This window comes from Salipiger aestuarii (assembly GCF_003259905.1).
Lineage (GTDB): Bacteria > Pseudomonadota > Alphaproteobacteria > Rhodobacterales > Rhodobacteraceae > Salipiger > Salipiger aestuarii.
Genome location: NZ_QLMG01000035.1, coordinates 1 through 46,362 on the forward strand (window position 1 = coordinate 1; position 46,362 = coordinate 46,362).

43 protein-coding genes, 1 tRNA gene and 2 pseudogenes are annotated in these 46,362 nt (G+C 63.5%); 21 read left to right on the top strand and 25 right to left on the bottom strand.

Annotation, left to right across the window (positions count from 1 at the left end):
- A pseudogene (locus ATI53_RS16080) lies at window positions 1-247 on the top strand (IS5/IS1182 family transposase); the annotation flags it as partial.
- A 28-nt stretch (window positions 248-275) separates the two neighbouring features.
- On the opposite strand, the gene ATI53_RS16085 reads toward ATI53_RS16080, so the two are convergent.
- The 5 genes from ATI53_RS16085 to ATI53_RS16105 all read right to left on the bottom strand — a co-directional run bounded on the left by ATI53_RS16085 (window position 276) and on the right by ATI53_RS16105 (window position 4,938).
- Window positions 276-953 carry a hypothetical protein gene (locus ATI53_RS16085; RefSeq protein ID WP_111550850.1) on the bottom strand — a complete coding sequence of 226 codons (678 nt, stop codon included), beginning with the start codon at window positions 951-953 and terminating at the stop codon, window positions 276-278.
- Between the two features lie 49 nt (window positions 954-1,002).
- Window positions 1,003-1,887, bottom strand: a complete 885-nt coding sequence (socB, locus tag ATI53_RS16090) for a type VI toxin-antitoxin system SocB family DNA replication inhibitor toxin (protein WP_240778612.1) — start codon at window positions 1,885-1,887, stop codon at window positions 1,003-1,005.
- Window positions 1,865-2,377, bottom strand: a complete 513-nt coding sequence (socA, locus tag ATI53_RS16095; RefSeq protein WP_223865992.1) for a type VI toxin-antitoxin system SocA family antitoxin — start codon at window positions 2,375-2,377, stop codon at window positions 1,865-1,867. The genes socB and socA overlap by 23 nt, the downstream gene beginning before the upstream one ends.
- Before the next feature lie 118 nt (window positions 2,378-2,495).
- Window positions 2,496-2,571, bottom strand: a tRNA-Thr gene (locus tag ATI53_RS16100).
- Between the two features lie 318 nt (window positions 2,572-2,889).
- Window positions 2,890-4,938, bottom strand: coding sequence for a phosphatase PAP2 family protein (locus ATI53_RS16105; protein ID WP_111550851.1), 2,049 nt, complete (start codon window positions 4,936-4,938; stop codon window positions 2,890-2,892).
- A 274-nt stretch (window positions 4,939-5,212) separates the two neighbouring features.
- On the opposite strand from ATI53_RS16105, the gene ATI53_RS16110 reads away from it, so the two are divergent.
- The 3 genes and pseudogenes from ATI53_RS16110 to ATI53_RS24000 form a co-directional block, all read left to right on the top strand.
- A complete protein-coding gene (locus ATI53_RS16110; protein WP_111550852.1) occupies window positions 5,213-6,829 on the top strand; it encodes an AfsR/SARP family transcriptional regulator in 1,617 nt (538 codons plus the stop codon).
- 16 nt (window positions 6,830-6,845) lie between these two features.
- A complete protein-coding gene (locus ATI53_RS16115) occupies window positions 6,846-7,805 on the top strand; it encodes a phosphatase PAP2 family protein (protein ID WP_111550853.1) in 960 nt (319 codons plus the stop codon).
- A gap of 10 nt (window positions 7,806-7,815) precedes the next feature.
- Window positions 7,816-9,195, top strand: a pseudogene (locus ATI53_RS24000) (S8 family serine peptidase); the annotation flags it as partial.
- A 96-nt stretch (window positions 9,196-9,291) separates the two neighbouring features.
- Here ATI53_RS24000 and ATI53_RS16125 read toward each other — a convergent pair.
- Window positions 9,292-10,308, bottom strand: a complete 1,017-nt coding sequence (locus tag ATI53_RS16125; protein ID WP_111550855.1) for an adenosine kinase — start codon at window positions 10,306-10,308, stop codon at window positions 9,292-9,294.
- Window positions 10,305-10,949 (bottom strand): endonuclease III, encoded by a 645-nt coding sequence (nth, locus tag ATI53_RS16130; protein ID WP_111550856.1) that lies wholly within the window; start codon window positions 10,947-10,949, stop codon window positions 10,305-10,307. The genes ATI53_RS16125 and nth overlap by 4 nt, the downstream gene beginning before the upstream one ends.
- A gap of 325 nt (window positions 10,950-11,274) precedes the next feature.
- On the opposite strand from nth, the gene ATI53_RS16135 reads away from it, so the two are divergent.
- The gene (locus tag ATI53_RS16135) at window positions 11,275-12,111 is read left to right on the top strand and encodes a methylated-DNA--[protein]-cysteine S-methyltransferase (RefSeq protein WP_009505870.1); all 837 of its coding nucleotides are present in this window, start codon (window positions 11,275-11,277) and stop codon (window positions 12,109-12,111) included.
- A 137-nt stretch (window positions 12,112-12,248) separates the two neighbouring features.
- A complete protein-coding gene (locus ATI53_RS16140) occupies window positions 12,249-12,917 on the top strand; it encodes a YiaD family glycine zipper/OmpA-like lipoprotein (RefSeq protein ID WP_009505869.1) in 669 nt (222 codons plus the stop codon).
- Between the two features lie 456 nt (window positions 12,918-13,373).
- Here ATI53_RS16140 and ATI53_RS16150 read toward each other — a convergent pair whose 3' ends face one another.
- Window positions 13,374-14,063: a sugar transferase gene (locus tag ATI53_RS16150; RefSeq protein WP_111550857.1), complete on the bottom strand. Its 690-nt coding sequence runs from the start codon at window positions 14,061-14,063 to the stop codon at window positions 13,374-13,376.
- Window positions 14,064-14,952: 889 nt separating this feature from the next.
- On the opposite strand from ATI53_RS16150, the gene ATI53_RS16155 reads away from it, so the two are divergent.
- The 6 genes from ATI53_RS16155 (at window position 14,953) to ATI53_RS16180 (ending at window position 18,801) form a co-directional block, all read left to right on the top strand.
- A complete protein-coding gene (locus ATI53_RS16155; protein ID WP_111550858.1) occupies window positions 14,953-15,567 on the top strand; it encodes a ribonuclease D in 615 nt (204 codons plus the stop codon).
- A gap of 3 nt (window positions 15,568-15,570) precedes the next feature.
- Window positions 15,571-16,176, top strand: coding sequence for an LPS export ABC transporter periplasmic protein LptC (lptC, locus tag ATI53_RS16160; RefSeq protein WP_009505865.1), 606 nt, complete (start codon window positions 15,571-15,573; stop codon window positions 16,174-16,176).
- An 11-nt stretch (window positions 16,177-16,187) separates the two neighbouring features.
- Window positions 16,188-16,682, top strand: coding sequence for an LptA/OstA family protein (locus ATI53_RS16165; protein WP_009505864.1), 495 nt, complete (start codon window positions 16,188-16,190; stop codon window positions 16,680-16,682).
- A gap of 4 nt (window positions 16,683-16,686) precedes the next feature.
- A complete protein-coding gene (gene lptB / locus ATI53_RS16170) occupies window positions 16,687-17,445 on the top strand; it encodes an LPS export ABC transporter ATP-binding protein (RefSeq protein WP_009505863.1) in 759 nt (252 codons plus the stop codon).
- A 271-nt stretch (window positions 17,446-17,716) separates the two neighbouring features.
- Window positions 17,717-18,280 carry a ribosome hibernation-promoting factor, HPF/YfiA family gene (hpf, locus tag ATI53_RS16175; RefSeq protein ID WP_009505862.1) on the top strand — a complete coding sequence of 188 codons (564 nt, stop codon included), beginning with the start codon at window positions 17,717-17,719 and terminating at the stop codon, window positions 18,278-18,280.
- A gap of 56 nt (window positions 18,281-18,336) precedes the next feature.
- Window positions 18,337-18,801, top strand: coding sequence for a PTS sugar transporter subunit IIA (locus ATI53_RS16180; RefSeq protein WP_009505861.1), 465 nt, complete (start codon window positions 18,337-18,339; stop codon window positions 18,799-18,801).
- An 80-nt stretch (window positions 18,802-18,881) separates the two neighbouring features.
- Here the strand turns inward: ATI53_RS16180 and ATI53_RS16185 are convergent, their stop codons facing one another.
- The 8 genes from ATI53_RS16185 to cysQ form a co-directional block, all read right to left on the bottom strand.
- Window positions 18,882-20,315: a nodulation protein NodH gene (locus ATI53_RS16185; RefSeq protein ID WP_009505860.1), complete on the bottom strand. Its 1,434-nt coding sequence runs from the start codon at window positions 20,313-20,315 to the stop codon at window positions 18,882-18,884.
- 6 nt (window positions 20,316-20,321) lie between these two features.
- On the bottom strand, window positions 20,322-22,022 hold the full coding sequence (locus ATI53_RS16190; RefSeq protein WP_009505859.1) for a DUF5927 domain-containing protein: 1,701 nt from the start codon (window positions 22,020-22,022) through the stop codon (window positions 20,322-20,324).
- Complete coding sequence (locus ATI53_RS16195; RefSeq protein ID WP_240778613.1) at window positions 22,019-22,969, bottom strand: glycosyltransferase family 2 protein; 951 nt, start codon at window positions 22,967-22,969, stop codon at window positions 22,019-22,021. The genes ATI53_RS16190 and ATI53_RS16195 overlap by 4 nt, the downstream gene beginning before the upstream one ends.
- Before the next feature lie 120 nt (window positions 22,970-23,089).
- Window positions 23,090-24,253 carry a glycosyltransferase gene (locus ATI53_RS16200; RefSeq protein WP_111550860.1) on the bottom strand — a complete coding sequence of 388 codons (1,164 nt, stop codon included), beginning with the start codon at window positions 24,251-24,253 and terminating at the stop codon, window positions 23,090-23,092.
- Entirely contained in the window at window positions 24,234-25,217 is a 984-nt protein-coding gene (gene galE, locus ATI53_RS16205) for a UDP-glucose 4-epimerase GalE (protein WP_111550861.1), read from the bottom strand. Before galE ends, ATI53_RS16200 begins: the two co-directional genes overlap by 20 nt.
- A gap of 6 nt (window positions 25,218-25,223) precedes the next feature.
- Window positions 25,224-26,120 carry a UTP--glucose-1-phosphate uridylyltransferase GalU gene (gene galU / locus ATI53_RS16210; protein WP_009505855.1) on the bottom strand — a complete coding sequence of 299 codons (897 nt, stop codon included), beginning with the start codon at window positions 26,118-26,120 and terminating at the stop codon, window positions 25,224-25,226.
- A 135-nt stretch (window positions 26,121-26,255) separates the two neighbouring features.
- Window positions 26,256-27,518: a glycosyltransferase family 2 protein gene (locus tag ATI53_RS16215; protein ID WP_111550862.1), complete on the bottom strand. Its 1,263-nt coding sequence runs from the start codon at window positions 27,516-27,518 to the stop codon at window positions 26,256-26,258.
- A gap of 4 nt (window positions 27,519-27,522) precedes the next feature.
- Window positions 27,523-28,293, bottom strand: coding sequence for a 3'(2'),5'-bisphosphate nucleotidase CysQ (cysQ, locus tag ATI53_RS16220; protein ID WP_170134599.1), 771 nt, complete (start codon window positions 28,291-28,293; stop codon window positions 27,523-27,525).
- A gap of 173 nt (window positions 28,294-28,466) precedes the next feature.
- On the opposite strand from cysQ, the gene ATI53_RS16225 reads away from it, so the two are divergent.
- On the top strand, window positions 28,467-29,297 hold the full coding sequence (locus ATI53_RS16225) for an ABC transporter permease (protein WP_009505852.1): 831 nt from the start codon (window positions 28,467-28,469) through the stop codon (window positions 29,295-29,297).
- On the opposite strand, the gene ATI53_RS16230 is transcribed toward ATI53_RS16225, so the two are convergent.
- The 3 genes from ATI53_RS16230 to ATI53_RS16240 form a co-directional block, all read right to left on the bottom strand.
- The gene (locus ATI53_RS16230; RefSeq protein ID WP_009505851.1) at window positions 29,294-30,205 is read right to left on the bottom strand and encodes an inositol monophosphatase family protein; all 912 of its coding nucleotides are present in this window, start codon (window positions 30,203-30,205) and stop codon (window positions 29,294-29,296) included. The genes ATI53_RS16225 and ATI53_RS16230 overlap by 4 nt on opposite strands.
- 70 nt (window positions 30,206-30,275) lie before the next feature.
- The gene (locus ATI53_RS16235; protein ID WP_111550863.1) at window positions 30,276-32,801 is read right to left on the bottom strand and encodes an ABC transporter permease; all 2,526 of its coding nucleotides are present in this window, start codon (window positions 32,799-32,801) and stop codon (window positions 30,276-30,278) included.
- Complete coding sequence (locus tag ATI53_RS16240) at window positions 32,798-33,496, bottom strand: ABC transporter ATP-binding protein (RefSeq protein ID WP_009505849.1); 699 nt, start codon at window positions 33,494-33,496, stop codon at window positions 32,798-32,800. The genes ATI53_RS16235 and ATI53_RS16240 overlap by 4 nt, the downstream gene beginning before the upstream one ends.
- Window positions 33,497-33,524: 28 nt before the next feature.
- On the opposite strand from ATI53_RS16240, the gene ATI53_RS16245 reads away from it, so the two are divergent.
- The gene (locus ATI53_RS16245) at window positions 33,525-34,202 is read left to right on the top strand and encodes an arylesterase (protein ID WP_240778614.1); all 678 of its coding nucleotides are present in this window, start codon (window positions 33,525-33,527) and stop codon (window positions 34,200-34,202) included.
- Window positions 34,203-34,211: 9 nt separating this feature from the next.
- On the opposite strand, the gene ATI53_RS16250 is transcribed toward ATI53_RS16245, so the two are convergent.
- The 5 genes from ATI53_RS16250 to ATI53_RS16270 form a co-directional block, all read right to left on the bottom strand.
- Window positions 34,212-34,427 carry a hypothetical protein gene (locus ATI53_RS16250; protein ID WP_009505847.1) on the bottom strand — a complete coding sequence of 72 codons (216 nt, stop codon included), beginning with the start codon at window positions 34,425-34,427 and terminating at the stop codon, window positions 34,212-34,214.
- Window positions 34,428-34,610: 183 nt separating this feature from the next.
- A complete protein-coding gene (locus tag ATI53_RS16255; protein ID WP_009505846.1) occupies window positions 34,611-35,171 on the bottom strand; it encodes a L,D-transpeptidase in 561 nt (186 codons plus the stop codon).
- Window positions 35,172-35,708: 537 nt separating this feature from the next.
- The gene (locus tag ATI53_RS16260; protein WP_311136006.1) at window positions 35,709-36,464 is read right to left on the bottom strand and encodes a MotE family protein; all 756 of its coding nucleotides are present in this window, start codon (window positions 36,462-36,464) and stop codon (window positions 35,709-35,711) included.
- Window positions 36,461-36,820 (bottom strand): hypothetical protein, encoded by a 360-nt coding sequence (locus ATI53_RS16265; RefSeq protein ID WP_111550865.1) that lies wholly within the window; start codon window positions 36,818-36,820, stop codon window positions 36,461-36,463. Before ATI53_RS16265 ends, ATI53_RS16260 begins: the two co-directional genes overlap by 4 nt.
- Before the next feature lie 10 nt (window positions 36,821-36,830).
- On the bottom strand, window positions 36,831-37,430 hold the full coding sequence (locus tag ATI53_RS16270) for a flagellar basal body-associated FliL family protein (protein ID WP_009505843.1): 600 nt from the start codon (window positions 37,428-37,430) through the stop codon (window positions 36,831-36,833).
- Window positions 37,431-37,546: 116 nt separating this feature from the next.
- Here ATI53_RS16270 and fliF point away from each other — a divergent pair, with 116 nt between their 5' ends.
- Genes fliF through fliP form a run of 4 tightly spaced genes read left to right on the top strand, consistent with a single transcriptional unit; the run spans window position 37,547 to window position 40,795 of the window.
- Window positions 37,547-39,181: a flagellar basal-body MS-ring/collar protein FliF gene (gene fliF / locus ATI53_RS16275; RefSeq protein WP_111550866.1), complete on the top strand. Its 1,635-nt coding sequence runs from the start codon at window positions 37,547-37,549 to the stop codon at window positions 39,179-39,181.
- Entirely contained in the window at window positions 39,178-39,783 is a 606-nt protein-coding gene (locus tag ATI53_RS16280) for a FliH/SctL family protein (protein ID WP_009505841.1), read from the top strand. The genes fliF and ATI53_RS16280 overlap by 4 nt, the downstream gene beginning before the upstream one ends.
- A complete protein-coding gene (locus tag ATI53_RS16285) occupies window positions 39,776-40,063 on the top strand; it encodes a FliM/FliN family flagellar motor switch protein (RefSeq protein ID WP_009505840.1) in 288 nt (95 codons plus the stop codon). Before ATI53_RS16280 ends, ATI53_RS16285 begins: the two co-directional genes overlap by 8 nt.
- 3 nt (window positions 40,064-40,066) lie before the next feature.
- Window positions 40,067-40,795: a flagellar type III secretion system pore protein FliP gene (gene fliP / locus ATI53_RS16290; protein ID WP_009505839.1), complete on the top strand. Its 729-nt coding sequence runs from the start codon at window positions 40,067-40,069 to the stop codon at window positions 40,793-40,795.
- A 22-nt stretch (window positions 40,796-40,817) separates the two neighbouring features.
- Here the strand turns inward: fliP and trhO are convergent, their stop codons facing one another.
- Entirely contained in the window at window positions 40,818-41,762 is a 945-nt protein-coding gene (gene trhO, locus ATI53_RS16295; RefSeq protein WP_009505838.1) for an oxygen-dependent tRNA uridine(34) hydroxylase TrhO, read from the bottom strand.
- Window positions 41,763-41,834: 72 nt separating this feature from the next.
- On the opposite strand from trhO, the gene pncA reads away from it, so the two are divergent.
- The 3 genes from pncA (at window position 41,835) to pncB (ending at window position 46,089) form a co-directional block, all read left to right on the top strand.
- The gene (gene pncA, locus ATI53_RS16300) at window positions 41,835-42,428 is read left to right on the top strand and encodes a bifunctional nicotinamidase/pyrazinamidase (RefSeq protein ID WP_111550867.1); all 594 of its coding nucleotides are present in this window, start codon (window positions 41,835-41,837) and stop codon (window positions 42,426-42,428) included.
- Window positions 42,429-42,496: 68 nt separating this feature from the next.
- A complete protein-coding gene (locus ATI53_RS16305; RefSeq protein WP_111550868.1) occupies window positions 42,497-44,863 on the top strand; it encodes a PAS domain-containing sensor histidine kinase in 2,367 nt (788 codons plus the stop codon).
- Window positions 44,800-46,089 carry a nicotinate phosphoribosyltransferase gene (gene pncB / locus ATI53_RS16310; RefSeq protein ID WP_009505835.1) on the top strand — a complete coding sequence of 430 codons (1,290 nt, stop codon included), beginning with the start codon at window positions 44,800-44,802 and terminating at the stop codon, window positions 46,087-46,089. Before ATI53_RS16305 ends, pncB begins: the two co-directional genes overlap by 64 nt.
- Window positions 46,090-46,362 lie beyond the last annotated feature (273 nt).

A 46,362-nucleotide genomic window follows, 5' to 3' on the forward strand; every position in this document is an offset into this window, starting at 1 on the left:
CCCAGCCGCTCGGGACCGCAATGAAACCTTGCGCGCCACACGTCACTACGGCCGGGCGTTCTGGAAGCGGTGGACGGGATACCACGCCCGCAGCCGCGCTGAGGCCAAGATGCGCTGCCTCAAGGCCTTCGGCGAGCGGATCGCCGCGAGAGACCCAGACCGCCAAACCGCCGAAATCCACATCCGCGTCGCACTCATCAACCGCTTCAATGCCCTCGGCACCGCCGAGATCGTCCGCGTGACCTGAGCCAGAAGGGGAAAGGAGAAGTCACGCCTCAAGCCGCCTTTCTGCAACAATGCCGCGCAGTTGCGTGTTTCGCGAGACGAAGGAAGTTGTCGCGGGCGAGTGCTACCGTCCCATCGAAGGTGCCGAAGTCGCCCGACTGATAGCTGACGCCTCGATGATGGTGGATTGTGATCCCCTCAGGGCTGAACTCGATGCGGCTTTCGGTGTTGGAAAAGCGGCGGATCACCTTATTCAGGTGAGGCAAATGCCAGTTGATTGGATGGGATGGCTCATCCATCGTACTTTCGGTGATCTCGACTCGCTTCTCGGCATTCTGCCAATACTCCGGGTTTCTCTCGCCTACGAGCGCGTCGGTATTCCAACTGCCATCGCGGACGAGGAACGAGCGAGCGGGAAACGAACCGGCGAACCCCGTCAGCCCTTGCTTACAGATGACGTTTAGCCACGTCCGATCCTGCGCGACGAAATGCGTCGGCACTATGCCGTCAATGCTATGCTCGAAAAAGTAAGTAGAGGACGGGTTAAGGCCGACGACATAGCGCGGCGTCAGGTGGACGACCGCGAACGTCCGCGTGTGGCGAGGGGTCTGGTCGATGAAGTCGAACGCCCGGACAAGCGCCGCGCCGAGAGCGGGCGACACGTCAATCCATTCTGGTTCGACGGGCGGCTGTGGCATCTTGGCCGTGGTGAAGGCGATCTCGTGCATCGGCCATGATATGCGGCCTCGCCGCCGCGATGGGCCAGCGAAAGTTTCCCTAAAATTTGGGGGCGCCAGCTAAGTCGTTGCCGTAACGCAATTCTTTCCGAGAACGGGGCTTTTCGGAGCGCGCAACACCGATCAGGATGACGTGGGGTCTTGCGCACGACATACCAAATGTAGCGTGGGCGTTTAAACGAGCCGGCACATTTGGTAGCCGAAGAATCAGATCAGCGGACCCCGTTCCGGTTCCCCGGCGGCGGGCCTCGGCCTCGCGTTCTTCAAGCACTTCGCGCCACATCTCGTAAGTCGATGCGACCATCTGTTCGAGTTCGTCGAGCGTGTAGAGATCGACGCCTTCATCCGTGAACAAGCGCGCCGCACGACGGTCGCCATCAGGATCAGCGAACCGCACGATGCCGAGGCGCACATCAGCAAAGTCCTCGTCAGCCGCTCGAATGCGCTCGTGCATCATGGAGAAGGCGAACCGACGTCCATCAGCAGTCAAGCCACGGGCGCGGCGAGGTTCAATGAAGATTGCATGTGCCTGTTCGTCGATAGCGAGGATCATGGGCAGCCAGAATGTCACCTTGCGACCGACGCCCATCGAAAGAGGAAAGAACTCCTGCTTCCGACCCATGACACGGCCAGACGCCGCAAAGTCGTGAAGGCCGCGCGCGACCCGCTTGTTGTGAACGCGCTCGACTTCGGACCGGCACCGCTTGTCCAATTTCGCCTCGATCACCGACCACGAAGTCGGCGGGGCGGAACCGAAAGCAAGCCCCGGCTGAATGTTGAAGATGTCGTCAAAACAGGACCGCAACGGGTTGTAGGAAAACGGCGGACGCCCGCCCTTCATCTGCTCCAAGCTCTTGCGCTTCATGTCGTCGGGCTGAGGCGCAATCCGAGCAAGGTCGATGTCAGGCAATAGGCGTATCGTCACTGGGCGGTTCTCCTGCGCGAGGACTAGCGTTGAGGGACACCTTGTGGTGTTGGAATCGGTCTAGGATCACATTATCCGGTATCCGCATTCCAAAAGCGACGTCCGTTCTCGCTTTGTCCACCACGAAGGACCACGGCGAGTCCTTTGCATGGGAAAGGTCAACAAGCCGTCCAGCAGACATTGGCCCGAAATGGCGCACCACGTCAGAAACGAGATCGACGACAGCCATGTCATCAGGTTTCGGCAGATCGCGGGTCTTGCCTGTCAACGGGTCTTGCTTCACCGCGCGAACAACAATCGGTTCGGAACCATTCTGCTTGAAAGCGCGATAGACGGCAGGATGCACAGGGCCGTATTGCCACGCCTCGAAGTAGCCCGAGACAAGTGGCCCTTTGCCCTTCTTTAGGTGAATGCCGTGGGCGAAGTAGAGCAACTTCTGGAGCGCGAGGTTGCTGATCTTAATGCCGCGCCGATCCGCCTCGTCAAGCATGAGGTTCGCTATCGCTCTTGGATCGTATGGGCTCATCGCCTCATTCTCGCAGCCTCATGTTCTCATTTTGTTCGCGCGTATAATGCACGAAGTTAGGGTGATTTGGCAAGGAGGAGAGTGGTGCCCCATGACGGACTCGAACCGCCGACCTTGTCCTTACGAAGGACCTGCTCTACCAGCTGAGCTAATGGGGCATCCTGATGGTCCGAGATACCTGCGGCCTGTGATCTTTGCAAGACAGTACATCAGTCTTGCAAGACCCTTTTAAACTCGTTCCTTGTTTCCGCCTAACGTCTTGGTCTTCCGCCGATATTTACCGCATCAGCCGCGCATTACGAAGCAGTTGTTCTGCCAGCTGAGCTATTTGGGCCGCGCGGGGGGTCGTTTAACCGCCAAAGCTGGTGCGCGCAAGCCGGAATCATCGCAAGATGTCGCCCCGGTCGGCCTTGCAAAATGACCCGGCGGATCCGGGAGGTGATCCGCCGGGCCGGGGTCGCGTCGGTCCAGGACTGTCAGGCCGGCACGGGCGCTTGCGCCGCACGCGACAACCAGGCGGCGTAATCGACGGGGCGTCCATTCTTGCCGAAAATCGTGACGCTGACCGCGTGGCCGGTGCCTTCGATCAGCACGCGATCACCGTCGTAGCTGACGAAGCGCATGCTGACCGGCTCGGGGTAGGTCAGCATCTGTTCTTGCAGGATGGTCACCGCCATCCGTTCCCCCAGACGCAGGCTTTCATAATAGTCGGTGTAAAAATGCACCCCCGCCATGTCGCGCCCGATCGCGATGTTCGCCGCCAGCTTGTCCAGTTCGCCCTGGATCGTCAGGCGGGTCTGATCTGTCGCATCGACGAGCTTTGTGCCGCTGCGGTCGAAATCGACCTTGGCGCCGTCTGCCACGACGTTGGGTTCGACCGAGCAGCCAAGCCCGACGCTGTCCATCAGCCGTTCCGTCCAGCCGTCCGGCGTGGTGAACATCTCGAAGAACGCCTTGAGCACGGTGACGCAGGCTCCGGCGACGGTGGCATGCCCGGCACCATAGGACGGATGCATCGGAGACCCTTCGATAAAGGCCATGGGCAGGAGGTGGCTCAGCGCGGCCTCATGGCCGAGACCGGTGAGTGGATAGCTGCCATCCCGCGCCGCATGGGTCGCAAGCTGTGCGGCGTTGTGGGCCGCGACGGGCGCCATAAGCCCGGCCTTGTCCAGGTTCAGGTACATCGTGCGAAGCTGGGCCCGCATCGCGGTCGTAAGCTTGCCGGGCGCTCCGCTTGCGACCTTGTCCACCATCGCCGCCAGCCGCTCGGGGCGTCCGCGGCGGTGGATGTTGAATTTCTGCCGCCGCACCGCCTTGAGGGCGCGCGACGACACTTCGGAGATCAGCGCAAGCATGTGCGGGCCGCCGAATGTCGCAAAGGCAGCGCGGCTTTTGCCCGTGCCCTCGGGAAAGCCGCTGTCAAACCCCGCGCCCTGAACCAACAGCACAAGCGCCGCGTTCAGATAGGCCTGATACAGCTGGTCGACCCGGACATAAGATGCCAGCTGACGCGGTGTGGTGATGAATCGGCGCCCCGCATCGGCGGTTTGCAAGTCCTTGATGTCGGCCCCCATCTGCACGTCGAACCAGCTGTTGAAATCGACCATATGATCGACGCCGGGGGCAAGGGAGGCGACGCGCTGGTCGATGGTATTCGCCCCATAGGAAATCAGCCCCTCACGGGTCTCCTGCGGGCAGGTGCCGGTCCCGACCAGCAGAAACTGCGACAGGTAGGGGCCGGTTTGGGCGCCCGGGGTCGACCCTCTGAACATGGTCTGCGGCGTGAATGCGCCGGTCTGGTCAAAACGCGCGGCACGGCGGTCGGCCTGGCGCGGGGTCAGGCCATCAAGCACGGTCCGGGCATTCAGAAAGGCCAGGCGGCCAAGGCCCGTGAACGCGGCGTGGGCGGACAGCCCGGCCGGGGCGAACGCCGTGCCGCCGGCGGAAATCTCGGAGAACGGCACGTCGCGCAGCAGTGCAAGCGCATAGACCTCGGCCATCTCGGCGGTCAGCTCCTCCGACCCAAGCGCGGGCGCGGCATCCATCGCGATGTCGGACGCATCGGCACCTTGCAGGTCATAGACATGCCCCGCGCGGGGGCTTTCCCAGGCCCGCACCGTCAGCGGCGCACCGTCGCGCCGGGTACAGCGCCAGCCAAGCGCGTATTCGGGGCGGGGTTTGTAGCTGTAGGGGGTGTTGCCGCCCGGCGCGAGGCCTGCCTGCGGCCCCAGCGGCACATCGAACGCATGGGGCAGGCCGGGCCTGTCGGGTTCGGTGATCGCGGTGACGAAGGCATGAAATGCCTTGGGGTCGACGAACCCGTCGCTGTCATGGGGCAGCCCTTTGGTGAAGCTCAGCGGCCAGACTTCGGCGTGACGGGTCTCTTCGCCATTTGTCGGGGTCGCTTGGGGCGCGCGGCTTGCGGCGATCAGCGCGGCGGTTTCGCGGATTTCGCAGGATTTGAGATGCCGGTCGCCGGTCGCGGCGGGGCGCGCAAGGTATTCGTAATCTCTGAAGTCGTCCATGGTCCTCATCCTCGCTGTCGGCCCGATCTGGCAGCGTTTCGGGCGTTGATTCGCATCCGTGAACCCATTGGCGGTGAAGGGCGCACGCCAACCGGACGCAAGCCCGGCTTGAAGCCAGCATCGGATGCCGCAGGGGAAACGCGGGGGAACGACACGGGCGCCAAGGGGGAAAAAAGCGGGAAAACCGCCTTTTGTCCGGATTTGCCGGTTTGACATCGCCTTCCCAAGGGTAAACCTTTTGGTAACGATTTGGTCAGGTGTGTAGGGGACGGGAATGAAGCGTGGGACCGGCAGGTACAGGTTGCGCCTTTTTGGCCCGTTCGAACTTGGCACGCCGGGGGGCGAGATCCTGTCGCTGGGCCGCAAGGCGCAGGCGCTGATCGCCATACTTGCCATCCACCGCGGCCGCGCGGTGCCACGGGGGCGGCTTCAGGATCTGCTCTGGTCGCTGAGCGGGCCGGCACACGGGCGCGACAGCCTCAAGAAATGCCTGCGCCAGCTGCGCGAGGCGCTCGGCGAAGACCTGCTGGTGATGCGCGCCGACGGCGTGGCCCTGCGCACCGACGCGCTGGCCTGCGACCTGGACGCAGCCGAAGACGGCGCGATGTTCCTGGAAGGGCTGGAGGTCTGCGATCCCGAATTCGACGACTGGCTGCGCGACATGCGTGTCCGGCTGACCGCATGCCCCCGACCGGCCCGGAAGGAAAGCGCCCCGGATCGCGCCCGGCTCCGGATCGCGGTCGGCCCGCCGCGCACCCTGCCACAGGATCTGGCGGCCGAGATGGCGGCCGGCTTTCTGCTGGGGCGGCTGGTCACGCTGCTGTCGCAGAACGATCTTGTCGAAGTCAGCGATCTGCGCGCCGCCGATCTTCAAAGCCTCGGTGGGGCGGATGTGCGCCTGGCCAGCCGCGCGATGACGTCCGACGGGCAGACCTGCCTGCAACTGGCGCTGATCGGTGTGGCGGGGGGCGAGGTGATCTGGTCCGGCGAACTGGTGCTGGCCGCCGATGCGGTGGGCCGCCGCGATGTGCTGGCGGGCACCGTCGCCCGGCTGGCGGGCGAGATCGAACGCGCCGCCTGTCGCCATGACCACGGCGCCAATGCCGAAACCCGTGTCGCGTCGCGCCTGATGCTGGACGGGATCGAACGCCTGTTCCGGCTGGGACCGCAGAACACCGCCATCGCGGTGGACCGGTTCCGCAGCGCCATCGCCGTCGAACCGCGAGGCAGTTTTCAGGCCTGGCTGGCCTTTACCGCCGCGTTCCGGCTTGAGCAGAGCAAGGGGCGCGACGCGCCTGCGCTGCGCGAAGAGGTGGTCGAGCTGACCGCGCAGGCGCTGGAAGCCGCGCCGGACAATCCGCTTGTGCGCTCGCTTCTGGCGCATGCGAACGGCTTTGTGCTGCGCGATTTCGACCGCGCCAACCGGCTGCTCGCTCCGCTTTCGGGCAGCGATCCGGCCACGCCGATCTATCATTTCGCACTGTCGATGCTGCGCTTTTACGAAGGCCGCCTTGACGAGGCGTACGCCGCTGCCGCCACGGCCCGAAGGCGGGGCGACAACCATCCCTATGCCTATGCCTTTTCGACCGGGCTGTGCATGATCGACCTGTGCCGGGGCGATGCCGGCCGCGCGGTTGTCCATGGGCGCGAGGCGCGCGGACTGATGCCGGTCCTCGGGCGCCCCTACGAGCCGACGCTGCGCTATCTCACGGCGGCCTATGCCCAGTCGGGTCAGTTGCCCGAGGCCCGCCAAAGCTGGGACGAGCTGTGCGGCATCGACCTCGGGAACTGCGCCGAAAACCTGCGCGACCAGGACTTTCCCGTGCCCGCCGAACATGCGCGCGCAGCACTCGGGCGCAGCTTTCGCGCGCTGGGCGCGGCCGTGACCTGAACCGAAAGGAAGTTATGTGCCGATACCGATTCCGCCCCATCCGCTTGCCGGGTTCGGCCCTGCGTCCGGGCTGCGTCTTGGCAAGCAGGGCGACATTTTCGAACCGATCCCCGCCGCGGAACCCGCCGCGCCGATGAGCTTTGCCTTTGCGCGCATCGCCACCGTTGCGACGGTGAAAAGCGCCACGAGTCTGGGCGGCGCACGGGCGCAAGCCCAGGCACAAGCCCAGGCACAGGCGCAAGCCCAGGCACAGGCGCAAGCGCCGGGGGCGGGCGGGGGCTTTCCCGATCAGGTGCTGTCGACCTGGATCGATCTGCGCGAACTGGCGCTGCTGGGCGACCGCATCGCGCCGGGCGTGGCCCCGCCCGAAATCCTGCCCGCCGGGCGCGCCTTTCCGTTCGAAGCGATCCACCTTCCGCCCCCTCCCGGCGCCGACGAGTCCGCCGCCGAAATCGAGACCCTGCGCGGCTACCAGCGCGACCTGCGCAAGGACCGCGACCGGAGGGATGAAATCGCCCGGCAGGTCACCGCCAACCACCCCGTTGACGTGCTGCGCCCGCTCGGCATCGACGGGCTGGGCGGGTACGACAACACGGTTCGGCTGGTCCGCACCATTTTGCAAATGGCCGAGCGCATCGGCTACATCTACAAGGCGCGCTTTGCCCGACCGCGCCCCTCGGCGCTGGATCCGACGTTGCGGCCCTTTCTGGCCAACCCGCCGCACGCGGCCTATCCGAGCAATCATTCCTTTCAGAACTTTTCGGTTGCCGAAGTGCTGAACCGCGCCCTTCCCGAACTGCCTGCCACGACCGAACTGTTTCATGTGGCGCGCCGCATCGGCGAAAACCGCGAATACGCCGGGCTGCATTACCCGTCCGACACAAACGCGGGCGAAATGCTGGCGCGGCAGGTGGCACCCTATCTGCTTTATGTCTGCCGGTCGGGGATTCGCGCGGCCTTGCAGGAATGGAACTGAGGATGACGCGATGACCGATACCCGCGGATGCGGCGAGCATTTCCTGTGGCACCTTGAACGGATCGGCGCGCTGAGCGCCACAGGCCCCGACACATACGAGCCAAGCGATGCCTGGGTGTCGCTGCTGGATGGCGCGCAGCCCGTCAGGATCGCGCTGATCGACAATGGTGCCGTACTTGACCATCCCAACCTTCAGGAAAGCGGCCGGCCCTGCCTGCACCAGCCCATCGAATTTGCCGCCCATGCGCAGGGCACCCTGTACGAAGACGACCCCGATCTTGCGGTGCCGCGGTTCGTTCGGCTGGCCGAGGCGCTGGCCGGGATTGGCGTGCCCGACCCGGCCACGTTCTTTGATCGCCCGCTGACCCCCGCGCTGAAGGCAGCGATCGACGGCTATCTTGCGCCGGGCACGCTGGTCCCGGCCCGGATCGACCTGCCCGCCCCGTCGCAGCGGTTTGCCGCGCATGGCACCTGTTGCGCCGGTCTGCTGGCAGGGCGGCCCGAACCGGAGGACTGCGCGCATCGCAGCCCGGTGACGCTGCCGTATTTCGGGGTGAATCCGGGTGCGCAGGTGATCCCCATCGCTACCGTCTACAGCCACGCCTATTGGCCGCTGGTCATGGCGTTGCTGTATGCCATCGACTGTGGGGCGGATGTGATCCTGATGCCGCGCGCCGCCGAGAACATGCTGGACCCCGACGATTATCTTGCCGAATGGGGCGAAGGCACGCCGCCCCGGCCCAGGGTGGGCGAGGACGCCGATCCGCGCGGAAACGGCAATTTCCTGGACGCGGCGCGCTATGCCGACAAGGCCCTGTTCGAAGATCTGCTCATCAAGATCGCGGCGCATGTGCCGGTGATCCTTGCGGCGGGCAACAGCGGGCGCAGCACGCTGGAATACCCCGCCTCGCTGGCCGCGCCGGGAAATGCGCTGATCACCGTGGGCGCTGTGAACAGCCACGGCCATGTGGCAAGCTATTCATCGGGGCAGGCAAGCGGCCCGACCGTGTTCGCGCCCTCGGACGACGGCGAGGAGATCTCGGCCACTCATATGCGCCATTTCGACCTGTCGTGGCGGGCGCGGCGGCTGGACCTGTCCGCCTTTGACGGCAGCGACGGACGTGAAAACCTATATTCGCCCTATGGCGTGCTCAGCACCGACATACCTGGGCAATACGGCTACGACTCCGCGTCGAGGATGGATCTGGACCTGTCCGAAGGGCGGCTGCCGGCGGGCACGGTTGCCGATCGCACCCGACCCGAAACCCTGCCACGGGCGCTTTATACTCTGTTCGGAGGCACTTCGGCGGCGTCGGCCATTGTGGCCGGAATGGTGTCGCTGATCCGCGGAACGCCGGCAGGGCAGGGCATGACCGGCGCGGCGGTCAAGGCGCTGCTGGGGTCGGCCCCCGCCGCCGCGACGACAGAGACAAGGTCCGTGCGGATAAGCGATCTGGAAAGCGCGATGGGCCTACCGAACCGGCGGTCAGCCCGGCTGAACCAGCCCCGCCGCGCGCAGCAGCGCCATGACGTCCACTTCGGGTCGCGGCCCCATGTGGCCGATGACCTCGGACGCGGCAACGACGCCCATGCGCGCGGCGGATTGCAAGTCGGCCCCGGTCGCTAGGCCATACAGGAACCCGGCGGCGAACTGGTCGCCCGCGCCGGTGGCATCGACCGGGGTGACCTTGGTGACCGGCACGTCGATACGCTCGCCGTCATGCATGACCGTCACGCCGTCGCCCGACCTGGTGCAGACCACGAGCGGACAAACCGCCGCCACGCGCGCGAGATCCTTGTCGAGATGGTCGTCCTGATACAGCGACCTGATCTCGGCCTCGTTGCCGATGACGTAGTCCATTTCATTGGCGATCAGGCGCAGGAAATCGTCGCGGTGACGTTCGACGCAAAAGGGATCTGAAATTGCGATTCCGGCCATGCCGCCCGCAGCGCGGCAACCGCGGGCCATGCGGGTGAACGCCTCTTTTCCCTTGGGCTTGTCGAAAAGATAGCCTTCGAGGAACACGATTTCGGCTTGGGACGCGATGTCTTCGGACACGTCGTCGGGGCCAAGTTCGGCGGAAATGCCAAGGTAGGTGTTCATCGACCGCTCGCCATCGGGCGACACGAAGATCATGCTCCGCGAGGTCGGCAAGTCGTTGCCCGCAATCGGAGGGTTGACGAAATCGGTACCGTCATCCGTCAGACCCTTGGCATAGAACCGCCCCAGCGCGTCGTCGCGCACGCGCCCGACAAACCCCGTGCGCAGCCCCAGCTTGCCCAGGCCCGCCAGCGTGTTGGCCACCGATCCGCCTGGCGCCTGCACGCGATCCGACATCGCGCCGTACAGCTGTTCGGCCCGTTCGCGTTCGACCAGCTGCATGATGCCCTTTTCGATGCCCATGTGGTCGAGAAAGCTGTCGTCGGCGCGGGTCAGCACGTCGACGATGGCGTTGCCGATACCGACAACCGCGTATTTCTTGGTGGGGTGGGACAGGGTCATAGGGTCTTTTCCTCGTACTGGCAAAGGTCACGGATCAGGCAGGCCGGGCATTTGGGCTTGCGCGCGACACAGGTATACCGCCCGTGCAGGATCAGCCAATGGTGGGCATGATGCTGGAAATCCACGGGAATGTTGTCTTCGAGGGCGCGCTCGGTGGCGACCACGTCCTTGCCGGGGCAAATGCCGCTGCGGTTGCCGACGCGAAAGATATGCGTGTCGACCGCCTGCGCCGGGTAATGCCACCACATGTTCAGCACCACATTGGCGGTCTTGCGCCCGACACCCGGCAGCGATTGAAGGGCGGCGCGCGAACAGGGCACCTCGCCGCCGTATTGATCGTGCAGGATCTGGCTAAGCTTGATGACGTTCCTGGCCTTGTTGCGAAACAGGCCGATGGTCTTGATATGGTCGGTGACCCCCTCGACCCCAAGCGCAAGCATCTTTTCCGGCGTGTCGGCGATTTCGAACAGTCGGGCGGTGGCCTTGTTGACGCCTGCGTCCGTCGCCTGCGCCGACAGCGCCACGGCGACCACCAGCGTGAATGCGTTAACGTGATGCAGTTCGCCCCTGGGTTCGGGTTCCGCCGCCTGAAAGCGGGCAAAGATTTCCCGCAGCGTATGATAGTCGAGCTGTTTGGCCATGCTTGGGCATATGCAGGGCAATCCGCGCCCCGGCAAGCGATTTGCAGCGGGAATTGACGCGAGCCCGCCATGATGCACAGCTTTGGATTGAAGTCGGGTACCGTGCATTTCCGAATGGTGACATTATCCGCAGGTTGACCCCGGGAGTTTTTCGCCCGGCATTTCTTGCACACTTCAATTTGCCGAGAAATTTCATACGGAAATTTCATGCGGAATGAAGAGGCCGGCCGCGCCGCGACCCGGTTTCCGCGAAAGCGCAGGAACCGGGTCGCGGCGCGGCGTTTCGCGCGCTATTGCTGCTCCGTGAACAACCAGCGGAACAGCCATGCAACAGCACGCACAGGGGTATCATTTCGATTTCATGCGCCGCGCCATCGAAGAAGTGGACGCCGCGGGCCCTGGGGTCACGCTGGACGAGCTGTCGATGCGGATGAACATGAGCCCGGCGCATTTCCAGCGGGTGTTTTCGCGTTGGGCCGGGGTGTCCCCGAAACGGTTTCAGCAATATCTGGCGCTGGGACACGCCAAGGCGCTGCTGGATTCGCGCTTTACCACCCTGGATACCGCGTATGAGACAGGGTTGTCTGGCACGGGGCGCCTGCACGACCTGTTCCTGCGCTGGGACGCGATGAGCCCCGGCGATTACGCGCGCGGCGGCGCGGGGCTGGTGATCCACTGGGGCTGGTTCGACAGCCCGTTCGGTCCGGCGCTGATGATGGGCACCGACAAGGGCCTGTGCGGCATCGCCTTTTCCGCCGAATCCGGCGAGGTCGAGGCGATGCGCGACCTGACCGCCCGCTGGCCCGGTGCGACCTATGTCGAAGACCCCGACGCGCTTGCGGACTGGTCCGCCGCCGCCTTCGGCCAGACCGGGGGCACGGTGCCGCTTTACCTGATCGGCGCACCGTTCCAGATCAAGGTCTGGGAGGCGCTGATGCGCATCCCGTCAGGCCATGTCACCACCTATTCGGAAATCGCCAAGGCCATCGGCACCCCCCGCGCGGTGCGGGCCGTGGGCACCGCCGTCGGGCGCAACCCGGTGTCGCTGCTGATTCCCTGTCACCGGGCGTTGCGCAAATCCGGCGGCCTTGGGGGGTATCACTGGGGTCTGCCGGTCAAGCGCGCGATTCTGGCATGGGAATCCGCACGGCTTGAGGCCTGAGATCTGCCCGCGCGATATCGCTCGTGCGCAAACTCCCGCCGATGTGATCGGATAACCATGCTTGGCGCGCTATGAGTTGAGGCTATAACCCGATGCAGATCCCCGCAGGGGCGCATCCTAGTAAAAAGGCCAGACTCATGATCCGGGCAACGACCCCTCTCTTTCTTTCGCTCGCCGCCGCGATGACGCTTGGCGCCTGTGCCGACGGCCAGGCGTTCAACGCGAACAATCCCAACACCAACACCAACCGCGGCGTCGTGATCGGCGCGCTGGGTGGCGCGGCCGCGGGTCGGCTTATCGGTGGCAACAACGATGACCGGCTCAAGAACACCCTGGCGGGCGCTGCCGCCGGTGCGATTGCCGGCGGTGTGATCGGCAATAATCTCGACAAGCAGGAAGCGGCGCTGCGCCAGCAGCTCGGGAACAACGTCGGGATCAACAACACCGGCGACCGGCTGATCGTCACGTTGCCCCAGGACATCCTGTTCGCGACCGACAGCGCCTCGCTGCGCCCGGATCTGCGCGCCGACATCCACACCGTGGGCCGCTCGTTGCTGGAATACCCCAACACCACCGTCCAGGTCATTGGTCACACCGACAGCGACGGCGACGCAGCCTATAACCAAAGCCTGTCGCAGCGCCGCGCCCAGACCGTCGCCTCGGTGCTGATGTCCGAAGGCGTGCCGTCCTACCGCGTCCAGTCCATCGGCCGGGGCGAGGATCAGCCCATCGCGTCGAACCTGACCGCGCAGGGCAAGCAGCAGAACCGCCGGGTGGAAATCGTCATCCTTCCCAACGCCGGCTAAGCCTTACACCAGTTGGACGCGCCACGGCCCACCCGCGGCGCGTCCTGCCGTTCTGACCCCTGCAACGATTTGGCGCAAAGTTGTTTTGTGACAGGGGGACGCCATGACCGGCTCTCATGAAATCCGCCGTGGCGTCATCATGGATCCCGGACCGCACCGCTCGCGGCCCTTGGCAGGCCCGAGCGTCTGATCGCTGGCGATGTGCTGCCGCCCTTGTTTCATCAGATCCACTTTTGGGAATCGCTGCCACCCGCCCGGCTCGGTCGCAACGGCCATCCCGCGACCGGCGCCGGGATGGAATATCACGGCCCGCTGCTGGCGCGGCCGCTTCTGCCGATGGGCGCGGCGTCAACGGCCGACTGTGCCTTGAGGCCGGGTCGGGGGGGCCTGACAGCGCGGTGCGCATAAACGAAAACCCCGGCGCGGGGCCGGGGTTTTGACGTGAACGTAAGAGCCTCAGCAGCCGGTGCCGTGCAGCACCACGCGAATGGTCCTGGCCAGCACCGACAGATCGGCGCGCAAGGACAGCTTGCGCAGGTAATCGGTGTCAAAGTCCGCCCGCTCGGCAAAGCTCGACTCGTTGCGAACGGAAATCTGCCAGAACCCGGTGATGCCGGGGCGCAGCGCGTAATAGGCGGTGCCCGGATACAGTTCCTGCTGCGATGTCATCATCGGGCGCGGACCAACCAGGCTCATGTCGCCGCGCAGCACGTTCCAGAGCTGCGGCAGTTCATCCAGCGACGTCTTGCGGATGATACGGCCGACTCGGGTTATCCGGGGGTCATTGCGCAGCTTCTGATTGCGGTTCCATTCCCGGCGGGCGTCGGGATCGGCGCGCAGATGCGCCTCAAGGCGGCTTTCGGCGTCAGCCACCATCGAACGCAGCTTCCACATGTGAAAGACCCGACCGTGACGGCCGACCCGCTTTTGCAAAAAGAACGGTGACTTTCCGTCCAGCGCGATCAGCAACGCCAGAACCAGTGTCACGATCACCACGGGGAAGGCCCCCATAAGAACGATCAAAACATCAAGCGTGCGCTTGCCAAGTTTGCTGTAGCTCAGGGCGCCAGGGGCCTTGAGCAGCGTATTTTCAATAAGTTTGTCAAACTCGGTCGAGGGGACCGGCTGCCGAATATGAAGAGTCAACGTGACCTCCCAGAGGTTCTTGCATCGACGGGAAATGGACAGAAACTGCAATTCAAATGCTATCTTCGGCGCACCATCCCCTTACGCCGGTCATGCCGGACGCTCGGGGCAACCATTTAACGGGCTGGGGATTACCGGTTCAAAGCACCGGTTCAGGATCGCAGCAAACTTGCCAAATACTCCCAAGTGAAAGCACCAGCCCCCAGGTGCCATTTCGTTACTGAACTGTGTGACCGGAATGTGTTTTTTCGATCAACATTTATGTTTATGCGTATGATCTCACCTTCGGTCAACACGCGGTTTTGCCCACATCTTTTGGTTGATTTGCCTCGAACGGTCGGCGCGCGCGCGTGGGCACAACCAAACCGCGACCGTCGCCGGATCGGGGCGTATCGTGGGCTGACGTGGCCTCGAACCCAGGATCTTGCTGGGAAACAATTCCCTGCTCGTAACGCATAAAACTATGCTGCGTTGCGGAAAATATAGGGTTTCGCGGCGCTGATTGTCCCCGTTTCGGGCTGCGGCGGCGGGGGACTTCGGGCGCTATCATCTCCCGGCGGAAACAATGGCATGGGAGAAAATCTGCGCCCTCGTGACGCTGGCGAGCGGCATTCGCACAGGCGCGGCGGCGTAAGTCAGCGCCGAGCGGACACGCCTAGGACGAGTAACATTGATCACGAAATGTTACAGTCCAAAATGAAGCGTGAAATGCTGTGCCCAAGTCATGACCATCCCTCGCCCAATTCCAGCCCCATTTGGTCCGAATCGGGTCACATTCAGGCGTTGGTTGCGGCAAATGAGGCATGGTTTCCCGTGCCTTTCGCCGGCTTTCGGTTGCAAGCGGCGCGACGCTCGCCTATCTCGGGAAAGCTTCAGGAGACCGGCGGGAATGGCCAATCATCTGTACCGGCAAGACCTGCCCGACGGGCTGTCGCTTGGCGCCGTGGTCGCGATCGACTGCGAGACCATGGGATTGCATCCGCAACGTGACCGGCTGTGCGTGGTGCAGCTGTCGGCGGGTGACGGGCACGCGCATCTTGTGCAGATCGAACGCGGCCAGACCGACGCACCAAACCTGTCCCGCCTGCTGGCCGATCCCGATGTGCTCAAGCTGTTCCATTACGGGCGGTTCGACATCGCGGCGATGTATCACGCGTTCGGCACGCTGGCGCAGCCGGTGTGGTGTACCAAGATCGCAAGCCGCCTCGTGCGCACCTATACCGACCGCCACGGGCTGCGGAACCTGTCGCAGGAATTGCTGGGCGTCGACATGTCGAAGCAGCAGCAATCCAGCGACTGGGGCGCGCCCGATCTGACCCGCGCGCAGATCGACTATGCCGCGTCGGACGTGCTGCACCTGCACCGGCTGCGCGCGGCGCTGATGGTGATGCTCGACCGCGAAGGCCGCACCGACCTGGCGCAGTCGTGCTTTGATTTCCTTCCCTCGCGGGCGCGTCTCGATCTTGAAGGCTGGGCGGAAACCGACATTTTCGCGCATAGCTGAACGATGGCGCGGCGGGGTGATTCATATACGCGGCTGATCGGGTGGTTGAAACTGGCGTTGCCGCTGATGGCGCTGGCGATGTTGTCGACCATATTCCTGCTGCCGCGCCGCAGCGAGCCGGTGAACACCTTGCCGGTGCATGCGGGCGATACGCCGGGCGCTGCCCGCGAGCAGATTGTCGCGCCGCTGTACACCGGTACCACGGCAGGCGGTGACCGGCTGAGCTTTACCGCCGACACGGTCGAGCCATTGTCGGACGGTCTGCAACAAATCCTGGCGCACAGCCTCGTGGCGCGGCTTGACCTGACCGACGGCAGCCGCATCGGCCTGCGCGCGCAGACGGCCACGATTGACGACGCGAACAGATCGGCGGACCTGCAAGGCGCCGTCCGGATCGACAGTTCCACGGGATATGTCATCGACACCGAGCGCCTGCGGAGCGCCATCGACCGCATCTCGGCCGAGACCCTTGCCCCGGTCAGCGGCACCGGGCCGGCGGGGACGTTCACCGCCGGAAAGCTGACGATCCGATCGGATGAAACCACCGGCGACGTGCAACTGCTTTTCACCGGCGGCGTAAACCTGATATACGACCCGCAAGATCCATGAAGGACGAGCCGATGTACCGCATTCTGACTGCTGCCATATTCATTGCCCTCGCGGCGCCGGCGTCGGCGCAGGGCACCAGCGTCGCGTTCGGTGGCATGAGCCAGGATACAGACGCCCCGGTCGAGGTCAGCGCCGACCAGCTTGCGGTGAACCAGTCCGACGGCACCGCGCTGTATACCGGCAACGTGGTCATCGGGCAGGGCGAGATGCGCCTCGCCGCGCCGCGCGTGCTGATTTTCTATACCGAAGATGAAAGCCGCATCGACCGCATGGAAGCCTCGGGCGGCGTGACCCTTGTGAGCGGCGAAGAAGCCGCCGAGGCCGAGCGCGCGGTTTACAGCATCGACGCAGGCACCATCTTGATGACCGGCAACGTGCTGCTGACCCAGGGGAGCAGCGCGCTGACGTCCGAGCGCATGATCGTCAATCTGGATGATGGCACGGCGCAGATGACCGGGCGCGTGCGTACCGTGATCGGCAATTCCTCTGACGAGACCGGGCAGTAACGCAGTGGCGCGCCCCGAATTGTCCGTGACCGAGGGCGCCAGCGGCCTTCGGGTCGAGCACCTGCGCAAGAGTTACCGCAAGCGCGTGGTGATCCGCGACGTGACGCTCAGGCTTGACCGGGGCGAAGTGGTGGCGTTGCTCGGGCCGAACGGATCTGGCAAGACCACGACGTTTTACGCGGTGGCGGGGCTTGTCAATCCCGAAAGCGGGCAGGTCACCATTGACGGGCGCGACGCCACCTGGCTGCCGATGTACCGCCGTGCCCGGCTTGGCATCGGTTATCTGCCGCAGGAAATGTCGATCTTTCGCGGGCTTTCGGTGGAGGACAACATCGGTTCTGTGCTGGACATCGCCGAAACCGACGTGACGCGCCGCCGGGAACGGCTCGAAGAGCTGCTGGGCGAATTCTCCATCGAACACCTGCGCCGCGCCCCCGCGCTGGCGCTGTCGGGCGGTGAACGGCGCCGTGTCGAAATCGCCCGCTGCCTTGCCGCCAATCCCCGCTATCTGTTGCTGGACGAACCCTTTGCCGGGGTCGACCCGATCAGCGTCGGCGACATCCGCCACCTTGTCGCTGACCTCAAGACGCGTGGCATCGGCGTGCTGATCACCGATCACAATGTCCGCGAAACGCTGGAGATCGTCGACCGCGCCTACATCCTGCACGATGGCAAGGTCATGATGTCCGGCACCCCCGCCGAAGTGGTGCAAAACGAAAACGTGCGCCGGGTTTACCTGGGCGAAGATTTCCGCTTTGGCTGATCGCGTCTGCAATGCGGCGTGAACCGGGTGTTCAGCCTGTGCGCGGTCTTTACCCGGTGTCTTGCGACAGATCATTGACACTAAGCCCGAGTCTGGCGTCAAATCGGAACATGACGCATCGTCGTTTTGCACGCACTGCCACTGCTACCCCTGAGAAAAGGGAAGGCCGGGCATTGACTGCAACCGCCTTGCGTCTTTCATGATCCGCCCCATGTGAATGATCCGCAACCAGCGGGCAGGGTGTCGGGTCCAAAGAAGAGAAGGAACAAAAATGCGCTATCAGATCACGGGTAAGCAGATCGACATCGGCGAGGCGCTTCAGACGCATGTGAAGAACGAGCTCGTTCCGGTGATGCAGAAGTATTCCGCAAGGGCCACCGATGCGCAGATCACCTTTTCCAAGAGCGCGCATGAATACATATGCGAGGTGACAGCGCATCTGTCGACCGGTCTGAACGCGTCGGCCAAGGGCAAGGCAACCGAAATCTATGCCGCTTTCGACGATTGCGTCGAAAAGATCGACAAGCAGCTGCGCCGCTACAAGCGTCGCCTGAAAGACCACCACAAGGATCGCGTCGAGCCCGTTGAACTCTTCGGCGCGTCCTCGTATATCCTCGCCGGTGAAGCCGAGTCGCATGATGAGGAACCGGACTCGCTGCAGCCCATCATCGTCGCCGAAATGGAGACGAAGATCCCCTCGCTGACGGTGGGCGAAGCCGTGATGCAGATGGAACTGGCCGGTGCCCCCGTGCTTGTTTTCCGCAACGAGAAAAAAGATGGCGTGAACGTCGTGTATCGCCGCGACGACGGCAACATCGGCTGGATCGATCCCTAAGAGATCGACGCAGGCCGTGGCCATCGCGCCCCCGAGCAGCCAGTGAAAGGCGGTCTATGACCTTTCTGGAACTTCTGAGTCCGCAAGCGGTCAAGGTGGTCGCGGCCGCCAGCAGCAAGAAACGGTTGATGCACGACATCGCCGAGCTGGCCGAAACCGCTTACGGGCTTCAGGCGCCCCGCGTCGTCGAGGCGTTGATGGAACGCGAAAGTCTTGGGCCGACCGGCGTGGGGCATGGCGTCGCCTTGCCCCACGCCCGCCTGCATGGCGTCGATGAGGTGCGCGGCGTCTTCATCTTGCTGGAAAAGCCTGTGGAATTTGAATCCGTCGACCGACAGCCGGTCGACGTGATCCTCGCGCTGTTCGCGCCCGAGGACGCGGGGGTCGAACATCTCAAGGCGCTGGCGCTGGTGTCGAGGACCCTGCGCGATGGTGCGCTTTGCACCAAATTGCGCGCCAACCCCGACCCGGCCACGCTGCACACGATCCTCACCGAAGACCGCTCGTCGCAGGCCGCCTGAACCGGCGCCGGGCCTTTGTTCCGGCCAGAAATATCCCGAAGACAGGGCCGCGATGCCAACGGGGGCGGGGCTGCCTTCAGTCACGACATCCAGTCGCCAAATCCGAACATCAGGTAGTCGCGCGCATAGGCGTCGCGCGCCGCGGCTTCCAGACGATCGTCATAGATCTCGGCCAGGGCATAGGGCGCACGGACCGGCAGCTTGATCGGATCGGGCGGCTTCGCGTGCCCGACCTGAAGCGCCAGCGCGGGCAGATAGGCTGCCATCTCGTCTTCGCGCACCACCATGTCCGGCAGGGTCATTTCCGACATCCCCTGAATCACATGGCCCTGGCTCGCCCAGTGACCGTCGATCCGGACCGAGGTCTGTCCCGCGAGGTTGGCCTTGAGAAACGTCAAAAACGCCTCGAACGCCGCGCGGTGAGCCGAAACGGTGTAGTCCGCACCCGGTTCCCCTTCGGGGATGGGCAGGTCGTGGGCGCGGCGCAATGTCTTGCGAATGCCCGCATAGCTGCCCGGCCCGGTGGTCAGCACCTTTGAACAGAACGCATCGTGCGCCCGTGCCAGGGGATGGCGGATCACGGTAAAGCTGCGATGCCCGGGGTGATCACGTTTCCACTGGCGCAGGGTCTTCTGGCTGAAATCCCTCGCCAGCGCGCCAGCGTCCACGCCATCAAGCGCACACAGCCAGCGGGTCACCGCATCGGCCGGGCCGGACCGGATCGGCATGTATAGCAGGGGGGTTCGCGCGCCGCCCAGATAGGCCGGCACCTGCGGGCCACGACGCGGTTCGAAATTCGGCGTGCGCGTCAGGTTGAACCGGTCCAGCCGCGCCAGGGATGTCGCCATTTCATCGAAGTTTGACACCTTCTCGGCCAGCGGCTCGGGGTTTTGCCGCTTCAGCGAGGTGTTGAGACTGTCCAGGCGCGCGTGTACCCCAAGCCATTGTGCCAGCCCGTTCATCACCGCGACGTCCTGAAGGTCGTCATACCCGACGTAGAACGCTGTTTGCCCCGACACCTGCAAGGCGTTCATCAGCGTGACCTGAAACGCTTGCAGCGCATCGAGATGGGCCTCGAATTCAGCGGCGTCGAAACGCGCCTTGGAATCCTTGCGCCGGGACACGTTGGTCAGCTTCCACTGCCCGGTGGATTGGGCGATTTTCCAGCTGACGTAGCTGTCGACGGGGTTTCGCGTCAGCACGATCTTGGCGCAACGCTCGTCCGCCAGAATTTCCGGCAGAACGCGCGGGTCGTGGTCATGAAAGAACCGGAATCCCCCAAGACCGTCCGACCGCCTTTCGCGAATGCGGTCGAGCAGCACCAGCGGGTCGCGGTCGCGCATCTCTTGCGTGACGCCCAGAACATCCGCCGCCGTGGGGTAACCGATGAAATGCGGATTGAACGCCTCGCCCAGACAGGTCAGCCCGTCAAAGGCATTGATGTTCGCCTCAAGAAAATTGGAGCCCGTGCGCATTTCGGCAAAGACCACGAAACAGTCGTAACGGTCAGTCATGACATCTCAGTTCTTTACCAGATAGGGTTTGCGGCGGGCGGCCTGGGCGTTGCGCGGCGCAGGGTCCACCGGAAAATCGCCCATGAGATAGGGGTGCATCCCATGATTCTTGAGGTTCTGCAAAAACTGACCAAAGCCGGTGAGGTCTTGCATCACCGGGGCCTCGGCCAGCCGGCGCGGCGCGCGATGGCCGATCTCGTCGATCACAAGCTGAAGCGGCTCCATCGGCGCCTCGATGAATTCGGCCATGGTCCAGACCCGGACGCGGGCCTTGACATCGGGCGACCGAATCTCGTCCAGCATGGCGCTTTCGGCCTTTTGCAGCAGCGCGGCCTCGGTCCGCAGATCGGCGAAAGAGGCGTCTGACTTGAACAGCGGCACCGCCCAGGCCCCGGAAATGACGCTGATCTGCGCGTTGGGATCGCGGCTGATGTGCCAGATGATACCGGGGGTGTCGTGCGGGCCATGCTGAAAGCACTGCCGCTCGCCGCGGGTGTTCCACAGCAGGTTGGTCAGAAACGCCTTGGGGTTGGCGTCGCGCAGCGCCGCCGTATCGGGCAACGCCCCGTTGATGACCGTTTGCCCATGCGCGAACTGCGCGCGCGCGGGCGCGTAAAGATGGCCGTGCACCTGCGCCCCGGTGGCGCGTGCCAACCAGGGTTCGAAATCCTTGAAAAGGTCGCTGAATCCCTGAAAAACCGAATATGGTCCGGACGTCGCCCCGTTTTCCCAGCCAAGTTTTGGAAAGCGCGACTGCATGTACAGCCCCGACCGGCCGCGGGTCCGCCGATCCACCGCCTTGGCAAAGATCCGGTCGATCTTGCCCGGATTGGGGGCCTGCCTTGCGTCCGCGCTTTGGCTGTCGGACAGAAACGTCCGGTACAGCCGGTCCGCGTGGGGCCAGATCTTGCGGGCGACAAAACAGTCCGACCGGCGCAGCAGTTGCAGGTGATCGTCGTAAAAGATGTGCGGCTTGCCCTGAAAGTCGAATTTCGACAGGGTCAGAGACCGGCTTTCGATATTGGACGAATGCAACCGGGCGAGGGTCTGGAAATAGCTTTCGTCCGGAATCCAGACCCGGCGAAAGTACCGGTCGAAGCGGCGCCGCTCGGGGTCCGACAGAATGGCGCCCAGGGTCTGGCGCGTCAGGCACCACCATTGGCTGCCCATATGCGGGGTGATCGCGCGCGGCACCTTGCGGCGCAGGCCGATGCGCTGCTGGACATCGACAAACCTGTCAAACAGGTAGCGGTTCGACCGCCAGGAAAACGGAAAGAACAGGGTGAACCGTTCGTGATCCAGCCCGCCGACCGTCCAGGGCACATCGGCGGTGGTCGCGCTTTCGATGAAATCGGTTTGGGGCCGGTCGGCCAGATAGTCGATCAACTCGGCGACCGGACGCAGCGGCAGGCAGGCGCCAGAGCTGAGGTAGACGTGGTGCAGCCGCGGATACCGGTCCAGCATCAACTCGGCGGCGTCCTGACTGGCGGCGACCAGCCCCCAGGTGCCCCATTCGCAACGGTGCCGCCTTGAAAACAGCACGTCCGGCAGATCGGAAAGCGCCTTGACGAAGCGTTGAAACGTCACCTTCGGCACCTGCCTGTCGACGTGGATCACAACGGGGCAACCTGCCCGCGCCCAGTGCCGTGCCACCTGCTCGGCCCTGTCAAAGGCCGTATGGACGAGCATCACGATACCGATGGTCATGCCCAGTTTCCCTTGGACATCAGGCCGAGAATTTCCAGTTGCCGCCAATTGATGTATTTTTCGGACCATTTGCACCACAGGTCCGGGTCGTGCTGGATCCGCGCGTGATAGGCGAGGTATTCGGTCGACCCCGCGTAGTGCTGTCGGCGCTTGAGTTCCTCGGCGGCCTTCTGGCCGAACGTGTCCAGAAATTTTGTGTGCAGCAGCAGACCGCTTGCCTTTTCGCCCCCCCATTCGTCGTACACTAGGTTCAGCCCGCGCGGCAGCAGCATATGGGTCGAACTGACGTAGGCATAGCGCCGGTGCCATTTCACCAGTGGGATCTTGTTCAGCGCCGGCGCGCGTTCGGGTGTGTCGGCAAAGAAAGCGCGCGCGCGCGGGCCACCCTGGATCCACAGGTTGCCGAACCGGTTGTTGCGCGAAATCGCGTAGTTCCCGGCATCGAACCAGGACGCGATATCCAGCGGGTTCTGACCCGCGACATAGGGCTGCGCGTCGATCCGCCCCTTGGGGTACATGTCCAGCAGCATGGCCGAAAAGCTTTTGATCGTCGACGCGTCAAGCCAGTCGGTCAGCGCCCGCAGCGGGCGGGTGTCGCAAAACGGGTAGAGAAAAAATTCGTCGGGATCGACGGTCAGCGCCCAATGCCCATGCGCATATTTGCGCAGCAGGCCATTGATCCAGTCCATCCCGAAGCGCGAGCGCTTGTAACTGCCATGGGTCGCCCAGACCGACACGTCCTCTTGCCGCGACAGATAATCGAGCGACCCGTCGGTGCTGTCGTTATCCACAAAGAAGAAGTGATTGACGCCCATGTCGCGGTAGTACTTCAGAAAATAGGGCAGGCGGATGCCTTCGTTGCGGGCGGTGCAGAACACCAAAAGGTCGGATGGCCGAATGCGGTCCGTCCGGTTGGCCACCGGCTTCAGTTGTCGGGATTTACGCATGGCGCGGATGCGCCAGCGTTTCCGCTGAAGCCTTAACCGATATGATTGCCATGCCCCCAAGAGGTGCCCCCAAGACGTGCCCGCGCCACGGCCGGTTTCCCGGCCTGTGTGCGCCGCTTATCAGATCAGAGTTAACACGGACTTGAAATGTTTGTCCCATGTCGGTGGAGAAAATCTTGCCACTGTCGAACCTTGGCCGCCTTGCCAGTCCCTGGCCAGGCGTGTCGTCTCGCGCACCCAAAGCGCGCGGTCGCTGACCGCTGCGTAGACCGGAACATCGTTCATGACCTCGCGCAGCACCGCCAGGTCGTTGGCCAGCACCGGCACCCCCAGCGCGGCCGCTTCCATCGGGGGCAGGCCGTAGCCCTCGGCAAGGCTGGGAAACAGCAGACCCGCGCTGCCGCGCATCAGCGCCGCAATGGCGCCGTCGGTCAGGTCTGGCCGTTCATGCACCCGGTCCACCCCGGCATCGAGACGGGAAAACACCTCGCGATTGCCCCAGCCCCGCGCGCCGCAGATCAGCAGATGCGCCCCGGTTTGCGCAAGGTCGCGCTGCCACAGTTCCAGCAGAAATGCATGGTTCTTGCGGGGTTCCACCGTGCCGAGCACGACGAAATACGGCGCATTCTGCCATGGCCCCGAAGGTGCGACCATCGGCGTCAGTGTGTCTACTCCCAGGTGCGCCACGGCGTTGGGCGGAGGCGCCGCGACATGGCGCACCAGATCCGCCTGCGTCTGCGCCGAGTTGCAGATCACGACGTCCGCCGCCTGCGCGGATTGGTCGAGAAACGTCCTGAACCGCTGGGTGATGCCCTCGCGGGTGAATTGGGGGAAATCAAGCGGGATGGTGTCGTGCAAAAGCAGCGCCACGCGCAGGTGGCGCATCGCGTCTGCGTCGAACCGGCTGTGACCGACGTTGATGTAGCAGCTTGCCTCGGGCAGCCGCCGCAGCATCCGGGTAAGCCCGGAGGGCAGACAGCGTGCCGCGGCGATGCGGCGCAGCGCGACCTCGGCCCCGGCGCGCTGCGCGTCGCGCCCACGCAGGCGTGACAGCAGGCCGGGGGCGGGAAAGGCGCCGCAATCCAGCAGCGTCTTCAGCGCGACACAGCCGCCGTGATCGAGCAGAAGGTAGCCCAGTTGCGTCCGGACCAGCCCCCAAAGTGTGCCCTCGGTCAGCAGCCGGGAAAGATAGGCGTATTCCACGCGGTCGATGCCGGTGAACGGGCGGCCGGCCCGCGACACCAGCCGCGTGAGGTCCAGCAGCCTAGCCGTTGTATTGCCCATTCAGATGCCAGTGCCAGGCATCGGCGATCATCTGAGCCATGGTCGAGCGCGTCGGCTCCCAGCCCAGTTCCGCCGCGGCGCGGGTGGACCCCGATACCAGCTTGGTCGCATCGCCCGCACGGCGCGGGCCTTCGGAATGGGGGACCTCGCGGTTGGTCACCGTGCGCGATGCGTCGATCACCTCACGCACGGAAAAACCCATGCCGGTTCCCAGGTTGAACACCCGGCTGCCCTTGCCGTCGCGCAGCCATTTCAGCCCCAGCACATGCGCATCCACCAGATCGCAGACATGCACGTAATCGCGGATGCAGGTGCCATCGGCGGTGTCGTAATCGGTGCCGTGGATGGTCAGCGCGGGGCGTTTGCCGTCGATCGCCTCCAGCATGACCGGAATCAGATGCGTTTCGGGGCGGTGATGTTCGCCGATCTCGCCATCAGGATCGGCACCAGCCACGTTGAAATAGCGAAAGATCACCGATTGCAGCCCGTAGGCCGCTTCGAAATCGCGCAGGATGTTTTCGACGGCGCGCTTGGAGGCGCCATAGGCGTTCAGCGGGTCCTGTGGGGTGGATTCGTCCAGCACGACGTTGTCGTGTTCGCCATACGTCGCGCAGGTCGACGAGAACACGAAGTTCAGGCAACCCGCCGCGCAGGCCGCTTCGATCAGGGTCAGCGAGCCTCCGACGTTGTTGCGCCAGTAGCGGCCCGGCTCGGACATTGCTTCGCCGACCTGGCTGAGTGCCGCGAAATGCATCACCGCAATCGGCTGGTATTGCGTGAAAACCGCATCCAGCCGCGCCCTGTCGGACAGATCGCCCCGTTCGAACGGGCCGAATTTTACCGCATCCTGCCAGCCGGTGACGAGGTTGTCATAGGTGACGGGCGTAAAGCCCGCCGCTTTGAGCGCCTTGCAGGCGTGCGAGCCGATATAGCCCGCACCGCCGGTAACCAGTACATGGGTCATGAAACGTTACTGCGCCGCCTTGCGCGCGGCAACGACCTCGTTGAGGTACGCCGCGAGATCGTCGCGCAGATCTTCGCGGTCGAGGCCGAAGGCAACGGTCGCCTGTAGAAAACCGGCCTTCGAGCCGCAGTCATACCGCTGACCGTTGAAACGGTAGCCATAGACTCCATCGGTCTCGGACCCGATCTGCCTTGCGATCGCATCGGTCAGCTGAATTTCGCCGCCCGCGCCGGTTTCCTTGTTTTCAAGGTTCCGAAGGATTTGCGGCGACAGGATATAGCGCCCGATCACCGCCAGATTCGACGGGGCGGTGCCCGGTTGCGGCTTTTCAACCATGCCCTTGACCGACACCAACGATCCCATGTCTTCCTGCACGTCCAGAATGCCGTAGCTGCTGGCCTTGTCGGCGGGCACTTCCATGGCGGCGACCATGTTGCCGCCGGTTTCCTCGTAGCATTCGATCATCTGCTGAAGGCAGGGCTTGTCGGCGGCGATCACGTCATCGGGCAGGATCACGGCAAACGGTTCTTCGCCGACCAGACGACGGGCGCACCATACGGCGTGGCCAAGGCCAAGCGCCTTGTGCTGGCGGATATAGGCGATTTCGCCGGAATCCATGTTGGTGGACTGAAGCACTTCGAGCAGCTTGTCCTTGCCCTTGGCGATCAGATCGGCTTCCAGATGTGGAGCGTGGTCAAAGTAGTCCTCAAGCGCGTTCTTGCCACGCGAGGTCACGAAGATGAATTCCTTGATCCCGGCGGCGCGCGCCTCGTCGATGGCGTACTGGACCAGCGGGCGATCGACCAGCGTCATGATTTCCTTGGGGACGGATTTTGTCGCCGGAAGGAACCTGGTGCCGAGACCGGCGACCGGAAAGATTGCCTTGGTCACCTTGTTACGCATAATGATCTGCTCCTTGAAATATTCCGAAAGCCCCGCTTTCAGGGGGATCGTTTCGGAGTTTTTCCTAGCACGTCTGTCCTGACGAGAAAACAGGGCAAATCGCGCCCGCATGGGCTGTGACGCCCGATCCGTGGGTTAATGCCCGCCTTCTGTGCCACATCCGCGAATTTCCGCCACTCTTGCAATTTCAAGACGCAGCCGGGTGCTGAATCGCAGGGAAAGACGGGCGGGTCCCTGACGGGTGCTGCGCCCCCAGAGACCTCCGATCTGTTCCCAGTAACCGTCCGGGTGAAACCGCACCCGGTGCCGCAGGGCGGTGTGCGAAAAGCGAAAGACGCTGACGATATCGCCTTGTGCGGCCCGCTTCGCCGCCTCGCGCCGCATGGACCTGCGCGACCAGAGCCGCCCCGAAAGCACAGCCCTTGGCGCGCCGGGCCTGCCGGGAAAGGGTAGAAACGGGCTGTGCGCCGAAGGGATCGCGGGCAGCGGTGCCAGCGGGCGGCCCCGCCCGACGGCGTAGCCCCGGTCAAGCCCGCGCAACAGCCGCAGCACGTCGTCCGGCCCGATGGGGCCGCGCTGCATGTGACGCAGCAGGCCCTGGCGTTGGGTGGAGCGAAACCGAAGCCAGGCGTCGTCGCGCGCGCAGGCGGGGCAGTGCCTGGCAAGAAAGCAGGCCATCGAGGCGCCGATCTCGGTCAGGTCGCGCGGCGAACGATCGGCGGCCCGGCGCGGGCTTTCGCCATAGCCGTGGTGGACCTCGGCCAGCGGCACCACGGCAACGCGGCTTTTCCGCGCGGCATGGCGCAGGTCCAGATCGGTTTCATCCAGAAAAAAGCGAAACGCTGGATCAAACCCCCCCATTGCCGCCAGGACCGACCGGCGATGCGCCATGTTGGTGCCTTGCAGCTTGATGGAAAAGCCGTCGGGCGGGGGAGGGCAGACCGGGGCGGTGCCGGATATGTCGAACGGCTGGTCGTCGCCCCGGCCCGACACGATGCGCGCGCGCCACTGGTGGTCGATGCCGTTGCGCCCGCGCACATAGCCGCCCGCCGCCGCGATGGCCGGATCGCGAAAGGGCGCGACAAGATGGCAAAGCCAGGTGGGCGCGGGCACGGCATCGTCGTCGATAAAGGCGATAACCGCGCCCGCCGCCGCCGCGATGCCCAGGTTTCGCGCCGCGGATATGTTTGGCACATCGAACGCGATGCGCTTGATCCGGTCCGCATGGGGGGTGTCGTTCGTCACTTTGATCCCGGCGGGGCAGGCAACGACGATCACCTCGAAGAACGGATGATCCAGCTGCGCCACGCCCGCAAGGCACAGGCGCAGCGTTTCCGGCCGCCCCCGGCTGACGATCACGATGCTGGTGGCGATCGCGTCATCGGGGGCGCGGCCCATGCGGTCAGCCCTCTTTCAGCACCACGGTCGGGGCGTAGGCGATGAAGAACGGGTTGGCAAAGCCCGGCTTGCCATAGGCCAGCGGGCTGTGGTCGTCGAACCGCACCACCCGGCCGCCAGCGCCGTTCAGAACCGCGTGCCCGGCGGCGGTATCCCATTCCATCGTCCGGCCAAGGCGCGGATAAAGATCCGCCTCTCCCGTCGCGACCAGGCAGAATTTCAGCGAGGACCCCGCGCTTGTGGAATCCGCGACGCTGTACTTGTTGATATAGGCATCGGTTGCCTCGTCGCGATGGGATTTCGACGCCACCACCATCAGCGCCGAGTTGTCGGCGTCCGACACCGCAAGCGGCACCGTCTCGCCGGGGGTCTCTTTGTCGAAGGGGCCTTTTTCCTCGACCGACTTGCCGACGCTGTCGGTGTAGAACATCCGTCCGCGCGCCGGGGCGTAAACCACGCCCCGCGTCGGCACGCCGTCTTCGACCAGTGCGATGTTGACGGTGAAGTCCCCGCGCCGTTTGACGAATTCCTTGGTGCCATCCAGCGGGTCGACGATAAGAAAGGTCATTACCTGCTGTTCATGGCTGTCGGATTGTTCTTCGGTCACCAGCGGCACGTCGGGAAAGATGTCGCGCAGGCCGGCCGAAATCAGCGCGTCCGCCGCTTCGTCCGCTTCGGTGACGGGGCTGGCATCGGATTTCGTCTTTACCTCGAAATCGTCGCTTTGGTAAATTTCCATGATCTTGTCGCCCGCCTCCAGCGCGAGGCGTCGCATTTCCGTTGCCAGGGTCGCGTAGTTCAAGATCGGTCTCCTTTTCGGCGAAAGCCTGCGGATTTATTGCTTTGAAAGCCTCTGACCCTTATGCTGCCACAATGCGAGATGGGCAAGAAGACCCGTCCACATGGGCAGTTCTCCCGCGCGCGGGACCCTATCGGAGCAGGCGCACGATGTTCGAAACACGCAAACCGCGGTCGCGGCTGTCGTCAGCAGTTTATATCTGCGAGCTGATCTACCACAATTCGGTGCGCGCGGTGCGAAAAAGCCACGGCAATGCGTTCATGGCGCTGTTCATGAATATGCTTCAGACGATCATCTTCGTGCTGGCGTTCTATTTCATGTTCCAGATCCTGGGCATGCGCAGCACCGCGCTGCGCGGCGATTTCATGATCTACATCATGACCGGGGTGTTCCTTTACATGACCCATACCAAGACGCTGGGCGCGGTCGTCGGGTCCGAAGGCCCGGCCAGTCCGATGATGCAGCACGCGCCGATGAACACCGCCATCGCCATCGCATCCGCCATGCTGTCGACGCTGTACATTCAGGTGCTCAGCCTCGTGTTCATCCTGTTCATCTATGACGTGGCCTTCAACCCGTTCGTCATGCGCGAAATCCACGATCCAATCGGATGCCTCGGGATGGTCCTGCTGGCGTGGTTTTCCGGGGCCGCCATCGGCATGGTGTTCCTGGCGGCAAAGCCGTGGTTTCCGACGCCGGTGTCGATCCTGTCGACCATTTACCAGCGGGCGAACATGATCGCGTCGGGCAAGATGTTCGTGGCCAACACCCTGCCCAGCTACATGCTGGTGATGTTCGACTGGAACCCGCTGTTCCACACCATCGACCAGTCGCGCGGCTATGCGTTCGTCGATTACAACCCGCGCAATTCCGACTGGGAATATGCGCTGTACCTGTCGCTGGTGCTGCTGATGATCGGGCTTATGGCAGAGTTTTACACCCGCAAGCACGCCTCGGCGAGTTGGTCGGCGCGGCGTTAACCTTCGCCGCTGTCCTCGGTGTCGCCCGTCGCATGCGGGGCGGGCGTGTCCAGCAGGAACGAAAACGCGTCGCGCAGCCGGGTCCAGGTTGCCGCGTTGCCGGCGGCCAGCAGGTAGCCCCTGCTGGTGGCGGCGTTGTATTCAGACCCGTCCAGCATCGCCACATGACCGCCCGCGCAGGTCGCCAGAAGCGCACCGGCCGCATGGTCCCAGGGTGTCAGCCTGGCATCCAGCACGAAATCCACATGGCCCTGCGCCAGCATCCGGCCCTGATGCGCCGAGCAGCGCAGCGATTGCACATGTTCAAAGCGGGGCATCAGCGCCGCCATCTCGGCCTGCTTGTCATCCGGCAGCATGAACAGGGGAATATAGCCGTAAAGCTCATCCAGCGCCCCCCCGGCAGAGGTGCGCAACACGCGGTTGATGCGCTTGGTCGGCACGGAGATTTCGGCGGGGCCGCCCAGCTCGCCCCAGATCACGTCATCCATGACCGGGTCGTAGATCAGCCCGAACACCGGCTTGCCGAACCGCAGCACCGACAGGATCACCCCGAACGTCGCCAGCCCCTTGGCGAAATTCCACGTCCCGTCCACCGGGTCGATGGTAAAGGTCATCTCGGCGCCGGCGATCCTGTGCAGCACTTCGGCGTTTTCCGACACCGCCTCTTCGCCGACGATCAGCGCGTTGGGAAACATCCGCAGCAGGCCGCGCGCGATCATCTGTTCGGCGTTGCGGTCGGCTTCGGTCACCAGATCAAGGCGCGTTGTCTTTTGTGCGATGTCCTTCGCATCCAGCCTGCGGAACCGTGGCATGATCTCGGTCCTGGCGGCCCGGCGTACCAGGTTGAGGATCGAGGTCTTTTGCGCGCGGCTCAGAACCGAGATCGGCATGGGAAGGGAATCGGTCATGTATCGCGTCCTGCGGCTGGGTCGGGGATGGCACAAGGGTTGCCAGCCCGTGCCCGGAGGTGCAAGGCGCCTATTCGCGCGCGCGCAGCACCGTGGCGGGGCGGGCGGCAAGCGGGCGCCAGGCAAAACCCAGCCCGGCGATCAGCGTGGCAAGGATACCGCCCAGAATGATGCCCAGGGCCGAAGACCACTGCACCGCGAACCCGGTTTCCATGATGAACCGGCTGACGGCCCATCCGCCCAGAATTCCGGCGCCCAACGCCACAACCCCGGCAGAGGCCCCCAGCAACGCCGAGCGCAGCGCAAAGCTTTGCAGGATGCGGGCGCGGCTGGCGCCAAGGGTCTTGAGCACCGCCGCCTCGTAGGTCTGCGCGCTTGTCCCGGCGCTTGCCGCGCCGATCAGCACGAGAAAGCCGGTCAGAAGCGTCGCGGCGGCGCCCCAGCGGATCGCGGCGCCGATGCCTTCCAGCAACTCGGTCACGCGGTCGATGGCATCGCGCACCCGGATGGCGGTGATGTTGGGGTATCGGGTCGCAAGATCGCGCAGGATCCGCGCCTCGGATTCCGGTTCGGCATAGACGGTGGAAATCCAGGTGTGCGGCGCGCCTTGTAGGGCGGTTGGGTTCAGCGTCATGACGAAGCCGATTCCGGCGGTGGAAAAATCCACGTCGCGAAAGCTGGTGACGGTCGCGGTGATGTCGCGCCCCAGCACGTTGAAGGTGATCTCGTCGCCCAGGGTCAGGCCGATTTCCTCGGCCTCTTCGCGGGCAAAGCTGATCTGGGGCGGGCCATTGTAATCCCGTGGCCACCATTCGCCATCGGTGACAATGGTGCGGCTGTCAGGCTCTGCGGTGTAGGTGATGCCGCGATCACCGCGCACCACCCAGTGATCCCCGGCGACCTCTTGCGCGTTGACGCCGTTGATCCGCGTGATGACACCGCGCAGCATCGGCGCGGTGTCGATACGGCTGACCGCAGGGTCGTTTTCAAGCCGTTCGAGATAGCCGTCGATCTGATCGGGCTGGATGTCGACAAAGAAATACGACGGCGCGATTTCGGGCAGGTCGCGGTCGATGGCGGCCCGCAGATTGCCGTCGATCTGGCCGATGGCGGCAAGCACCGACAGCCCAAGACCCAGCGACAGCACCACGGACCCGGCCGTATCGCGCCGCCCGCCGATGGCGCCCAGCGCCCAGCGCAGCACCGGCTTGCCGCGCGCGACCGGCACCGCCCGCCGCGCCAGCGCACGAATGGCCGTCGCCGCGATGGACAGGATCACCAGCGCCCCAAGGATGCCCGCCGTTGTCCAGAGCGTGATCCGCGCATTGCCGGAAAACACCACCGCGACACCGACCAGAACCGTCAGAAGCACCGCCGTGGCGACGACAAACCGGGTCGCGGGCAGCGCGCGCGCGCTGTCCAGCGCATCGCGAAACAGCGTTGCGGCCCGAACCTCTTCGGTGCGGGCCAGCGGCCAGAGCGTGAACAGCAGCGCGGTGAGCACGCCGTAGATCGCCGCCTCGGCCAGTGGCCCCGGATACAGGGTAAAGATCACCGGGATCGGCAGCGCGCCGGCAATGAGCGGGGCAAACAGCAGCGGCACCGCCGCGCCAAGCAGCAGTCCGATGGCGATTCCAAGCAGGCTTAGCGCCCCGATCTGCAAAAAATAGGTCAGGAAAATCACCCGGCGACTGGCGCCCAGTGTGCGCAGCGTCGCAATGACCGTAGTCTTGCGCGCCAGATACGCCCGCACCGCCGCCGACACGCCGATGCCGCCGACGGCAAGCCCGGAAAGCCCCACCAGAACCAGGAAATTGGCCAACTGGTCCACGAAACGCGCAACGCCGGGGGCGCCGTCGGTGGCATCGCGCCAGCGGATGCCGGTGCCTTGGTACCGCTCTTCGGCCTCATCGCGCAGGGCTGCCAGGTCGGTGCCAGGGGCGACGGTCATCCGATATTCGCTTTCGAACAGCGAGCCGGGCGCAAGCAGCCCAGAGCCGTCCAGGTCGCGGGTGCGCACCATCGTGCGTGGCCCCAGGCCGAACCCGTCCCCGGCGTCATCCGGTTCGGTGACGATGGTGGCTGACAGGGTGAATTCCGCGGTCCCGAGCCTGAAGCTGTCGCCGGGCGCAAGCCCCAGGCGGTCAGCCAGTACGGGCGCCATCACCGCTCCGGGGTGTTCTCCGCCGTCGAGCGCCTGCGCCAGCGGCATCGCCGGGTCCAGGACCATTTTTCCCAGCAGCGGGTAGGCGTCATCGACCGATTTCACCTGGGTCAGCCCGCGTTCGGCGGTATCCGCATCGCCAACCACGGCCATCGACCGGAAATCCGTGATCTCGGACAGGCCGGTCGATACGCTTTCCAGCCAGGCGCGCTCTTGATCCGAGGCGAAGCGATAGGTGAATTCCGCCTGCGCATCGCCCCCCAACAAGATCGCGCCCTGATCGGACAGCCCCGCCTGAATGGCCGACCGCACCGAACCGACCCCCGCAATCGCTGCCACCCCAAGGGCAAGGCAGGCGAGGAAGATGCGGAACCCATGCAGGCCCCCGCGCAATTCGCGCCGGGCGAAACGGGCGGCGATGGCAAGGCTCATTCGGCAGCCCTCGCGTCCGCGTGGGTGGTATCGATGCGCCCGTCGGTCAGGCGAATCACCCTGTCACAGCGGTGTGCCAGCGCGGACGAATGCGTCACCAGCACCAGCGTCGCGCCGTGCCGGTCCCGCAGCCCGAACAGCATGTCCATGATCGCATCGCCGTTTGCACCGTCCAGGTTGCCGGTCGGCTCATCCGCCAGCAGCAAATGCGGACGCGGCGCGGCGGCGCGGGCCAGCGCCACCCGCTGCTGTTCGCCCCCTGACATTTGCGCCGGATAGTGATCGGCCCGATGCGCAAGGCCCATCGCCGCCAGTTCCGCATGCGCCCTGTCGAACGCATCCCTGTGTCCGGCCAGTTCCAGAGGAGTGGCGACATTTTCCAGCGCGGTCATGGTCGGGATCAGATTGAAGCTTTGAAACACCACGCCCATATGATCGCGACGAAAGCGGGCAAGCTGGTCCTCGTCCATCGCGGTCAGGTCTTCGCCAAGCGCGGTCACGCTGCCTGAACTTGCGTTTTCCAGGCCGCCCATCACCATCAGCAGCGACGACTTCCCGCTGCCGGATGGCCCGATCAGACCCAGAGTTTCGCCTTTTGCGACATCCAGCGTGATCCCGTGCAGGATTTCGACCATTCCGGCATTGCCGCGTAGGCTAAGAGTGACATCTTTCAGGGCAATGACGGGATCGGGCATAAAAGGGCTTCCGGGGATGATGAATGTTATGTCGAGATATGGGGCCGGGGCGCGCGTCCACAAGTTACTGATGGCGTTGATCTGTGCAGGGTGCTTTGCAACGCCCCCTGCCGCAGCCGACGAGGTTAACCTTCTGGCGCTGGGCGACAGCCTCACGCAGGGCTACGGGCTGGTCGAAGGCGACGGGTTCGTGCCGCAACTGCATGATTGGCTGCGGGAGCGCGGCCACGACGTGCGAATCGTGAACGGAGGCGTTTCGGGCGACACTACGGCTGGGGGACTGTCGCGGGCCGATTGGTCGCTGACGCCGGACATCGACGGGATGATTCTGACGCTTGGCGGGAACGATTTGCTGCGTGGGCTCGATCCTTCGGTAACACAACGCAACCTGAACGGGATTTTGTCAGTGGCCGAAGCCAAGGGAGTCGAGGTTCTGCTGGTCGGGTTGCGGGCGCCGGGCAACTACGGCCCTGCGTACAAGGCGGCCTTTGATGCGATCTATCCGGATATCGCCAAGGCACGGGCTGTCCCGCTCTATCCCGACTTCTTTGCCGGGATTCTGCCAGAAGGCGGCACGCCAAGCGATGCGAAGGACTTGATGCAACAGGACGGGATCCACCCCAATGCAGCCGGCGTCGCGCTGATTGTCGAGGCGATCGGCCCAACAATCGAACAGCTTATCGCGAGGATAGAAAGCGGGGGCTGACCTTTTGATCTACTGCGGAGCGTCGGCGGCCTGGGAATCGGCGCGCAACATGGCGCGCAGCATGCTGCGCACGGCGCAAACAGCAAAGGGCAACAGCCCGAAGCCAAGCGCGGTTCCAAGATACAGCATCGCTGCATCAAAAGGTGTCAGGCCCGCAAAAAGCCATCCGACGATTGCCGCGAAAAAGCCCAGAGCGCTGCCAGCCAGAAGTGCGATGATCACCATTTCAGCCTCTCCTATGCTTACCATAGTGCACCCTAAAATCCTAAAAAACAATTAATCGCCGTAAAATTCGGCGCGATTGTGACAAAGAGGCAGCAACAAGGAAGCTTTAGGCCGGAAATTCGACGAAACTGCGGCTGTCGCGGTTAACGACGCGCAAAGGCTGCACGCCGAAAGTCGGTTACATCAGATGACCTTGACCGGGGTCCCCAAGGGCACCCTTTGATAAAGGTCCATGACATGTTCATTGAGCATCCGGATGCACCCGCTCGATACCGACTGGCCTATGGATTCTGGCGCGGTAGTACCGTGAATGCGAAAGAAGGTGTCGCGCCCGTTCTGGAACAGGTACAGCGCCCGCGCGCCCAACGGGTTGGTCGGCCCGCCGGGCTGGACATAATCGTTGTCCTTGAACTTGCCGTAGCTGCCGGGGTCGCGACTGATCATATCTTCGGTCGGGCGCCACGTTGGCCATTCCTTCTTGACCTGAATGACCGCATCGCCGGTGAATTCCAGGCCGGCCTTGCCGACGCCCACACCGTAGCGGATCGCCTGGCCAGGGGCGTTGACATAGTAAAGGAAATGCGCACGCGGCAGAATAAGGATCTGACCAGGAGCGAGATCCTGCTTGATCCGTACCTGCTGCGGTCTGAACTTTGGCGCCACCTCATAAGCGAGAACCGGGGAGGCGGACGCGATGGCGGCACTGGCGGCCGCAGTGAGGGCGAATTGTCGGCGGGTGATCATCTGAAAACTCGGACTCCTTGGGTAGCTGCAAATGTATCTTGTTCAGGGGTAACGCGAAAGCGATGCATCGTTTCCCCCGAACAGTGTCACGATGGCGTGCAGGATGCGTATATTCTGCATGGTATGTGAACCGGTCAACCGGGTCCACAAGGCTGGATTGGGTCCGGTCAAGTATCTGGAGGCCGCAAAGGTGTGCATATAAAGACACATGGAGTCGATGCCACGACGCACAAACAGCAATTCGTGGCGCTGAAATCGCGTTGCCCGCCGATTGATTATGCCTTCTGTTGCTCCATTTGGGCGATGGTGCCGGAGCATCCCGGGTGGCCCGATCGCTTAGCGTGCAGGCCGAGACTGGTGGCGCCAAGATCCTGACGCGCGCCGAGGTCGTGTCGGGATAGAAGATTGGGGATCTTCGGGCGCGAACTCTATCCGCAGTGCAGAGCACGCGCTGGCGACCGGTTGCATTGCCGATTGGGGCAGGCTCGACGCTCGCGACCGCTTGACAACCCTGCCATTTGCGCTTTTCCGAGCGGGTCATTCCCGCGGCGCGTTGGCGTTGCGTCCTGCGAGCATGGCGCTGATCGTATAGGCAGTTGCGGGCGTCAGCCCGGCCATGATTGCTGCCGCAGCATCGGGCCGCATCCGCCCAAGGAATCCGGCGGCGAAGTCCGGTGCCATTTCTTCAAAAAGGGCAGCGGCCTGGCGGGGTTTCATCGACGCATAGACCTGTGTCAGCCGATCAACGTCATCCTCGGCAGCAGTCCTAGCGACGGCGAGGGTCGAGCGCAGCTTCATCTCGGCCTCTTCCATCGCGACCATCTTACGCTCGATTTCTTGTTCGGCGAGCGATAAGGCCTGTATCCGCGTTTCGATCTCTGCTTCTCGTTTGGCGACCCGCTCTTCGCGGGCCTTCAGAGCCACCAGAACCGGGGCAATGTCTTCCTCAGCGGTACAGACCGCCACGCTTCCGCCAGGTGGCTGCGAGTCCTTGGGGGTCGCCTCTGCGCCACGTGACGCGGCATTGGTTTCAAGCGCGACAGCTTCCGTGGCCTGAATGGCCACCCGTGTCAGAGCTGACGCAATAAGCAATCCTCCGATAACGGCGAGAACGCCTTTGCCGCGTCGGCGCTTGGGTTTCCTGGCATTGGCAGCGGTGGTCTTACGAGCCGGCGCGCGCGACTGCGCCGGCTTGGCGGGTGCATCTTTCGCTTTGCTTTGGTCACGCGGACTGTCTGTCGGGGCAGTTTCTTCCGCCTTGTTCGGCGTTGTTTTTCGGAAGAACGAAATCATCGGGAGGCTCCAGGGTGCCGAAAGAACATCGGTTCTCCTCCCCCGGCTGCTTGCTTCGGCGGCGTTTCGTCACCCGGCAAATCATGCATCGACGCCAGCATGAGTTCCAGCCGCTTCGCTGCATCCTCGGCCCGCTTGGTCAGGGTCTCAAGCGTGGCGCTGGACTCGCCCGCGGTTACCTGCGCGGCATCCAGTGTCCTTGTCAGGTCATCGACCTGAGCTGAAAGCAGCGCAACCGCCCCGCCCACGCCGTTCTCCAGATCGGTGAATTTCGATAGTCTCCGCGACAACACGAAACAATAAAAGCCGGCACCGAGAGCCCCGGCGGCGAGCAGGATATCGGCAATGAATTCCATTCCAGTCCCCTCAGTTCAACACGAATTCCATGATCAAGAGGTCACGCACGCGGTTCTCGCCGGTGACCATCTGAATGCGTCGCAGCATCTGCGACCGGATTTTTATGAGTGCGCCGGAGGCCTCGATGTCCGAAGGCGCCAGCGCGCGAAGATAGTTGTTCAGAACGTCCATCACCCTGGGTTGAAGGCTTTCGACATCGGCCACCGCGGTAGGAACGACCTCCAGGCTCGCCTGGAAGCGCAGGTGATTCATGCTGCTACCGGCCCCCATGGAAACGACCAGCTGAGGCAGTTCGACAAATGCCACCGAGCCGGCGGTGGTCACGGGCGATACCCCGGTTGCCGCGCCGTGATCGTCGGTGGCATGACTGCCGGTCGCATGTCCTTCACCACCGGACTCGCGCCCGGCGCCGACCGAATCGCTACCGGCCCCGGCAGCGTGCTCTTCCCCGGCTCCACCCGCGCCAAAGGGCAGTAGTCCGGAGAACGCAGCGAAAAAACCGCCAGCTCCACCCGCCAGGGCAAGGGCGATACCGATGACAAGCGGTAGCTTGGAAGATTTTCTTGCCGCGTTTTCCCCATTGGGAACGTCGGCTGTGGCATCCGTCATGGCTGACCTCTTCTTCGAACTACAGAGGTTATAGCTGGTCAGGGACTAACCGATTGTTAAGCCTGATGCCGCAAAGATGCAGCTACCGAGCAGAACGGTCGGAACGGAGGTTGGTCTTGCAGCAGATCGCACAAATTTGGGATGGTCTTGGCGCGCGGCGCAGGCTCATTGTTATAGGCGCGACCCTGGCGGTGGTTCTCGCGGTCCTGGGAATGGGCCGCATGGCGTCGTCGCCATCGCTTACACTCTTATACGCGGGCCTTGAAAACGGCGCTGCGGGCGAGGTGGTCGAAGCGCTGGAAGCGCGGGGTGTACCCTATGAGGTACGGGGGGGCGCGATTTTCGTGCCCGACACGCAGCGCGATGCGTTGCGCATGACGCTTGCGAGCGAGGGATTGCCCGCCAATTCCAACCAGGGATACGAGCTTCTCGACACTTTGACGGGGTTCGGCACCACGTCTCAGATGTTTGATGCAGCCTACTGGCGTGCAAAGGAAGGAGAGTTGGCTCGAACGATCGTTGCGAATCCCTGGATTGCGACGGCGCGGGTGCACCTTGCGAACTCCTCCGCGAATCCGTTTCAGCGAGACGTGACGCCGACCGCCTCGATCTCGGTTTCTACCACGGGCGAGATGGTTTCGCCGGCGCAGGCGCGAGCGCTCAAGTACCTTGTGGCCTCCGCAGTGCCTGGTCTCGTTCCCGATGAGGTTGCGGTGATTGACGGGCAGGGCGGTCTGATCGGTGCTGATGATGAAACCGGTGGCACCCAGTCCGCCGAGGATCGCGCCGCCGCGTTGCGCGAACGCGTGCAACGACTCGTCGAGGCACGCGTGGGGCAGGGGAATGCGGTGGTCGAAATCAGCGTCGACACCGTAACTGAAAGTGAAACGATTCGTCAGCGGCAGTTCGATCCCGAGGGCCGCGTTGTTATCTCTACCGACACCGAAGAGAATACGAGTTCATCAAAAGAGGCCGGCGGAGGCGGCGATGTCACCGTTGCGTCCAATTTGCCTGCCGGGGATGCCGGAGCAGGAGGCGATTCTTCGTCCAGCTCGGAAAACGAAACGCGTGAACGGATCAACTACGAAGTGTCCGAGACCACGCGCGAGATCACCCGCGTCCCGGGGGCAGTCAAGCGTCTGACCGTTGCGGTTTTGGTAAATGGGACGTTCGATACCGCAGCAGACGGTACGCAGACCTTTGTCCCGCTTCCCGATGTCGAGCTGGCGGCGTTGAACGATCTGGTCGCCTCGGCGGTCGGCTTCGAAGAAGAGCGCGGCGATCAGATCACTATCCGGTCCATGCCTTTCGAGCGCCCCGAGGGTCTGGGTACCGGGCCGATCGAACCTGGCTGGTTCGCCATGGCTCTTGACCCGATGACGCTGATCAAGATCGGTGCGCTTGCCCTTGTTGCGCTGGTGCTGGGGCTGTTTGTTGTCCGGCCGATTCTCACGGGTTCCGGTCAAGCGGCTCTTGCAGGCGCGAGCGACAACGCGCTGGCGCTTTCCGGAACCGACTTCGAAACGGGTCAGGCCCTTGACGGTGAGATTTCGTCGGGCGGCGACGACGATTTTGCGCCGCTTGAAACGCTGGGCGGAGGCGAGGGTTTTGGCGGCATGGGGATGGTCGATTTCGACTCTCCGGCCAACGAGGACCCGGTGGACCGACTGCGCAACCTGATCGAAGAGCGCAAGACTGAGACCGTCGAAATCCTTCGTAGCTGGCTTGACGAGAAGGAGGAGGCGAAATGACCGGACTTGCGGAAGTTCTCGAAGATTTTGGAATGGTGAAAGCCCAGCCTCAGCACATGCCCGTGATGCACGACGACGGCGAGCTGGAATCCGCCAGGCTCGAATCGTTCGAAAGCGGCTACAAGGCGGGCTGGGACGATGCGATCAAGGCGCAAACCGATGATCAAGCGCGGGTGGCAAGCGATTTCGCCCAGAACTTGCAGGATCTGTCGTTCACCTATCACGAAGCCTACGGCCAGGTGCTAAGCGGTATTTCGCCCTTGCTCGAGGACGTGGTCGGCAAATTGCTTCCGGCGATGCTGCGCGAGACGCTCGGGCTGCAGATCTCGGAGCAGTTGCACGCGATGGCGCGCGAGGTCGGAACACTCGACGTGGTGATCGCTGTGGCGCCGGGCCATGCCGAACGGGTGGAGCCGATGCTGGACCCGGAAATCGGGTTTCCGTTGTCGCTGATCGAAGACGAAACCCTGGCCGCGGGCCAGGCCGACATCCGTTTCGGGGAAACAGAAAAACAGATCGACCTCGGCGGACTTGTCGAGGACGTGGCGAGGGCCGTGCAGGGCTTCGTGCATGACAACCGGAGAAAGACCGCACATGGATGATCAGACCGAAGCTGCGCGCAGCGAAGCGGCGACGCCGTTTACCTCTGTCCCGATTGAAATCACCGTCTCGGTCGGTCGGGCCAGGCCGTTGGTGCGGGATCTGCTGAAACTTGGGGAAGGCTCTGTGCTGACCCTCGACAAGCGGCTGGAGGACCCGGTGGAGCTTTATGTCGGTGACCGTCTGATCGGCATCGGCGCTCTTGAGGTGCTGGAAGGGGGTGAGAACGGCCAACTCGCCGTGAGACTCACCGAGGTAATTGACCTCAAGAAACCGTCCTGACCAATGCGTCTGATGTCACTTCTCGCTGCGGTGGTGCTTTTCGGCATCGCCGGGCCTGCCGCTGCGCAGGAGCTTACGCTCGATCTCGGGGCGGGGAATTCCGTTACCGCAGCCAGCATTCAGCTGATCGCGTTGATCACGTTGCTGAGCCTGGCGCCCGGCATCGCGATCATGATCACCTGTTTTCCGTTCCTGGTGACGGTGTTGTCGATCCTGCGCCAGGCGGTCGGGCTTCAACAATCGCCGCCCAACATGCTGATCGTAAGCCTTGCGCTGTTCCTGACCTACTATGTGATGGAGCCAACCTTCACCGCTGCGTGGGAAAACGGACTGCAGCCGCTGGTCGAAGAGCAGATCGACATCGAACAGGCCGTGCCCCTTACGCTTGAACCGTTTCGCGGATTCATGGCTGGTCGGACCGATCCCAATACCTTCGCCAGTATGGCGGACCTCAGGCCCGACGCCCGTGGCACGGCGCTTTCCCCCGAGGCACCGCTTTCCGTTCTGATCCCCAGCTTCATGTTGTCCGAGGTGGCGCGGGCCTTTCAGGTCGGTTTCCTGATCTTCCTGCCCTTCCTGATCATCGACCTCGTGGTGGCGGCGGTGTTGATGTCGATGGGGATGATGATGGTCCCGCCTGCGATCGTATCGCTGCCATTCAAGCTGGCATTTTTCGTCGTGGCCGACGGTTGGTCACTGCTCGCCGCGGCGCTGGTGCGAAGCTATTTCTGATGGGCGCCCTGCGCGATCAACGTCAGGGAGCCGGGTGTTTTCGGGGGGCGGGATCTTCTGGAATGTCCGCATGCAGATGGCGTTCTCCGCGTGACCGGGCAAGACCGATCTGTCTTTGCCGTTCACGGAACCTGGCCTTGTCGTTTTCCGAGTTTTCGGTGGTGCAGTGATGGCACGAAACGCCATGCTCGTACTCTGGGCGCTCGCGATCCGCAGGCAGGATCGGTCGGCGGCAGGCATGGCACAGCAGGTGCGGCCCCTCACGCAGGCCGTGCCCGACGGACACCCGGCCATCGAACACAAAACAGTCGCCCTCCCAGGCGCTCTCGTCCTCAGGCGTTTCTTCCAGATATTTCAGGATGCCACCCTTGAGATGGTAAACCTCGGCCACCCCCTGCCCAAGCAACCAGTTGGTCGATTTTTCGCACCGGATCCCGCCGGTGCAGAACATCGCAATACGCTTGTTGTGAAACCGGTCGCGGTTCGCCTCCCACCAGGCCGGAAAATCGCGGAAACTGTCTGTCTGCGGTTCGACGGCGCCCTGGAAGGTTCCGATCGCTGTTTCATACGCGTTGCGCGTGTCGATCACCGCCACATCCGGCGAGCGGATCAGCGCATTCCAGTCGGCGGGCGCGACGTAATGGCCCACACTGGCGCGGGGGTCGACATCGGGTTGCCCCATCGTGACGATCTCGCGTTTCAGGCGCACCTTCATCCGCGCAAAAGGCCGTTCCCGCGCGGTTGACAGCTTCCAGTCAATAGCGGCGCAACCTGGCAGGGCGCGAATATGCGCAAGAACGGCGTCGATTCCCGCGCGGGGTCCGGCGACGGTGCCGTTGATGCCCTCGTCCGCGAGCAGCAGCGTACCGGTCACGGCACCGCTGCGGCAGCAGTCCAGCAGCGGCCCCTGCAACGCGGCGGGATCGTCGAAGCGGGTGAAGTGATAGAGCGCGCAAACGGTAAACATGGGCGCGGATTTACGCCTTGCATCGTCTCGGGGCAAGCAGGAGGATCGCCGCACCCCCATCGGAGATCCGCCATGCATGCGCTTATCGTCATTGACGTCCAGAACGATTTTTGCCCCGGAGGCGCCCTTGCGGTCGCGGGGGGCGACGAGGTTGTGGAACCGATCAACGCGCTGATGGGGGCGTTCGACGCGGTGATCCTCACGCAGGACTGGCATCCCGCCGGGCATTCCTCATTTGCAAGCCAGCATCCGGGCAAGGTTCCACTGGATCGGGTGGACATGCCCTATGGCCCGCAGGTCCTGTGGCCCGATCACTGCATCCAGGGTGCCGCCGGGGCGGATTTTCACCCCGGGTTGAACACGAATCGCGCGGATCTGGTGATTCGCAAAGGGTTTCGTCCGACCATCGACAGCTATTCCGCGTTTTACGAAAATGACCATGCTACGCCCACCGGGCTTGAAGGCTATCTGCAAAGCAGGGGACTCACGACGCTGACGCTGGTCGGGCTTGCGACGGATTTTTGCGTCGCCTTTTCGGCCATCGACGCCGCGACGCGGGGGTTCGATGTCCGCGTTAACGAGGCGCTTTGCCGGGGAATCGACTTTGACGGATCGCTCACGGCAGCACGGCAACGCATGAACGAGGCGGGCGTGACCCTTTCCTGAGCACAGTTGCGCAATTCTTAACTTTCGGCAGGTTACAAGATCCGGACAACGGACCTGAAAGCCCAATAATGTCCGAGACACGCGCCGAGAACCAGTCGCTTGCGACGTTTGAGTCAAAGAACAGTCCCGAAGGACTGCTGCGCCGCTACGCGCGTGGCAGGGTTCGTTATTTCGCTGCACGCCAGATCGCAACGATTGGCGGCAGTCTGGCGCTGGGCATCCTTGTGGCTCCCATCTATGGGGTGATCGTGGTCCTGCTTGCGGTTGTGGGCGAGGGTGTCGATTGTATGGTGCTCTACCGGATCCCGGCGTTGCTGGACCGGGGCGTTCCGTTGCATCGGCTGATGAGGCTGACGACACTGACCGCAGGCCTGCAGGCGCTGACCATTGCTGCCACGGTGGTGATTGCGCAAGCCACTGCTGTGGGCGGAGAAGCGTCGCTTTTCAGCTTCGCCTTTCTGGCTGCGGCAGTCCTGAATGCAGGGGTCGTGCGGCGCTATAACAAGGCGGCGGCGAATCTGCGCATCTGGATCTATACGGCGACGGCAATCGTCGGATTCGCGGCTGAACTGCTGCGGGAAGAAAGCGTCGAAGGGCTGCTCTACAATGCTTTCGGGCTGTCGATGCTGGCCTTCAATTCTTATGCTTTCCTGCGCCATACCAACGGGTTGGAGCGTCGACGCGTCGCGGATGAACGGCAATTGCTCCTCGGTCAGGTCGAACTGGCCCAATCCAATGCCGAATTGGTCCGGTCGCGGGACGAGGTGCGACAGCTCGCGTTGATTGCGCGTCATGCCAACGACGCGATCCTGCTGCTGGATCCCCAAATGCGAATCTTGTGGGTCAACGACGGATTGAGCCGGATGAAGGGGTTTACGTTCGACCAGGTGGTCGGACGGTCCCCGGTCGAGGTGTTCACCGACTCGGACAGCGATTGCGCTCAGGTCGAGGTTGTCATGGCGCGCGCGTTCGCGGGCGAGGCGGTGCGCACGGAATACCCGAACTACACCAAGGACGGGCGCAAGATCTGGATAGAGGCCGCCTTTTCCCCGGTCATGGACGAAGACGGCCAGCTTGCCGAAATGATCGTGACCGAACGCGATATAACCGAGGCAAAACAGCGCGCTGGCGAACTCGCCGATGCCAAGGAGCGCGCGGAAGCGGGCGCGCGCGCCAAGGCCGCATTTCTCGCCACCATGAGTCATGAAATCCGGACACCGATGAACGGGGTGATCGGGATGACCGACATCCTGACCGATTCGCCTCTGACCGAGGACCAGGAAGGCTGCGTTATGACGATCCGCAACTCGGCCGAGGCATTGCTGAAGATTATCAACGACATTCTCGAATATTCCAAACTTGAGGCCGACAAGGTCGCCATTCTCGAAGAGCCGTTCTCGTTGCGGACCTGTCTGCGCGAGGCGTCCGACATCCTGCGACCTCAGGCGCGGGAAAAGGGGCTTTACCTAGATATCTGCCACGAAGCCCCCTTGCCCGATCTTGTGCTCGGCGACAGCGGCAGGCTCAGGCAGATTCTGATAAACCTGCTCGGCAATGCCGTGAAATTTACCGAGACGGGAGGGGTTACCCTGACGACGCGCGCACGCACCAGGGGCGGCATCACGGATCTGTCGGTTCGCGTGCAGGACACCGGCATCGGGGTGCCTGCGGATCGCGCACACGAGATTTTCGACCAGTTCGAACAGGCTGACACCGACACAACCAGACGTCACGGCGGGACCGGACTCGGGCTTTCCATCTCCCGGCAGATTGCCGAGCGTATGGGCGGCGGGCTGAGCCTGTGCACGGTACAGGACCGGGGCGCGTGTTTCGAGTTGTCTCTGAAGCTGGCCGTGACCGAAGCGCAAGCGTCCCCGACGGCGGTTGCGAAATCCGTCGCGGAAAGCGGCACGCTTGCGCCGCTACGTCTGTTGCTGGCGGAAGACAACCGCACGAACCGGCTCTTGGTGAAACGGTTCCTGGCGGATTTCCCGATGGACATCATCGAGGCTGTGAACGGCGGCGAAGCCGTCGAACAGGTGGTCAGAAACGCGCCCGATGTGATCCTGATGGACATGTCGATGCCGGTGCTTGACGGCATTGCGGCAACGCGGTCGATCCGCGCCCTGGATGGCGCGCAGCCGTGGATCATCGCGCTGACAGCCAATGCCTTTGCCAGCGATCGCGCTGCCTGCATGGACGCTGGAATGGACGATTTCCTGTGCAAGCCATTGCGCAAAAGCGCGCTGCTTGCTGCGCTCGCGCGGGCGCAATCAGATCCCGCTCAACAAGCCGTTGAGGAGAATCCGCTTGGCCCCCAAAGCTTTGATAGCGTATCAGGGTCCTCGACCCCCGCACATGAGGCCACGCTTTGGACATCGCCACACGAGTCTGGAACCACAAGTGGAAGATCGATCCGATTGTCCGCTCGCTGATTGATACCGACTTTTACAAACTGTTGATGTGCCAGTCGGTGTTTCACAACCGGCCCGACGTCAAGGTGACGTTCAGTCTGATCAACCGTTCGAAACAGGTCCCGCTCGCGCGGCTCGTCGACGAAGGAGAGTTGCGCGAACAGCTCGATCACATCCGGTCGCTGTCGTTGACCCGCGGGGAATCGACCTGGCTGCGCGGCAACACCTTCTACGGCAAACGTCAGATGTTTCGACCCGATTTCATGGAGTGGTTCGAAAAGCTTCACCTGCCACCTTATTTCTTGGAAAGAGTCGATGACCAGTACGAGCTGACCTTTGAAGGGTCATGGCCCGAGGTCATGCTGTGGGAAATTCCGGCGCTGGCCGTACTGATGGAACTGCGTGGGCGCGCCGTTCTCAACGACATGAAAAAATTCGAGATGCAGGTGCTTTACGCCCGCGCCACCGCCAAGCTTTGGGAAAAAGTCGAGCGGCTGCGCGATGTGCCGGGCTTGCGAATTGCCGATTTCGGGACCCGGAGGCGGCACAGCTTCCAGTGGCAGGACTGGTGCGTGCAGGCGATGACCGAGGGGTTGGGCGACCGGTTCACCGGCACGTCGAACTGTCTGATTGCAAAGAACCGGGACCTGGAAGCAATCGGAACCAACGCGCATGAATTGCCGATGGTTTACGCCGCGCTTGCCGAAGACGACGCAGCGCTCGCGCGGGCGCCCTATGATGTGCTCGCGGACTGGCATCAGGAACATTCCGGCAATCTCCGAATCATCCTGCCCGATACATACGGCACCGCAGGTTTTCTTGACCGGGCGCCCGACTGGCTGGCAGGCTGGACCGGCATCCGCATCGACAGCGGGGCGCCCGAAGCGGGGGCCGAAGCCGCCATCGCCTGGTGGAAGGCGCGCGGTGAAGATCCGGCGCGAAAGCTGATCATCTTTTCAGACGGGCTTGACGTGGATAAGATGATTGAGCTGCACAAGCGGTTTCACGAAAGGGTCCGGGTCAGCTTTGGCTGGGGCACCTTGCTGACCAACGATTTTCGCGGGCTGACCCCGGATAATCGCCTCGCCCCGTTTAGCCTCGTGTGCAAGGCGATCAGTGCCAACGGTCGCCCCACGGTCAAGTTGTCGGACAACCCAAACAAGGCGATGGGCCCCGCCGCCGAGATCGAACGCTACAAGCGGGTGTTTTGCGTCGGCGACCAGGAGCGTCGCGAGGTGGTCGTCTGAGCCGACAAAGGCGCGCCATCAAGAGGGCATTCCAAGCATATCGCAGGGCCCCACCGTTGCGGTCGCATCGACGACCCATCGGCATGGCGTCGTTGCAGACCTCTGACTGCGGGCGATTCACAACGGAAATCCATGCGGTTAGACGGGCCTGATGAGCAAGCCTCCTCCCGCCCGCGACCGCACCATTAACTGGTCCAGCGACAACGCGGCGCTGCGCAAGCGTGGCTCCCTGCTGATCCATTGCCCGGCAGCACATGCTTGCATGTGTGAGAG

What these genes read in the sequence shown, in the direction of transcription:
- ATI53_RS16085 (WP_111550850.1), bottom strand. Translation starts at nt 953, where the DNA reads ATGCACGAGATCGCCTTCACCACGGCCAAGATGCCACAGCCGCCCGTC.
- socA (WP_223865992.1), bottom strand. Translation starts at nt 2,377, where the DNA reads ATGCTTGACGAGGCGGATCGGCGCGGCATTAAGATCAGCAACCTCGCG.
- ATI53_RS16105 (WP_111550851.1), bottom strand. Translation starts at nt 4,938, where the DNA reads ATGGACGACTTCAGAGATTACGAATACCTTGCGCGCCCCGCCGCGACC.
- ATI53_RS16110 (WP_111550852.1), top strand. Translation starts at nt 5,213, where the DNA reads ATGAAGCGTGGGACCGGCAGGTACAGGTTGCGCCTTTTTGGCCCGTTC.
- ATI53_RS16125 (WP_111550855.1), bottom strand. Translation starts at nt 10,308, where the DNA reads ATGACCCTGTCCCACCCCACCAAGAAATACGCGGTTGTCGGTATCGGC.
- nth (WP_111550856.1), bottom strand. Translation starts at nt 10,949, where the DNA reads ATGGCCAAACAGCTCGACTATCATACGCTGCGGGAAATCTTTGCCCGC.
- ATI53_RS16135 (WP_009505870.1), top strand. Translation starts at nt 11,275, where the DNA reads ATGCAACAGCACGCACAGGGGTATCATTTCGATTTCATGCGCCGCGCC.
- ATI53_RS16140 (WP_009505869.1), top strand. Translation starts at nt 12,249, where the DNA reads ATGATCCGGGCAACGACCCCTCTCTTTCTTTCGCTCGCCGCCGCGATG.
- ATI53_RS16155 (WP_111550858.1), top strand. Translation starts at nt 14,953, where the DNA reads ATGGCCAATCATCTGTACCGGCAAGACCTGCCCGACGGGCTGTCGCTT.
- lptC (WP_009505865.1), top strand. Translation starts at nt 15,571, where the DNA reads ATGGCGCGGCGGGGTGATTCATATACGCGGCTGATCGGGTGGTTGAAA.
- ATI53_RS16165 (WP_009505864.1), top strand. Translation starts at nt 16,188, where the DNA reads ATGTACCGCATTCTGACTGCTGCCATATTCATTGCCCTCGCGGCGCCG.
- hpf (WP_009505862.1), top strand. Translation starts at nt 17,717, where the DNA reads ATGCGCTATCAGATCACGGGTAAGCAGATCGACATCGGCGAGGCGCTT.
- ATI53_RS16180 (WP_009505861.1), top strand. Translation starts at nt 18,337, where the DNA reads ATGACCTTTCTGGAACTTCTGAGTCCGCAAGCGGTCAAGGTGGTCGCG.
- ATI53_RS16185 (WP_009505860.1), bottom strand. Translation starts at nt 20,315, where the DNA reads ATGACTGACCGTTACGACTGTTTCGTGGTCTTTGCCGAAATGCGCACG.
- ATI53_RS16190 (WP_009505859.1), bottom strand. Translation starts at nt 22,022, where the DNA reads ATGACCATCGGTATCGTGATGCTCGTCCATACGGCCTTTGACAGGGCC.
- ATI53_RS16195 (WP_240778613.1), bottom strand. Translation starts at nt 22,969, where the DNA reads ATGCGTAAATCCCGACAACTGAAGCCGGTGGCCAACCGGACGGACCGC.
- ATI53_RS16200 (WP_111550860.1), bottom strand. Translation starts at nt 24,253, where the DNA reads ATGGGCAATACAACGGCTAGGCTGCTGGACCTCACGCGGCTGGTGTCG.
- galE (WP_111550861.1), bottom strand. Translation starts at nt 25,217, where the DNA reads ATGACCCATGTACTGGTTACCGGCGGTGCGGGCTATATCGGCTCGCAC.
- galU (WP_009505855.1), bottom strand. Translation starts at nt 26,120, where the DNA reads ATGCGTAACAAGGTGACCAAGGCAATCTTTCCGGTCGCCGGTCTCGGC.
- ATI53_RS16215 (WP_111550862.1), bottom strand. Translation starts at nt 27,518, where the DNA reads ATGGGCCGCGCCCCCGATGACGCGATCGCCACCAGCATCGTGATCGTC.
- cysQ (WP_170134599.1), bottom strand. Translation starts at nt 28,293, where the DNA reads ATGCGACGCCTCGCGCTGGAGGCGGGCGACAAGATCATGGAAATTTAC.
- ATI53_RS16225 (WP_009505852.1), top strand. Translation starts at nt 28,467, where the DNA reads ATGTTCGAAACACGCAAACCGCGGTCGCGGCTGTCGTCAGCAGTTTAT.
- ATI53_RS16230 (WP_009505851.1), bottom strand. Translation starts at nt 30,205, where the DNA reads ATGACCGATTCCCTTCCCATGCCGATCTCGGTTCTGAGCCGCGCGCAA.
- ATI53_RS16235 (WP_111550863.1), bottom strand. Translation starts at nt 32,801, where the DNA reads ATGAGCCTTGCCATCGCCGCCCGTTTCGCCCGGCGCGAATTGCGCGGG.
- ATI53_RS16240 (WP_009505849.1), bottom strand. Translation starts at nt 33,496, where the DNA reads ATGCCCGATCCCGTCATTGCCCTGAAAGATGTCACTCTTAGCCTACGC.
- ATI53_RS16245 (WP_240778614.1), top strand. Translation starts at nt 33,525, where the DNA reads ATGTCGAGATATGGGGCCGGGGCGCGCGTCCACAAGTTACTGATGGCG.
- ATI53_RS16250 (WP_009505847.1), bottom strand. Translation starts at nt 34,427, where the DNA reads ATGGTGATCATCGCACTTCTGGCTGGCAGCGCTCTGGGCTTTTTCGCG.
- ATI53_RS16255 (WP_009505846.1), bottom strand. Translation starts at nt 35,171, where the DNA reads ATGATCACCCGCCGACAATTCGCCCTCACTGCGGCCGCCAGTGCCGCC.
- ATI53_RS16260 (WP_311136006.1), bottom strand. Translation starts at nt 36,464, where the DNA reads ATGATTTCGTTCTTCCGAAAAACAACGCCGAACAAGGCGGAAGAAACT.
- ATI53_RS16265 (WP_111550865.1), bottom strand. Translation starts at nt 36,820, where the DNA reads ATGGAATTCATTGCCGATATCCTGCTCGCCGCCGGGGCTCTCGGTGCC.
- ATI53_RS16270 (WP_009505843.1), bottom strand. Translation starts at nt 37,430, where the DNA reads ATGACGGATGCCACAGCCGACGTTCCCAATGGGGAAAACGCGGCAAGA.
- ATI53_RS16280 (WP_009505841.1), top strand. Translation starts at nt 39,178, where the DNA reads ATGACCGGACTTGCGGAAGTTCTCGAAGATTTTGGAATGGTGAAAGCC.
- ATI53_RS16285 (WP_009505840.1), top strand. Translation starts at nt 39,776, where the DNA reads ATGGATGATCAGACCGAAGCTGCGCGCAGCGAAGCGGCGACGCCGTTT.
- fliP (WP_009505839.1), top strand. Translation starts at nt 40,067, where the DNA reads ATGCGTCTGATGTCACTTCTCGCTGCGGTGGTGCTTTTCGGCATCGCC.
- trhO (WP_009505838.1), bottom strand. Translation starts at nt 41,762, where the DNA reads ATGTTTACCGTTTGCGCGCTCTATCACTTCACCCGCTTCGACGATCCC.
- pncA (WP_111550867.1), top strand. Translation starts at nt 41,835, where the DNA reads ATGCATGCGCTTATCGTCATTGACGTCCAGAACGATTTTTGCCCCGGA.
- ATI53_RS16305 (WP_111550868.1), top strand. Translation starts at nt 42,497, where the DNA reads ATGTCCGAGACACGCGCCGAGAACCAGTCGCTTGCGACGTTTGAGTCA.